The 57,671-nt window shown below is 59.8% G+C and carries 53 protein-coding genes, 1 tRNA gene and 1 pseudogene (1 of these 55 running past the window's edge); 24 read left to right on the plus strand and 31 right to left on the minus strand.

Translation table 11 applies throughout. The annotated features are described in order from the left end of the window. From EJ576_RS15720 to EJ576_RS15740, 5 genes are all read left to right on the plus strand, one after another. Positions 1–36, plus strand: the final stretch of a protein-coding gene (locus EJ576_RS15720; protein WP_028617723.1) for a translation initiation factor 2. The gene continues 372 nt to the left of window position 1, outside the view; the window shows 36 of its 408 coding nt (coding positions 373–408); its start codon lies off the left edge, out of view; its stop codon occupies positions 34–36. Positions 37–43: 7 nt separating this feature from the next. Further along, positions 44–721: a response regulator transcription factor gene (locus tag EJ576_RS15725; RefSeq protein ID WP_003193803.1), complete on the plus strand. Its 678-nt coding sequence runs from the start codon at positions 44–46 to the stop codon at positions 719–721. Positions 722–866: 145 nt separating this feature from the next. Next, positions 867–1,331, plus strand: coding sequence for an LTXXQ domain protein (locus tag EJ576_RS15730; protein WP_126570678.1), 465 nt, complete (start codon positions 867–869; stop codon positions 1,329–1,331). Positions 1,332–1,399: 68 nt separating this feature from the next. Next, positions 1,400–2,743, plus strand: a complete 1,344-nt coding sequence (locus EJ576_RS15735; protein WP_126570679.1) for a HAMP domain-containing sensor histidine kinase — start codon at positions 1,400–1,402, stop codon at positions 2,741–2,743. A gap of 40 nt (positions 2,744–2,783) precedes the next feature. After that, on the plus strand, positions 2,784–4,133 hold the full coding sequence (locus EJ576_RS15740) for a CoA transferase (RefSeq protein WP_122728551.1): 1,350 nt from the start codon (positions 2,784–2,786) through the stop codon (positions 4,131–4,133). A gap of 114 nt (positions 4,134–4,247) precedes the next feature. Here the strand turns inward: EJ576_RS15740 and EJ576_RS15745 are convergent, their stop codons facing one another. Both EJ576_RS15745 and arcD (EJ576_RS15750) read right to left on the minus strand, forming a co-directional pair. Then, on the minus strand, positions 4,248–5,111 hold the full coding sequence (locus tag EJ576_RS15745; RefSeq protein WP_126570680.1) for a DNA-3-methyladenine glycosylase: 864 nt from the start codon (positions 5,109–5,111) through the stop codon (positions 4,248–4,250). Continuing rightward, positions 5,108–6,535 carry an arginine-ornithine antiporter gene (gene arcD / locus EJ576_RS15750; protein ID WP_123478517.1) on the minus strand — a complete coding sequence of 476 codons (1,428 nt, stop codon included), beginning with the start codon at positions 6,533–6,535 and terminating at the stop codon, positions 5,108–5,110. Before arcD (EJ576_RS15750) ends, EJ576_RS15745 begins: the two co-directional genes overlap by 4 nt. Positions 6,536–6,984: 449 nt before the next feature. Here arcD (EJ576_RS15750) and arcD (EJ576_RS15755) point away from each other — a divergent pair, with 449 nt between their 5' ends. From arcD (EJ576_RS15755) to EJ576_RS15810, 12 genes are all read left to right on the plus strand, one after another. Continuing rightward, positions 6,985–8,412: an arginine-ornithine antiporter gene (gene arcD, locus EJ576_RS15755; protein WP_126570681.1), complete on the plus strand. Its 1,428-nt coding sequence runs from the start codon at positions 6,985–6,987 to the stop codon at positions 8,410–8,412. Positions 8,413–8,445: 33 nt separating this feature from the next. After that, positions 8,446–9,702 (plus strand): arginine deiminase, encoded by a 1,257-nt coding sequence (gene arcA, locus EJ576_RS15760; RefSeq protein WP_122728559.1) that lies wholly within the window; start codon positions 8,446–8,448, stop codon positions 9,700–9,702. A gap of 69 nt (positions 9,703–9,771) precedes the next feature. Next, positions 9,772–10,782, plus strand: a complete 1,011-nt coding sequence (locus tag EJ576_RS15765) for an ornithine carbamoyltransferase (RefSeq protein ID WP_016973242.1) — start codon at positions 9,772–9,774, stop codon at positions 10,780–10,782. Positions 10,783–10,923: 141 nt separating this feature from the next. Next, a complete protein-coding gene (gene arcC / locus EJ576_RS15770) occupies positions 10,924–11,853 on the plus strand; it encodes a carbamate kinase (protein WP_068935003.1) in 930 nt (309 codons plus the stop codon). Between the two features lie 18 nt (positions 11,854–11,871). Then, positions 11,872–12,234, plus strand: a complete 363-nt coding sequence (locus EJ576_RS15775) for a DUF5064 family protein (protein ID WP_122728561.1) — start codon at positions 11,872–11,874, stop codon at positions 12,232–12,234. A gap of 129 nt (positions 12,235–12,363) precedes the next feature. Continuing rightward, entirely contained in the window at positions 12,364–13,872 is a 1,509-nt protein-coding gene (locus EJ576_RS15780) for a sigma-54-dependent transcriptional regulator (protein WP_122728563.1), read from the plus strand. A 395-nt stretch (positions 13,873–14,267) separates the two neighbouring features. Then, the gene (gene gcvH, locus EJ576_RS15785; RefSeq protein WP_010208126.1) at positions 14,268–14,651 is read left to right on the plus strand and encodes a glycine cleavage system protein GcvH; all 384 of its coding nucleotides are present in this window, start codon (positions 14,268–14,270) and stop codon (positions 14,649–14,651) included. Positions 14,652–14,661: 10 nt separating this feature from the next. Further along, positions 14,662–17,502, plus strand: coding sequence for an aminomethyl-transferring glycine dehydrogenase (gcvP, locus tag EJ576_RS15790; protein ID WP_126570682.1), 2,841 nt, complete (start codon positions 14,662–14,664; stop codon positions 17,500–17,502). Between the two features lie 158 nt (positions 17,503–17,660). After that, entirely contained in the window at positions 17,661–19,037 is a 1,377-nt protein-coding gene (locus tag EJ576_RS15795; RefSeq protein ID WP_068935009.1) for an L-serine ammonia-lyase, read from the plus strand. A 39-nt stretch (positions 19,038–19,076) separates the two neighbouring features. Continuing rightward, the gene (gcvT, locus tag EJ576_RS15800) at positions 19,077–20,201 is read left to right on the plus strand and encodes a glycine cleavage system aminomethyltransferase GcvT (protein WP_068935011.1); all 1,125 of its coding nucleotides are present in this window, start codon (positions 19,077–19,079) and stop codon (positions 20,199–20,201) included. Positions 20,202–20,595: 394 nt separating this feature from the next. Continuing rightward, positions 20,596–20,808, plus strand: coding sequence for a cold-shock protein (locus EJ576_RS15805; RefSeq protein WP_034109143.1), 213 nt, complete (start codon positions 20,596–20,598; stop codon positions 20,806–20,808). 95 nt (positions 20,809–20,903) lie between these two features. Then, positions 20,904–21,392 (plus strand): RDD family protein, encoded by a 489-nt coding sequence (locus EJ576_RS15810; RefSeq protein ID WP_122728567.1) that lies wholly within the window; start codon positions 20,904–20,906, stop codon positions 21,390–21,392. Between the two features lie 15 nt (positions 21,393–21,407). On the opposite strand, the gene nadA is transcribed toward EJ576_RS15810, so the two are convergent. The 21 genes from nadA to EJ576_RS15915 all read right to left on the minus strand — a co-directional run bounded on the left by nadA (position 21,408) and on the right by EJ576_RS15915 (position 39,736). Next, positions 21,408–22,466 (minus strand): quinolinate synthase NadA, encoded by a 1,059-nt coding sequence (gene nadA / locus EJ576_RS15815; RefSeq protein WP_068935015.1) that lies wholly within the window; start codon positions 22,464–22,466, stop codon positions 21,408–21,410. Positions 22,467–22,700: 234 nt separating this feature from the next. Continuing rightward, the gene (locus tag EJ576_RS15820) at positions 22,701–24,275 is read right to left on the minus strand and encodes a lactate dehydrogenase (RefSeq protein WP_256656613.1); all 1,575 of its coding nucleotides are present in this window, start codon (positions 24,273–24,275) and stop codon (positions 22,701–22,703) included. A gap of 117 nt (positions 24,276–24,392) precedes the next feature. Further along, positions 24,393–25,679 carry an OmpP1/FadL family transporter gene (locus EJ576_RS15825; RefSeq protein ID WP_122728569.1) on the minus strand — a complete coding sequence of 429 codons (1,287 nt, stop codon included), beginning with the start codon at positions 25,677–25,679 and terminating at the stop codon, positions 24,393–24,395. A 317-nt stretch (positions 25,680–25,996) separates the two neighbouring features. Next, positions 25,997–26,072, minus strand: a tRNA-Lys gene (locus tag EJ576_RS15830). A gap of 63 nt (positions 26,073–26,135) precedes the next feature. After that, positions 26,136–26,810, minus strand: coding sequence for a 7-cyano-7-deazaguanine synthase QueC (queC, locus tag EJ576_RS15835; RefSeq protein ID WP_028617741.1), 675 nt, complete (start codon positions 26,808–26,810; stop codon positions 26,136–26,138). Between the two features lie 16 nt (positions 26,811–26,826). Beyond that, positions 26,827–27,474, minus strand: a complete 648-nt coding sequence (gene queE / locus EJ576_RS15840) for a 7-carboxy-7-deazaguanine synthase QueE (RefSeq protein ID WP_010208116.1) — start codon at positions 27,472–27,474, stop codon at positions 26,827–26,829. 164 nt (positions 27,475–27,638) lie between these two features. Continuing rightward, positions 27,639–28,472: a tol-pal system protein YbgF gene (gene ybgF, locus EJ576_RS15845; RefSeq protein WP_016975447.1), complete on the minus strand. Its 834-nt coding sequence runs from the start codon at positions 28,470–28,472 to the stop codon at positions 27,639–27,641. Positions 28,473–28,478: 6 nt separating this feature from the next. After that, the gene (gene pal, locus EJ576_RS15850; RefSeq protein WP_003209827.1) at positions 28,479–28,979 is read right to left on the minus strand and encodes a peptidoglycan-associated lipoprotein Pal; all 501 of its coding nucleotides are present in this window, start codon (positions 28,977–28,979) and stop codon (positions 28,479–28,481) included. Between the two features lie 55 nt (positions 28,980–29,034). Continuing rightward, positions 29,035–30,315: a Tol-Pal system beta propeller repeat protein TolB gene (gene tolB / locus EJ576_RS15855; protein ID WP_032864323.1), complete on the minus strand. Its 1,281-nt coding sequence runs from the start codon at positions 30,313–30,315 to the stop codon at positions 29,035–29,037. Positions 30,316–30,332: 17 nt separating this feature from the next. Then, positions 30,333–31,406, minus strand: coding sequence for a cell envelope integrity protein TolA (tolA, locus tag EJ576_RS15860; RefSeq protein ID WP_122728571.1), 1,074 nt, complete (start codon positions 31,404–31,406; stop codon positions 30,333–30,335). Then, the gene (tolR, locus tag EJ576_RS15865; RefSeq protein ID WP_161630238.1) at positions 31,406–31,858 is read right to left on the minus strand and encodes a protein TolR; all 453 of its coding nucleotides are present in this window, start codon (positions 31,856–31,858) and stop codon (positions 31,406–31,408) included. The genes tolA and tolR overlap by 1 nt, the downstream gene beginning before the upstream one ends. Before the next feature lie 23 nt (positions 31,859–31,881). After that, complete coding sequence (gene tolQ, locus EJ576_RS15870) at positions 31,882–32,577, minus strand: protein TolQ (RefSeq protein ID WP_015885609.1); 696 nt, start codon at positions 32,575–32,577, stop codon at positions 31,882–31,884. A 1-nt stretch (position 32,578) separates the two neighbouring features. After that, positions 32,579–33,034, minus strand: a complete 456-nt coding sequence (gene ybgC / locus EJ576_RS15875; protein WP_015885610.1) for a tol-pal system-associated acyl-CoA thioesterase — start codon at positions 33,032–33,034, stop codon at positions 32,579–32,581. Positions 33,035–33,173: 139 nt separating this feature from the next. Beyond that, positions 33,174–34,232 carry a Holliday junction branch migration DNA helicase RuvB gene (ruvB, locus tag EJ576_RS15880; RefSeq protein WP_003193867.1) on the minus strand — a complete coding sequence of 353 codons (1,059 nt, stop codon included), beginning with the start codon at positions 34,230–34,232 and terminating at the stop codon, positions 33,174–33,176. Then, the gene (gene ruvA / locus EJ576_RS15885; RefSeq protein ID WP_003175802.1) at positions 34,233–34,844 is read right to left on the minus strand and encodes a Holliday junction branch migration protein RuvA; all 612 of its coding nucleotides are present in this window, start codon (positions 34,842–34,844) and stop codon (positions 34,233–34,235) included. Positions 34,845–34,911: 67 nt separating this feature from the next. Next, positions 34,912–35,436: a crossover junction endodeoxyribonuclease RuvC gene (gene ruvC / locus EJ576_RS15890; RefSeq protein ID WP_016975450.1), complete on the minus strand. Its 525-nt coding sequence runs from the start codon at positions 35,434–35,436 to the stop codon at positions 34,912–34,914. A gap of 158 nt (positions 35,437–35,594) precedes the next feature. Beyond that, positions 35,595–36,341 (minus strand): YebC/PmpR family DNA-binding transcriptional regulator, encoded by a 747-nt coding sequence (locus tag EJ576_RS15895; protein ID WP_122728573.1) that lies wholly within the window; start codon positions 36,339–36,341, stop codon positions 35,595–35,597. Between the two features lie 135 nt (positions 36,342–36,476). Then, complete coding sequence (aspS, locus tag EJ576_RS15900) at positions 36,477–38,252, minus strand: aspartate--tRNA ligase (protein WP_122728575.1); 1,776 nt, start codon at positions 38,250–38,252, stop codon at positions 36,477–36,479. A 107-nt stretch (positions 38,253–38,359) separates the two neighbouring features. Further along, positions 38,360–38,581, minus strand: a complete 222-nt coding sequence (locus EJ576_RS15905; RefSeq protein WP_016975453.1) for an FmdB family zinc ribbon protein — start codon at positions 38,579–38,581, stop codon at positions 38,360–38,362. A gap of 168 nt (positions 38,582–38,749) precedes the next feature. Then, the gene (locus EJ576_RS15910; RefSeq protein WP_028617744.1) at positions 38,750–39,082 is read right to left on the minus strand and encodes a ribbon-helix-helix domain-containing protein; all 333 of its coding nucleotides are present in this window, start codon (positions 39,080–39,082) and stop codon (positions 38,750–38,752) included. Between the two features lie 180 nt (positions 39,083–39,262). Then, positions 39,263–39,736, minus strand: a complete 474-nt coding sequence (locus tag EJ576_RS15915; protein ID WP_122728577.1) for a Dps family protein — start codon at positions 39,734–39,736, stop codon at positions 39,263–39,265. Positions 39,737–40,151: 415 nt separating this feature from the next. Here EJ576_RS15915 and EJ576_RS30130 point away from each other — a divergent pair, with 415 nt between their 5' ends. Beyond that, on the plus strand, positions 40,152–40,754 hold the full coding sequence (locus tag EJ576_RS30130; RefSeq protein ID WP_122728578.1) for a cold-shock protein: 603 nt from the start codon (positions 40,152–40,154) through the stop codon (positions 40,752–40,754). A gap of 68 nt (positions 40,755–40,822) precedes the next feature. On the opposite strand, the gene EJ576_RS15925 is transcribed toward EJ576_RS30130, so the two are convergent. Then, a complete protein-coding gene (locus EJ576_RS15925) occupies positions 40,823–41,029 on the minus strand; it encodes a SlyX family protein (protein ID WP_010208093.1) in 207 nt (68 codons plus the stop codon). Between the two features lie 3 nt (positions 41,030–41,032). After that, positions 41,033–41,458 carry an HIT domain-containing protein gene (locus EJ576_RS15930; RefSeq protein WP_126570683.1) on the minus strand — a complete coding sequence of 142 codons (426 nt, stop codon included), beginning with the start codon at positions 41,456–41,458 and terminating at the stop codon, positions 41,033–41,035. Between the two features lie 875 nt (positions 41,459–42,333). Here EJ576_RS15930 and EJ576_RS15935 point away from each other — a divergent pair. Next, a complete protein-coding gene (locus tag EJ576_RS15935; RefSeq protein WP_122728580.1) occupies positions 42,334–43,614 on the plus strand; it encodes an OprD family porin in 1,281 nt (426 codons plus the stop codon). Positions 43,615–43,806: 192 nt separating this feature from the next. Here EJ576_RS15935 and EJ576_RS15940 read toward each other — a convergent pair whose 3' ends face one another. Together EJ576_RS15940 and EJ576_RS15945 are read right to left on the minus strand one after the other, a co-directional pair. Then, positions 43,807–44,649: a mechanosensitive ion channel family protein gene (locus tag EJ576_RS15940; RefSeq protein ID WP_122728582.1), complete on the minus strand. Its 843-nt coding sequence runs from the start codon at positions 44,647–44,649 to the stop codon at positions 43,807–43,809. 135 nt (positions 44,650–44,784) lie between these two features. After that, positions 44,785–45,270, minus strand: a complete 486-nt coding sequence (locus EJ576_RS15945; protein WP_003175814.1) for a YajQ family cyclic di-GMP-binding protein — start codon at positions 45,268–45,270, stop codon at positions 44,785–44,787. Between the two features lie 123 nt (positions 45,271–45,393). On the opposite strand from EJ576_RS15945, the gene EJ576_RS15950 reads away from it, so the two are divergent. From EJ576_RS15950 to EJ576_RS15960, 3 genes are read left to right on the plus strand one after another with little or no spacing between them, the layout of a single operon-like run. Beyond that, positions 45,394–46,311: a putative 2-dehydropantoate 2-reductase gene (locus EJ576_RS15950; protein ID WP_126570684.1), complete on the plus strand. Its 918-nt coding sequence runs from the start codon at positions 45,394–45,396 to the stop codon at positions 46,309–46,311. A gap of 46 nt (positions 46,312–46,357) precedes the next feature. Further along, a complete protein-coding gene (locus EJ576_RS15955) occupies positions 46,358–48,394 on the plus strand; it encodes an ATP-binding protein (RefSeq protein ID WP_126570685.1) in 2,037 nt (678 codons plus the stop codon). A gap of 2 nt (positions 48,395–48,396) precedes the next feature. Then, positions 48,397–48,975, plus strand: a complete 579-nt coding sequence (locus EJ576_RS15960; protein WP_068937975.1) for a cob(I)yrinic acid a,c-diamide adenosyltransferase — start codon at positions 48,397–48,399, stop codon at positions 48,973–48,975. 125 nt (positions 48,976–49,100) lie between these two features. On the opposite strand, the gene EJ576_RS15965 is transcribed toward EJ576_RS15960, so the two are convergent. The 3 genes from EJ576_RS15965 to secA form a co-directional block, all read right to left on the minus strand. Next, on the minus strand, positions 49,101–50,045 hold the full coding sequence (locus EJ576_RS15965) for a Nudix family hydrolase (protein WP_123478508.1): 945 nt from the start codon (positions 50,043–50,045) through the stop codon (positions 49,101–49,103). Positions 50,046–50,058: 13 nt separating this feature from the next. Further along, positions 50,059–51,276, minus strand: coding sequence for a bifunctional glutamate N-acetyltransferase/amino-acid acetyltransferase ArgJ (gene argJ / locus EJ576_RS15970; RefSeq protein ID WP_028617753.1), 1,218 nt, complete (start codon positions 51,274–51,276; stop codon positions 50,059–50,061). A 124-nt stretch (positions 51,277–51,400) separates the two neighbouring features. Then, positions 51,401–54,136, minus strand: coding sequence for a preprotein translocase subunit SecA (gene secA, locus EJ576_RS15975; protein ID WP_028617754.1), 2,736 nt, complete (start codon positions 54,134–54,136; stop codon positions 51,401–51,403). A 305-nt stretch (positions 54,137–54,441) separates the two neighbouring features. Here secA and EJ576_RS15980 point away from each other — a divergent pair, with 305 nt between their 5' ends. Then, positions 54,442–54,897 (plus strand): DUF721 domain-containing protein, encoded by a 456-nt coding sequence (locus tag EJ576_RS15980; protein WP_126570686.1) that lies wholly within the window; start codon positions 54,442–54,444, stop codon positions 54,895–54,897. Between the two features lie 4 nt (positions 54,898–54,901). Here EJ576_RS15980 and EJ576_RS15985 read toward each other — a convergent pair whose 3' ends face one another. Beyond that, complete coding sequence (locus EJ576_RS15985) at positions 54,902–56,380, minus strand: helicase HerA-like domain-containing protein (RefSeq protein ID WP_122728735.1); 1,479 nt, start codon at positions 56,378–56,380, stop codon at positions 54,902–54,904. Positions 56,381–56,584: 204 nt separating this feature from the next. Between EJ576_RS15985 and EJ576_RS30265 the strand changes: the two are divergent. After that, positions 56,585–57,616, plus strand: a pseudogene (locus EJ576_RS30265) (cache and HAMP domain-containing protein); the annotation flags it as partial. Positions 57,617–57,671 lie beyond the last annotated feature (55 nt).

The raw sequence follows: 57,671 nt of genomic DNA on the forward strand, positions 1-57,671 counted from the left end.
GGTGGGCACCGTCGCCGTCGACAATGGCTAAATTGAGTGAGTCATGAGCGAGCTGTTACTGATAGATGATGACCAGGAGCTCTGCGAGCTGCTGACCAGTTGGTTGAGCCAGGAAGGCTTCCAGGTGCGTGCCTGCCATGACGGCTTGAGCGCCCGCAAAGCCTTGGCCGACAGTGCCCCGGCTGCGGTGGTGCTCGACGTGATGCTGCCTGACGGCAGTGGCCTTGAGTTGCTCAAGCAATTGCGCAACGACCACCCGGAACTGCCGGTGCTGATGCTCTCGGCCCGTGGCGAACCGCTGGACCGCATCCTCGGCCTCGAACTGGGCGCCGACGATTACCTGGCCAAGCCCTGCGACCCACGCGAGCTGACCGCCCGCTTGCGTGCCGTATTGCGCCGCAGCCATCCGGCTGCCGTGTCGACCCAGCTGGAATTGGGCGACCTGTGCTTCAGCCCGGTGCGCGGCGTGGTCAGCATCGACGAGCAGGAGTTTGCCCTGACTGTTTCCGAAAGCCGCCTGCTGGAAGCCCTGCTGCGCCAGCCCGGCGAACCGCTGGACAAGCAGGAACTGGCGCAGATCGCCCTGGGCCGCAAGCTGACCCTCTACGATCGCAGCCTGGATATGCACGTCAGCAACCTACGCAAAAAGATCGGCCCACACCCGGACGGCCGGCCACGGATCGTGGCATTGCGTAGCCGGGGCTACTATTACAGCCTCTGAAATCGGGAGCCCCTGGGCTCCTGGTTTTGTCAGCTCCCCCCCAATCGTCTTTACCCAAGCTTTACCCACACCTGACCGCCGCTGACCTTGATCTCCGTAATCTACTCACATCCGGACTCACCGGAATAGAGACAGGAGAATCACCATGCGCAAGACCCTTATCGCTTTGATGTTCGCCGCTGCCCTGCCCACCGTTGCCATGGCGGCAATGCCTGACGGCCCAGGCCCGATGGGCGCCCCGGAAGGCCACATGATGGGTGGCCCGGGCCACGGCGGTGAACACGGTCCGCGTGGCAAAGGCGGCCCTTTCAGCCGACTGGACCTGAGCAAGGAACAGCGCCAGCAGATCGGCAAGTTGATGGGCGACCAATGGCACGCTCGCAAAGACCTGACCAAGAAGTACTTGGACAAACTGCCAGCCGCTGACCAGAAAGCCATGCAGGACGAAATCGCCGCCGGCAAGCAGAAAACCCAGGCGGACATCCGTGCGGTCCTCAAGCCTGACCAGCAGAAGAAGTTCGACGAGATCGTCAAGCAGCAGGAACAGCGTCGCGCCGAATGGAAGGAATTCCAGGCCTGGAAAGCGCAACAGCCGCAAAAAGCGCAATAATGCACCCGCATTAACACTCCCAGCCCAGTGGCCCTCGCCACTGGGCTTTTCCTGTTTGAGGGTTTCCTGTGCGTTCATTGTTCTGGCGCATCCTGGCCAGCTTCTGGCTGGCCATCGCCTTGGTTGCCGGGTTGTCGATCCTGCTGGGGCACATGCTCAATCAAGACGCCTGGATTCTCAGCCGTCACCCCGGCCTCAATAACCTGGCCGAAGAGTGGACCCAACTCTACGAAGCCCAGGGCGAGGATGCCGCCCAGGATATGCTGCAACAGCGCAAGCGCCAGTACCACATCGACGTACAAGTGCTGAATGAAAGCGGCGAGCCGGTGGTGCGCGGCACCTTTCCGCGCCGCGCCGCCGCTTTCGAAGCGCGCCAGAATGACAGCCAGGACGGCCACTTGCCCTGGCGCCGCCTGACCGCCGAGTACACCAGCGAAAAGACCGGCGACACCTACCTGCTGATCTACCGCATCCCCCACCCGGAACTCGACGCCTGGCACCGCAGCAGCCTTTTGTGGCCGTTGAGCGCGTTGGCAATTGCGCTGGTGGTGCTGACCCTGTTCAGCCTGTTCGTGACACTGTCCATCACCCGGCCCCTCAGCCGTTTGCGTGGCGCGGTGCATGACCTTGGCCAGGCCACCTATCAGCAAAACAGCTTGGCGCGCCTGGCCAACCGCCGCGATGAATTCGGCGTGCTGGCTACCGACTTCAACCGCATGGGCGCCCGCCTGCAAAGCCTGATCGGCAGCCAGCGCCAGTTGCTGCGCGACGTGTCCCACGAACTGCGCTCGCCCCTGGCACGTCTGCGTATCGCCCTGGCTTTGGCCGAACGCGCCAGCCCCGAAGAGCGGGAAAAACTCTGGCCGCGCTTGACCCGTGAATGCGACCGACTGGAAGCCTTGATCAGCGAAATCCTGGTACTGGCCCGTGTCGATGCCGACAACGCCAGCGCCGAAGAGGTCGACCTCACTTCCCTGCTCAAGACCCTGCAAAAGGACGCCCAACTCGGCGCGCCGGACCAGCTAGTGCAACTGAACGCCGAAACCGACCTGCACCTGAAGGGCTGGCCGACCATGATTGAACGCGCGTTGGATAACCTGCTGCGCAATGCCCAGCGCTTCAATCCACCGGGCCAGCCGATTGAACTGCACGCCCAGCGCCAGGGTGATCGGATCCTGATCAGCGTGCGCGACAACGGCCCCGGCGTTGAGGCCGAACACTTGAGCCAGCTCGGCGAACCCTTCTACCGCGCCCCCGGCCAGACCGCACAAGGCCATGGCCTGGGCCTGGCGATTGCGCGTCGCGCCGCCGAACGCCATGGTGGCAGCCTGATCTTGGCCAATCATCCTGACGGCGGTTTTGTTGCCAGTATCGACCTGCCGTTGGAACCTGGGGTTGTCACACCGGCCTGATGATCTTCTATAGTGGCCCTTCTCTTACGGAGGGCCTTTGATGACTGACCTGCTGACTCCCATCCAAGCCGCACTCGCTCTACCACAAACACCACTGACCTTTACCGAAGCCGGCGCCCTGCCCTCGACCTTCGCCGTGACTGAGCTGGCCAGCGCCAGCATCGGCGCTGCCGGCCAGGCGGTGGCGCAACTGATCCAGCAACAGACCGGGCGCCTGCCCAGCGTCAGCGTGGACCGGCGACTTGCGTCGTTCTGGTTTTCTTCTTCGATCCGCCCGGTTGGCTGGCAAGTACCGCCGCTATGGGACCCGGTGGCCGGCGACTATGCCAGCGCCGATGGCTGGATTCGACTGCACACCAATGCGCCCCATCACCGCGCGGCGGCTGAGCGTGTGCTGGGCAAGGTGACCGACCGGGCCGAAATGGCCGTCAAGGTCGCCAAATGGAACGCCGCCGAACTGGAGCAGGCGCTTGTCGATGAAGGGGGTTGCGCCGCGCAGATGCGTGAGTGGCAAGCCTGGCAGGCACATCCCCAAGGGCTGGCAGTGAATGCTGAGGAACTGGTGCAGCGCCAGACCTTTGCAACCACCACCCACAAGCCCTGGCTCGGCGCGGTTGCGCGGCCACTGGCGGGCCTCAAGGTATTGGACCTGACCCGCGTGTTGGCCGGCCCGGTAGCCAGCCGCTTTCTCGCAGGCCTGGGCGCTGACGTGCTGCGCATCGATTCGCCCACCTGGAATGAGCCCGGCGTAGTACCGGAAATGACCCTGGGCAAACGCTGCGCCCGCCTGGATTTGAAAAGCCCGGAAGGCCGGCAGGTTTTCGAAGGCCTGCTCAAGGAAGCCGACATCCTGTTCCACGGCTACCGCGCCGATGCCCTGGAACAGCTGGGTTACACCTCCGATGGACTGCAAACCCTCGCCCCCGGCCTGATCGACGTGAGCCTCAACGCCTATGGTTGGAGCGGCCCGTGGCGCAACCGTCGTGGTTTCGACAGCCTGGTGCAGATGAGCAGCGGAATCGCCGCCGCTGGCATGGCCTGGAAACAGACGGACAAACCGGTGCCCCTGCCGTTGCAGGCGCTGGATCACGCGACCGGGTATTTGATGGCGGCCAGTGCGATCCAGGCATTCAGTGAGCGGGTGAAAACCGGGCGGGGTGGTTCGGCGCGGTTGTCATTGGCGCGTACGGCGAAGTTGCTGGTAGAGGCGGGACAGGTGCCGGAGCAGCCAGCGTTGCGCGCCGAAGAGCCAGCAGATCAAGGCCTGTTGGCGGAGCAGACAGCCTGGGGCCCGGCACATCGATTGTTGCCACCGGTCGCTATCAGCGGCACGCCGTTGCAGTGGGACTTACCGGCTGGGGAATTGGGGTCGCACCGGCCGCAGTGGTGAGCTGACCACCGCTATCGCAGGCAAGCCAGCTCCCACAGGTGACCGCATTCCAATCAGGCAACTCGGTCAAGTGTGGGAGCTGGCTTGCCTGCGAAGAGGCCAGTACAGGCACTATCAATCCGACCTTTGCAACGACGTCCACAAATGCTGCGCCGCATACGCCCTGAGCGGGCGCCAAGCCTCAGCCCGCGCCAACAACTGCCGCGCCGAAACCGGCCCACCTTCCAACGCCACCAGCGCATTGATCAAGCCGATATCCCCCGACGCAAACGCATCCACCTCGCGCATCTGGCGCATGGCGATGTACTGCGCGGTCCAGTCGCCAATGCCCGGCAACGCCACCAACCGCGCCACACCGGCCTTGAGGCTGGCCTGGGGTTCGAACAATCGGGGATCATCCAGCAACGCCTGGGCCACACCCGACAAGGTCCGCCCACGCGCCTTGGGCATGCCCAGGGTCGCCAGGTCCGCCGCCGCCAACACCTCAGCAGCGGGGAACACATGGGTGATACCGACATGCGGCGTTGCCAACGGCTGACCGTAGTGCGCCACCAACTTGCCCGCCAGACGAATCGCGGCCACCACGGTGATTTGCTGGCCCAGCACCGCGCGAATCGCCAGCTCCAGACCCTCCCAGGTGCCCGGCACACGCAAGCCCGGGCGCGCTGCGACCAGTTGCGCCATCAATGGGTCCGTCGCCAGTTGCGGGTTGATCAACTGGGGTTGGGCATCCAGATCGAACATCGTGCGCAGACGCCGTTCGATCTCAGGCAACGCCGCCGCTTCTGGAAAATCCACCTTCACGTCTAGCCAATCGCCATCCCCCATTGCCACGCTGATCCAGCCGTGCTGCCCGCCGAGGCTGATACTGCGCCGGTACACCCCCGCCTCGACCGTCTCCATCCCGCCGATCGCCCGCGCCGACAGAAACCCCACCATTGCCGCCCAGTCGTAGGGCGGCTGATACGTCAGTCTCACAACGACAACACCCCGCTGTACAACCCATACGCCGCAAGCCCTGCGCCAGCGATCACGCAGCTGAAAATGCCTTTTTCCATGTGGGTAAACAAGGGTTGGTCCTGCTCACGCTTGGCGAGGGCAAACAGGATCACACCCGGCGCATACAACAGCGCCGACAGCAGCAGGTATTTCAAGCCCCCGGCATAGAGCAGCCACACGGCGTAGCCGAGGGCAATCAGACCCACCAGCAGGTCCTTCATGCGCTGGCCGTGGGCGCCTTCATAGGTTTCGCCGCGCCCGCTCAACAGCACCGCATAGGCGGCCGACCACAGGTAGGGCACCAGAATCATCGAGGATGCCAGGTAGATCAGGGTGGTGTAGGTGCTGTGGGAAAACAGCGTGATCACCAGGAAGACCTGGATCATCACGTTGGTCAGCCACAGCGCGTTGACCGGCACCTGGTTGACGTTTTCCTTTTTCAGGAAGGCCGGCATGGTCTTGTCCTGGGCCGTGGCGTAGAGGATTTCCGCACAGAGCAACGCCCAGGACAGCAAGGCGCCGAGCAGCGAAACCGCCAGGCCGATGCTGATCGCCATCGCGCCCCAGGGGCCGACGATATGTTCCAGCACACCTGCCAGGGACGGGTTCTGCAAGTGCGCGAGTTCCGGCTGGCTCATGATCCCCAGGGACAACACATTCACCAGCACCAGCAGTGCCAGCACGCCCAGAAAACCGATGACCGTGGCGCGGCCCACGTCCGAGCGTTTCTCGGCCCGCGCCGAGTACACGCTGGCGCCTTCGATGCCGATAAACACAAACACGGTGACGAGCATCATGTTGCGCACCTGGTCCACCACGCTGCCGATAGTCGGGTTACCCGCGCCCCAGATATCACGAGTGAAGATCTCTGCCTTGAATGCCACGCCGGCAATCACGATAAACATCAGCAGCGGCACGATCTTGGCCACGGTGGTGATCTGATTGATAAACGCGGCCTCCTTGATCCCACGCAGCACCAGAAAATGCACGGCCCACAGCAGCAAGGACGCGCAGCCGATGGCCACCGGCGTGTTGCCCTGACCGAATATCGGAAAAAAATAACCGAGGGTGCTGAACAGCAACACGAAGTAACCCACATTGCCCATCCAGGCGCTGATCCAGTAACCCCAGGCCGACGAGAAGCCCATGTAGTCGCCGAAGCCGGCCTTGGCATAGGCATACACGCCCGAGTCCAATTCAGGCTTGCGGTTGGCCAGGGTCTGGAACACGAAGGCCAGGGTCAACATACCCACGGCGGTGATCGCCCAACCGATCAGCACGGCGCCCACCTCGGCGCGTGCGGCCATATTCTGCGGCAACGAGAAAATCCCCCCGCCGATCATCGACCCCACTACCAGGGCGATCAGGGCACTGAGCCGAAGTTTCTGGGCGGGTTGGGACATGAACACTCCTGAATGAATAAAATGCTTTTAGCTGACAACTGTGCACTCAACTAATTAACCCAGCGAGTGTAGCGTTTATTAGAGACCGCGATAAAACACGGCGCCGATAACCCAAGGGCATGACAGTTTATAGGGTTTAGGCTTATTTAGAATTTAAATACAGCAACTACTTTGTCGTGTATTGGCTACTTATTGTCGCCTGTATGAAAAGTTTGCACATTCGGAAAAACGGACTAGCTTAAAACGTCCACACGTAGCACTAAATGATTAACCAATACCGCAGGGATCGCTCTGGAAAGCCCCTTTGCGCGGAAAACTATTGCCCACGGCTTTGCACCCTAAGTCATTAATTCACAATGGAATGTGCCAATGAAGTGATCTGAGTCAGCTGTTTGATTAGCGCACGGATTTATTCTGTGGTCTCTCTTCTCCTGCATTGGAGTTATGCGATGTCTGAATCTCCCGGAAAACTTCGATTGGGCGCACTGGTTGCACTTGTCGTCGGCTCAATGATTGGCGGCGGGATCTTCTCACTGCCGCAAAATATGGCCGCCAGTGCCGATGTCGGCGCCGTGTTGATTGGTTGGGTGATTACCGCCATCGGCATGCTGACCCTCGCGTTTGTGTTCCAGACCCTCGCCAACCGCAAACCCGACCTCGACGGCGGCGTGTATGCCTACGCCAAGGCCGGCTTCGGCGACTACATGGGCTTCTCTTCAGCCTGGGGCTACTGGATCAGCGCCTGGCTGGGCAACGTGGGGTACTTCGTACTCTTGTTCAGCACCCTCGGTTACTTCTTCCCGATCTTTGGCGAAGGCAATACCCCGGCAGCGGTGATCGGTGCGTCGGTGCTGCTGTGGGCCGTGCATTTCCTGGTGCTGCGCGGCATCAAGGAAGCGGCATTCATCAACCTAGTGACCACCGTCGCCAAGGTCGTGCCACTGGTGCTGTTCGTGTTGATCGCGCTGTTTGCATTCAAGCTGGACATCTTCACCGCTGACATCTGGGGCGTGAAAAACCCGGACCTGGGCAGTGTGATGAACCAGGTGCGCAACATGATGCTGGTCACCGTCTGGGTATTCATCGGCATCGAAGGCGCGAGCATCTTCTCGTCCCGTGCGGAAAAACGCTCCGACGTGGGCAAGGCCACGGTGATCGGTTTTATCACCGTACTGTTGTTCCTGATGCTGGTGAACGTGCTGTCCCTGGGCATCATGACCCAACCGGAACTGGCCAAGCTGCAAAACCCATCGATGGCCGCCGTGTTGGAACACGTGGTGGGCCACTGGGGCGCGGTGCTGATCAGCGTCGGCCTGATCATCTCGCTGTTGGGAGCGCTGCTGTCGTGGGTGCTGCTGTGTGCGGAGATCATGTTCGCCGCCGCCAAGGACCACACCATGCCGGAGTTCCTGCGCAAGGAGAATGCCAACCATGTGCCAGTCAACGCCCTGTGGCTGACCAACGCCATGGTGCAACTGTTCCTGGTGATCACGCTGTTTTCCGCCAGCACTTACCTGTCGCTGATCTACCTCGCCACCTCGATGATCCTGGTGCCTTACCTGTGGTCGGCGGCCTACGCCCTGTTGCTGGCGGTGCGCGGCGAGACCTACGAAAACGCGCTGAAAGAGCGCAAGAAAGACCTGTTCATCGGCGCCATCGCCCTGATCTACGCGATCTGGCTGCTGTATGCCGGCGGCACCAAATACCTGCTGCTCTCCGCCCTGCTCTATGCGCCCGGCGCGATTCTGTTCGCCAAGGCCAAGCGTGAACTGGGCAAACCGATTTTCACCAACGTCGAGAAGCTGATTTTCGCCGCAGTGGTCATGGGCGCCCTGGTGGCGGCCTATGGGCTCTACGACGGCTTCCTGACCCTGTAACACCTGAATCTTTTGTTCACTGGAGGATCTGTAATGACCACGGAAAAAGTGAAGTACGGCGTACATTCCGAAGCCGGCAAACTGCGCAAAGTCATGGTGTGCTCCCCAGGCTTGGCCCACCAGCGGCTGACCCCCAACAACTGCGATGAACTGCTGTTCGATGATGTGCTGTGGGTGGCCCAGGCCAAGCGCGACCATTTCGACTTTGTGACCAAGATGCGCGAGCGGGATATTGATGTGCTGGAAATGCACAACCTGCTCACTGACATCGTCGCCATCCCCGAAGCGCTGGACTGGATCCTGGAGCGCAAGATCACCGCCAACACCGTCGGCCTGGGCCTGGTGGATGAAGTCAGCTCCTGGCTGCGCAGCCTGGAGCCGCGCAAAATCAGCGAATTCCTGATTGGTGGCGTGTCGGCCGATGACCTGCCGAGCAGCTTCGGTGGCAAGACCATCGAGATGTTCCGCGACTTCCTCGGGCATTCCAGCTTCATCTTGCCGCCACTGCCCAACACCCAGTTCACCCGTGACACCACCTGCTGGATCTACGGCGGCGTCACGCTGAACCCGATGTACTGGCCGGCACGACGCCAGGAAACCCTGCTGGCCTCGGCCATCTACAAGTTCCACCCGGAGTTCACCAACGCCGACTTCCAGATCTGGTACGGCGACCCGGATCAGGAACACGGCGCTTCCACACTGGAAGGCGGCGACGTGATGCCCATCGGCAACGGCGTAGTCCTGATCGGCATGGGCGAGCGTTCGTCCCACCAGGCGATCGGCCAACTGGCGCGCAACCTGTTCAAGAACAAGGCGGTGGAGAAAGTCATCGTGGCCGGCCTGCCGAAATCCCGCGCGGCGATGCACCTGGACACCGTGTTCAGCTTCTGCGACCGCGACTTGGTCACCATCTTCCCCGAAGTGGTCAACCAAATCGTGCCGTTCACCCTGCGCCCGGATGAAAGCAAGCCACACGGCATCGACATCCAGCGCGAGAAAACCAACTTCCTCGAAACCGTCGCCGCAGCCCTCAACCTCAAGGCGCTGCGCGTCGTCGAAACCGGCGGCAACAGCTTCGCCGCCGAACGCGAGCAGTGGGACGACGGCAACAACGTGGTGGCCGTGGAGCCGGGCGTGGTGATCGGTTACGACCGCAACACCTACACCAACACCCTGCTGCGCAAGGCTGGTGTGGAAGTCATCACCATCAGTGCCGGTGAACTGGGCCGTGGCCGTGGCGGCGGCCACTGCATGACCTGCCCGATCATCCGCGACCCTATCGACTATTAATTTCCAGGCCTTGGCCGTCGCCCATAAGGCGCCGGCCAAGGGGATAACCTAAACAGAAGGAGATCCATCATGGCTTTCAACATGCGCAACCGCAGCCTGCTGTCGCTGATGCACCACACCACCCGCGAGCTGCACTACCTGCTGGACCTGTCCCGCGACCTCAAGCGCGCCAAGTACACCGGCACCGAGCGTCCGCACCTGAAGGGCAAGAACATCGCGCTGATCTTCGAAAAAACCTCGACCCGCACCCGCTGCGCCTTCGAAGTCGCGGCCCATGACCAGGGCGCCCACGTCACCTACATCGACCCGGTGTCGTCGCAGATCGGCCACAAGGAAAGCATGAAAGACACCGCCCGCGTATTGGGCCGGATGTTCGACGCCATCGAGTACCGTGGCTTCGAACAGGAAATCGTCGAGGAGCTGGCCAAGTTTGCCGGTGTGCCGGTGTTCAACGGCCTCACTGCTGAATTCCACCCGACCCAAATGATCGCCGACACCCTGACCATGCGCGAGCACAGCGACAAACCGCTGCATGACATCAGCTACGCCTACCTGGGTGACGCACGCTACAACATGGGCAACTCGCTGCTGATGATCGGCGCCAAGCTGGGCATGGACGTGCGCATCGGCGCGCCGAAAGCCCTGTGGCCGCACGAAGATTTCATCAAGCAATGCCAGGCGTTTGCCGAAGAAAGCGGCGCGCGTATCACCATCACCGAAGACCCGAAGGAAGCGGTGAAAGGCGTGGACTTCATCCACACCGATATCTGGGTGTCCATGGGCGAGCCGGTGGAAGCGTGGGACGAGCGCATCGAGCAACTGCTGCCGTACCAGGTCAACGCCAAGATGATGAAAGCCTCGGGTAACCCGCGCGTGAAGTTCATGCACTGCCTGCCGGCGTTCCACAACAGCGAAACCAAGGTGGGCAAGGACATCGCCGCGCGTTATCCAAATCTGGCCAATGGCGTGGAAGTGACCGAGGACGTGTTCGAGTCGCCGGCCAACATCGCGTTTGAGCAGGCGGAGAACCGCATGCATACCATCAAGGCGATTCTGGTGTCGGCACTCGCAGATATCTAACCCATCAAGCTGGCAATGCGATCCAATGTGGGAGCCGGGCTTGCCCGCGATAGCGGTATACCTGATACACCGCCATCGCAGGCAAGCCAGCTCCCACATTGGCCGCGTTCCTTCAGCCGAGCTTTTAGAAGGACATATGCTATGCGCATCGTCGTAGCCCTGGGCGGCAACGCCCTGCTCCGCCGTGGTGAACCCATGACGGCGGACAACCAACGCGCCAATATCCGCATCGCCACCGAACAGATCGCCAAGATTCATGCCGGCAACGAGCTGGTGATCGCCCACGGCAATGGCCCGCAAGTCGGCCTGCTGTCGTTGCAGGCGGCGGCCTACACCCAGGTGTCGCCGTACCCGCTGGACGTGCTCGGCGCCGAGACCGAAGGCATGATCGGTTACATCATCGAACAGGAACTGGGCAACCTGTTGGACTTCGAAGTGCCGTTCGCCACCCTACTCACCCAAGTCGAAGTGGACGCCAAGGACCCGGCCTTCCAGAACCCGACCAAGCCCATCGGCCCGGTGTACTCCAAAGCCGAAGCGGAAAAACTCGCCGCCGAAAAAGGCTGGGCCATTGCCCCGGATGGCGACAAGTACCGCCGCGTGGTCGCCAGCCCACGGCCCAAACGCATCTTTGAAATTCGCCCGATCACGTGGCTGCTGGACAAAGGCAGTATCGTGATTTGTGCCGGCGGCGGCGGCATTCCGACGATGTACGGCGAGGACGGCAAGCTGCGCGGCATTGAAGCGGTGATCGACAAAGACCTGTGTTCGTCGCTGCTGGCCAGCCAACTGGAAGCCGATTTGCTGGTGATCGCCACTGACGTCAACGCCGCTTTTATCGATTTCGGCAAACCCACCCAGAAAGCCATCGGCCAGGCCCACCCCGACGACATGGAAAAACTCGGCTTCGCCGCCGGTTCCATGGGCCCCAAGGTACAAGCCGCCTGCGAGTTCGCCCGCCAGACTGGCAAAACCGCCGTCATCGGTTCACTCTCGGACATCGAAGCCATCGTCCAGGGCAGCGCCGGTACGCGCATCAGCACGGCAACACCTGGCATCACCTATCTGTGAAGTAGAGGAGAGACGCCTATGGCCACCTTTGAACCGGGTCACTTGCACGTTGAACGTCACGCGCTGAACAAGGATGACTACAGCTACAACCTGTGCATCGACTACGAAGTCAGCCAGGATCCCAAGGAAGGCAAGGGGATGCTGTTCAAGCTGCATGGCTCGGTGCAGGGCAAGGACCTGAAGGAGGAGTTTTTCCTGCCCAAGGACCAGGCGTTCGACTTTGCCCGGCATGCGATGAACATCGCGCAGAAATACGGCATGCCGAAGATTGCCGTGTTGAACGGCTCGATGCACAAGCAGTACGACCAGATGTTCGAGGATGTGCGGCAACAGTTGGATGTGAAGGCCGGGGACCCGATCAAGCCTGAACACCTGGAATAAAGGTCACAACTCAGCTTCAACTGTGGGAGGGGGCAAGTCGAATCGTCGCACCGCCCCTCCCACATTTTGATCTCCAACATCTGCAAGGCATACTTGCCGCCTCCAGCTCCTCAGAATTGCCAGCCCCCCATGCGTATCCACGTCAGCTTCATCGACCGCGTCGGCATCACCCAGGAAGTCCTGGCCCTGCTCGGTGGGCGCAATCTCAACCTGGATGCGGTGGAGATGGTGCCGCCCAATGTCTACATCGACGCACCGACCCTCAGCGCCGAGGTGCTTGAAGAACTGCGCGACGCCCTTTTCAGCGTGCACGGCGTACAGGCCGTCACCGTGGTGGACATCCTCCCTGGCCAACGCCGCCACCTGCAACTCGACGCCCTGTTGGCCGCCATGACCGACCCGGTACTGGCGCTGGACAGCGCGGGCAAGATCCTGCTGGCCAACCCGGCGCTTATCGCCCTGTATGGGCGTGAGCCAGCCGGCGAAAGCATCAGCGAGCTGTTCAATGACCCGAAGCTACTCGACACCCTGCTGGAGCAAGGCTTCCGCTTGCCGCTGCGCGAGATCAGCGTCAACGGTCAGACCCTGCTGTTGGACGCCACGCCGATCACCGACGCCGGCGCCCTGCTCACCCTCTATCAGCCCAATCGCATCGGCGAACAACTGTCGGCGCTGCACCACGACCATGCCGAAGGGTTTGACGCGCTGCTCGGTGAATCCCCGGTCATCCGCACGCTAAAGGCCCGCGCGCAGCGGGTGGCGGCGTTGGATGCACCGTTGTTGATCCAGGGCGAAACCGGCACCGGCAAAGAGCTGGTGGCGCGCGCCTGCCATGCGATCAGCGCGCGCCACAGTGCGCCCTTCCTGGCGTTGAACTGCGCGGCGCTGCCGGAAAACCTCGCGGAAAGCGAGTTGTTCGGTTATGCGCCGGGCGCCTTTACCGGCGCTCAACGCGGTGGCAAGCCGGGGCTGATGGAGCTGGCCAACCAGGGCACGGTGTTTCTGGATGAGATCGGTGAGATGTCGCCGTACTTGCAGGCCAAGCTGCTGCGGTTTCTCAACGACGGTAGCTTCCGGCGCGTGGGCGGGGACCGTGAAGTGAAGGTCAATGTGCGCATCCTCAGCGCCACCCACCGCGACCTGGAAAAAATGGTCAGTGAAGGCACCTTTCGCGAAGACCTGTTCTATCGCCTCAACGTGCTGAACGTCGAAGTACCGCCGTTGCGCGCACGCGGCCAGGACATCCTGTTGCTGGCCCGCTACTTCATGCAGCAGGCCTGCGCGCAGATCCAGCGCCCGGTGTGCCGCCTGGCGCCTGGTACTTACCCGGCACTGCTGGGCAACCGCTGGCCGGGTAACGTGCGCCAATTGCAGAACGTGATCTTCCGCGCCGCAGCCATCTGCGAAAGCAGCCTGGTGGACATTGGCGACCTGGACATCGCCGGCACGTCAGTGGCGCGCCAGAGCGACGGTGAAATCGACAGCCTGGAGCAGGCGGTGGAAGACTTCGAGCGCAACCTGCTGGAAACGCTTTACACCAGCTACCCCTCGACCCGCCAACTGGCCAGCCGGTTGCAGACCTCGCACACGGCCATCGCCCATCGCCTGCGCAAATACGGCATTCCAAATAAGCCCTGAAGCCGAACACTGATCAAAATGTGGGAGCTGGCTTGCCTGCGATAGCGGTGGGCCAGGCACACCGCTATCGCAGGCAAGCCAGCTCCCACAGGAATTGCAATTCGAGCTTTAAGTTTTGGTCCAGGAACGACATCCAGTGTACTGAAAGCGCTACAGCGGAACGATTTCGCTACAACCTTGTTTTTTGCGCGCCATGCAAGGCTTTGATCCACATAGGCTTTTTTTCAGGCGCCCGAGTGTAGCGAAATCGCTACAGCCAACCGGCATATCGTCATAACCGTCTTATTTAACTCGTTGATTTATAACGACTTAACAACGTTGGCCGCGATATTGCTAAGCAACTCCTCATTATTCCAATCCCGTCCACCAGACGAATCTGGCCCTGAGGAGTTTCCATGAGCGAGTTGCGTTTCACTGAAGATCACGAATGGCTGCGCGCCGAAGCTGACGGCAGCGTCACCGTGGGTATCACCGCTTTCGCGCAGAACGCGCTGGGTGATGTGGTTTTCGTGCAACTGCCGGAGTTGCAGGCCTATGACAAGGGTGCCGAGGCGTCCACCGTTGAGTCGGTCAAAGCGGCCAGCGGCGTCTACATGCCTCTGGACGGTGAAGTCCTTGAAGTGAACGACAAATTGGATGGCAGCCCGGAGCTGGTCAACGAAGACCCGATGGGCGAAGGTTGGTTCTTCCGCTTTAAACCGGCCGATGCCGGTGCGGTCGCTAAACTGTTGGATCAGGACGCGTATGACCGCCTGATCAAAGCCAACGCTGAAGCCTGAGGAGCGCGCCATGTCTATCAACATCAGCACCGCCAACGAATTCATCGCCCGCCACATCGGCCCGCGCCAGGAAGATGAGCAGCAGATGCTCGCCAGCCTGGGCTTCGACTCCCTGGAAGCCCTGAGCGCCAGCGTGATCCCGGAAAGCATCAAGGGCACCAGCGTGCTCGGCCTGGAAGACGGCCTGAGCGAAGCCGACGCACTGGCCAAGATCAAGGCCATCGCCGGCAAGAACCAGCTGTTCAAGACTTACATCGGCCAGGGCTACTACAACTGCCACACGCCGTCGCCGATCCTGCGCAACCTGCTGGAAAACCCGGCCTGGTACACCGCCTACACCCCGTATCAACCCGAGATTTCCCAAGGCCGCCTGGAAGCGCTGCTGAACTTCCAGACCCTGATCAGCGACCTCACCGGCCTGCAGATCGCCAACGCATCCTTGCTCGACGAAGCCACCGCCGCCGCCGAAGCCATGACCTTCTGCAAGCGCCTGAGCAAGAACAAGGGCAGCAATGCCTTCTTCGCTTCGATCCACAGCCACCCGCAAACCCTCGACGTGCTGCGTACCCGTGCCGAGCCCTTGGGCATCGACGTGGTGGTGGGCGATGAACGTGAACTGACCGACGTCAGCCCGTTCTTCGGCGCCCTGCTGCAGTACCCGGCCAGCAACGGTGACGTATTCGACTACCGCGCACTGACCGAGCGCTTCCACGCCGCCAATGCCTTGGTGGCCGTGGCTGCCGACCTGCTCGCCCTGACCCTGCTGACCCCACCGGGTGAGTTCGGCGCCGACGTGGCCATCGGCAGCGCGCAACGCTTCGGCGTACCGCTGGGCTTTGGTGGCCCGCACGCGGCGTACTTCTCCACCAAGGATGCGTTCAAACGCGACATGCCGGGCCGTCTGGTCGGTGTGTCCGTGGACCGTTTCGGCAAGCCGGCCCTGCGCCTGGCCATGCAGACCCGCGAGCAACATATCCGCCGCGAGAAAGCCACGTCGAACATCTGCACCGCCCAGGTGCTGCTGGCGAACATCGCCAGCATGTACGCCGTGTACCATGGCCCTAAAGGCCTGACCCAGATTGCCCAGCGTGTGCACCAGCTGACCGCGATTCTGGCCAAGGGCCTGACCGCCCTGGGCTTGAAGGTCGAGCAGGAAAACTTCTTCGACACCATCACCCTCAACACCGGCGCCAACACTGCCGCGCTGCACGACAAGGCGCGCGCCCAGCGCATCAACCTGCGTGTGGTGGATGGTGAGCGTCTTGGTGTGTCGGTGGACGAAACCACCACCCAGGCCGATATCGAAACCCTGTGGGCAATCTTCGCCGACGGCAAGGCCCTGCCGGACTTCGCCGCCAAAGTAGACAGCACCCTGCCGGCCGCGCTGCTGCGCCAGTCGCCAGTCCTCAGCCATCCGGTGTTCAACCGTTATCACTCCGAAACCGAGCTGATGCGCTACCTGCGCAAACTGGCCGACAAGGACTTGGCGCTGGACCGCACCATGATCCCGCTGGGCTCGTGCACCATGAAGCTCAACGCTGCCAGCGAAATGATCCCGGTGACTTGGGCCGAGTTTGGCGCCCTGCACCCGTTCGCCCCGGCTGAGCAAAGCGCTGGCTACCTGGAGCTGACCTCCGACTTGGAGGCCATGCTCTGCGCCGCCACCGGTTATGACGCGATTTCCCTGCAGCCGAACGCCGGTTCCCAGGGCGAGTACGCGGGCCTGCTGGCCATCCGCGCCTATCACCAGAGCCGTGGCGATGAGCGCCGCGACATCTGCCTGATCCCCTCGTCGGCCCACGGCACCAACCCGGCCACCGCCAACATGGCGGGCATGCGCGTTGTCGTGACTGCGTGCGATGCACGCGGTAACGTGGACATCGAAGACCTGCGCGCCAAGGCCATCGAGCACCGTGACCATCTCGCCGCGCTGATGATCACCTACCCGTCCACCCACGGCGTGTTCGAAGAAGGTATCCGCGAAATCTGCGGCATCATTCACGACAACGGTGGCCAGGTGTACATCGATGGCGCCAACATGAACGCCATGGTCGGCCTGTGCGCACCAGGCAAGTTCGGCGGCGACGTGTCCCACCTGAACTTGCACAAGACCTTCTGCATCCCTCACGGCGGTGGTGGCCCGGGCGTTGGCCCGATTGGCGTCAAATCGCACCTCACGCCGTTCCTGCCCGGCCACGCGGCCATGGCGCGCAAGGAAGGCGCGGTGTGTGCGGCGCCGTTCGGCAGCGCGAGCATCCTCCCGATCACTTGGATGTACATCAGCATGATGGGCGGTGCGGGCCTCAAGCGCGCTTCGCAACTGGCGATCCTGAATGCCAACTACATCTCCCGTCGCCTCGAAGAGCACTACCCAGTGCTCTACACCGGCAGCAACGGCCTGGTGGCGCACGAATGCATCCTCGACCTGCGCCCACTCAAAGACAGCAGCGGCATCAGCGTAGACGACGTGGCCAAGCGCCTGATCGACTTCGGCTTCCATGCGCCGACCATGTCGTTCCCGGTGGCCGGCACCTTGATGATCGAGCCGACCGAAAGCGAATCCAAGGAAGAACTGGACCGCTTCTGCAACGCGATGATTGCCATCCGCGAAGAAATCCGCGCGGTGGAAAACGGCACCTTGGACAAGGACGACAACCCGCTGAAAAACGCGCCGCATACCGCCGCTGAACTGGTGAGCGAGTGGACCCATCCCTACACCCGCGAGCAAGCGGTGTATCCGGTGCCATCCTTGATCGAAGGCAAGTACTGGCCGCCGGTGGGGCGTGTCGACAACGTGTTTGGCGATCGCAACCTGGTGTGTGCGTGCCCATCGATCGAGAGCTACGCGTAACCTGAGGATGTACTCGGTGTAAATGTGGGAGCGGGCTTGCTCGCGAATGCGGGGATCAGTCACCAGGTGTATCAACTGAGAAACCGCTTTCGCGAGCAAGCCCGCTCCCACATTTGACCGAGTACACCTGATAAATAATAAGAAACCGGAGAACAACCATGTCTTTAAGCGTGTTCGACCTGTTCAAGATTGGCATCGGCCCCTCCAGCTCCCACACCGTCGGCCCGATGCGCGCCGCCGCTCGGTTCGTCGAGGGCCTCAAGCGTGACAACCTGCTGAGCGCTACCGCCGGCATCAAGGTGGAACTCTACGGATCGCTGGGCGCCACCGGCAAAGGCCACGGCAGTGACAAGGCTGTGTTGCTGGGCCTGGAAGGCGAACACCCGGACACCGTGAATACCGAAACCGTGGCCACCCGCCTGGCGCAGATGCGCAAGGACGGCCACTTGAATTTACTCGGCGAACACAGCATTGCGTTCAACGAGAAAGAACACCTGGCGATGATTCGCAAACCCCTCGCCTACCATCCCAATGGCATGATTTTCCGTGCCTTCGACGCCGCCAATATCCAGATCCGCAGCCGCGAGTACTATTCGGTCGGTGGTGGATTTGTGGTGGATGAAGACGCCGCCGGCGCCGACCGGATTGTCGAGGATGCCACACCGCTGACCTTCCCCTTCAAGCATGCCAAAGACCTCCTCGGCCATTGCACCACCTACGGGCTGTCCATCAGCCAGGTGATGCTGACCAACGAGAGCGCCTGGCGCCCGGAGGCGGAAACCCGCGCCGGGCTGCTGAAGATCTGGCAAGTGATGCAGGACTGTGTGGACGCGGGCTGTCGCAACGAAGGGATTCTGCCCGGCGGCTTGAAGGTCAAGCGTCGCGCCGCGGCCCTGCATCGCCAATTGTGCAAACACCCGGAGTCGGCGCTGCGCGACCCACTGTCGGTACTCGACTGGGTCAACCTTTACGCCCTGGCCGTCAACGAAGAAAACGCCAACGGCGGCCGCGTGGTTACGGCGCCCACCAACGGAGCGGCGGGCATCGTGCCGGCGGTGCTGCATTACTACATGCGCTTTATCCCCGGCGCGAACGAAGACGGTGTGGTGCGCTTTCTGCTCACCGCCGCTGCCATCGGAATTTTGTACAAGGAAAACGCGTCGATCTCCGGCGCGGAAGTTGGCTGCCAGGGTGAAGTCGGCGTGGCTTGCTCCATGGCAGCCGGCGCGTTGTGCGAAGTCTTGGGCGGCAGCGTTTCCCAGGTGGAAAACGCCGCCGAAATCGGCATGGAGCACAACCTCGGCCTGACCTGCGACCCGATTGGCGGGCTGGTGCAGGTGCCCTGTATCGAGCGCAATGCGATGGGCTCGGTCAAGGCGATCAATGCGGTGCGCATGGCCTTGCGCGGTGATGGGCAGCACTTTGTGTCCCTCGACAAGGTCATCCGCACCATGCGCCAGACCGGCGCCGACATGAAAAGCAAATACAAGGAAACCGCCCGTGGCGGTTTGGCGGTCAACATTATCGAGTGCTGACGCCCCAAGGCGCGCCAGCACGTTTTTCAGGAGCTGAATATGTCCACCGAAACCCTGTTGAAAACTCCATTGCACGCCCTGCACATCGAGCTGGGCGCACGCATGGTGCCCTTCGCCGGCTACGACATGCCGGTGCAATACCCGTTGGGCGTGATGAAGGAACACCTGCACACCCGTGATCAGGCCGGGCTGTTCGACGTGTCCCACATGGGCCAGATCCGCCTCACCGGGGCCAATGCTGCTAAAGCCTTGGAAACCCTGGTGCCGGTCGACATCATCGACCTGCCGGTGGGCATGCAGCGCTACGCGATGTTCACCAATGACCAGGGCGGTATTCTCGATGACCTGATGGTGGCGAACCTGGGTAACGACGAACTGTTCCTGGTGGTCAACGCCGCTTGCAAGGACCAGGACCTGGCACACCTGCGCCAGCATATCGGTGACCAGTGCACCATTGAGCCGCTGTTCGAAGAACGCGCACTCCTGGCCCTGCAAGGTCCGGCGGCGGTGAAGGTACTGGCGCGCCTAGCACCGGAAGTCACCAAGATGACCTTCATGCAGTTCGCCACGCTGCGTCTGCTGGGCGTGGACTGTTATGTCAGCCGTTCGGGCTACACCGGCGAAGACGGCTTCGAGATCTCCGTGCCTGCCGCCAATGCCGAAAGCCTCGCGCGCAGCCTGCTGGCCGAGACCGAAGTACAGGCCATCGGCCTGGGTGCCCGCGACTCGCTGCGCCTGGAAGCTGGCCTGTGCCTGTACGGCCACGACATGAACGCCGACACCACGCCAATCGAAGCCAGCCTGCTGTGGGCGATCTCCAAGGCCCGCCGTGCCGACGGTACGCGTGCCGGTGGCTTCCCGGGTGCGGACAACATCTTCACCCAGCAGCAAACCGGTGTGAGCCGCAAACGAGTAGGTTTGTTGCCACAAGAGCGCACGCCCGTACGTGAAGGCGCGGAAATCGTCGACGCAGACGGTACCGTGATCGGCAGCGTGTGCAGCGGTGGCTTCGGTCCGACCCTGGGCGGCCCGCTGGCCATGGGTTACCTGGACAGCGCATTCATCGCGCTGGATACCGAAGTGTCTGCGTTGGTACGTGGGAAAAAGGTGCCACTTCGTGTAAGTAAAATGCCATTTGTGCCGCAACGTTACTACCGTGGCTGATTGACTGTTTCTATAAGTAACGCGATTGCGTTAACGCGCACTAATTTGTAACGCAATCGCCATAAAACAGTGCACTCCCGATAGTCGTTCTTATAGGGACCAAGCTATAACAAGTGATCAACTCTATCGAATAAGTGGGATCCACTACATCCACCCAAGTGCCATAAGCCCTAGCAAAACCTGGGCTTTTGGCAGGGCTTGTTTTTTCTCTATTAGTTGGCGTAGAGTTTATCCACTGTGTTTGCATGGGTCGCTTGGAACCTGGACCTGGGCAGTAGCTGAAGTAGTTGCGCTACAACCCGTTCGACGTCTCTTACTTTCCTGCAACCCAGCCCAGTACTCTTTCATGCGAAAGGGGCTGTCATTAATTTCTAGCGTCAAAGGAAAGAAGAAAATGTCTGATCGTCAGAGCGGTACCGTCAAGTGGTTTAACGACGAAAAAGGGTTTGGTTTTATCACTCCAGAAAGCGGTCCGGATCTGTTCGTGCATTTCCGCGCTATTCAGGGCAACGGCTTCAAGAGCCTGAAAGAAGGCCAAAAGGTCACTTTCAAAGCCGTGCAAGGCCAGAAAGGCATGCAGGCTGACGAAGTACAAGCAGAAGGCTGATCCTTGCTGCGACAAAAAGCCCCTGATGGTGACATCAGGGGCTTTTTTATATGCGTATGCTCGTAAAATGGCTTTTTTAATCAGAGAGCCCTGCCATGTCAAAACCCCTGCTGAGCCCCCAAGGCGAGTTCCCCGCCGTTGGCCTGGGCCGTCGTCTGGCAGCGATGTTCTATGACTTCCTGTTGTGCACTGCCCTGCTGATCGTCACGGCGTTTATCTACAAGCTGATCTGGATCGCGTTTGTCGGCGAGGCGAAGATGCGCACCCTCACCGAATCCGGCGCGCTGGACGGCGACCCGTTGTTGTCGACGATTCTATTGTTTGTGCTGTTCGGCTTCTTTGCCAAGTTCTGGACCCATTCCGGGCAGACCCTGGGCATGCAGGTGTGGGGCGTGCGCGTACAGAACGCTGACGGCTCGCGCATCAGCCTGTGGCAGGCGCTGTTGCGCTTTGTGGTGTCGATTGCGTCGTGGTTGTGCGTGGGGCTGGGGTTTATCTGGTCGCTGGTGGATAAGCGCAAACGCAGCTGGCATGACATCTATTCCGACAGCCAGCTGGTTCGTATCCCCAAACAGAAAAAGTAACCGGCTCCTGCAAGGTTATGCGTTGCCGGCCAGCTTGAGGCGGGCGGCCTGGGTGAAATCCAACATGCGCTTGAGCGGGCGCACTGCCTGCGGAATCACGGACGGCTCGACGAAGATCTCGTTGCTGCCCTCACGCAGGCACTGCAGCGTGCGCTCCAGCGTGTTCATCGCCATCCACGGGCAATGTGCGCAACTGCGGCACGCGGCGCCGTTGCCGGCGGTAGGCGCCTCGACAAAGACCTTATCCGGACACAGCTGCTGCATCTTGTAGAAAATGCCGCGGTCAGTGGCGACGATGAAGGTTTTGTTCGGCAGGCGCTGAGCGGCAGCAATCAATTGACTGGTCGAACCTACGGCATCCGCCAATTCGATCACCGCCGTCGGCGACTCAGGGTGCACCAAAATCGCTGCATCCGGGTACAACGCCTTCATGTCTTCAAGCTGCTTGGACTTGAACTCTTCGTGGACGATGCAGGCACCGTCCCACAGCAGCATGTCGGCACCGGTCTGACGCTGGATATAGGTGCCCAGGTGCTTGTCCGGCCCCCAGATAATCGTCTCGCCGTTGTCCATCAGGCTTTCGACGATTTCCAATGCACAACTGGAAGTCACCACCCAATCCGCCCGGGCTTTGACCGCCGCCGAGGTGTTGGCGTACACCACCACGGTGCGCTCGGGATGCTGGTCGCAGAACGCCGAGAATTCCTCCACCGGGCAACCCAGGTCCAGGGAACACGTGGCTTCCAGGGTGGGCATGAGGATGCGTTTTTCCGGGGTGAGGATCTTGGCGGTTTCGCCCATGAAACGCACGCCGGCGACCAATACGGTCTTGGCCGGGTGGGCGGCGCCGAAGCGGGCCATTTCCAGGGAGTCGGAGACGCAGCCGCCGGTTTCTTCGGCCAGGGCCTGGATCACCGGATCACAGTAGAAGTGGGCAACCAGCACCGCGTCTTGAGCCTTGAGCTCGGCGGCGATGGCAGTACGCAGGTTCGCCTCTTCTGCGGCGCTGAGGGCCTTGGGCTGCTTGGCGTCGAGATGGGCTTGAACCAGAAGGCGTTCGGAAATTTGCGTCATGTTCGCAAGACCTGCAGGCGCAGTTGCGCGAAAGTCGAGTGTACCACCGGCTCTGGAGCCCTTCGGGCGCCGCCGGACGAAGTGATTGTGTTCATCAAGCACGGGTTAAAGTGAAGCTGCGCAAGGCTACAGAATATCCAAGGCTTTCAAAAGCCTAATCTGGCATTCGCCGGTGCGTCTGTCGGGCAAAAAAAAGGCGCCTCCATCACTGGAGGCGCCTTTTTTACAGCCGTATCAGCGTGCCAGTGCGGACGGATCTTCCTGCAACATTACCGAAGCATGCAGGCTGGCCAGGGCTTCCTTAACAGTGGACTCCTCCAGCGCATCCTTGGACTTCTTGCTTTCCTTGGCGGCGTATTCGAGCAGCACCAGGTAGTCGCGCTTGACCGACGCCTCTTTCGGCACCGTGGTGTCTTCCACCAACTTGCCCATCACATACTGCTGCGTGCGGGTGTTCTGGCTGGCACTTTGATCGAGGGTTGCCCTGGCTAGCAGGCCGTCCTTGTAGGAGAGCTTGGCCGAGCTGCTGGCCTTGTCCTGCACTTGTATGTAGCGATAGTTCTGCGACTCTGCGTTGCCGTCCAGGGCAGGCGCTTTGCCGCCCTTGAGCCCTTTATGGAAACTCGCGGACAGGCTCGACTGCTGGTCCTGGCTGACACTGCGATCCAAGGTGCTGGTGCCGCCGACGCGGGTCTTTTGCGAAACCTCATAGGCGAAACTGTCCACCTCAGACGGACGCATCGGGTTCGGCGATTCGCTGGCCTGTTTGATGGATGCCTTGAAGTCCGCCAAGCCGGTCAGCAAGCCCTGATCGGTTGAGTTGCGCGTCAACGCTTCGGGCAGAGTAACGCCCTGTGGATAATGGCTATTCATGGCGCTGAAGGCGTCTTTGAACATCGCCATCAGCTCTGGCTTGGCACTGCCGCGCTCCTGTGCCCGGTCGAATTGGGCGAGATAGCTTTGCAGGGCCTTGGCCTGTTGCTTGGCGTTGCCGAGGATCGCGGCGTTTTTCAGGTCGACGGCCAGGTTCAACTCGCCGAGCGGCCCCCCCATGCGGGTGGTGCGGCTTTGGCTGTCGGCATGGAACGCCAGGCTCAGGTCCTGGCCGTCCAGGGATTTGAGCTTGGCATTGAGGTCCACCGACGCCAGCAACTTGGTATCAAACTGCGTCAGTTGGCTCAGGTCGAGCTTCGGCGGCGTTGCCGTCAATCCATCCACGGCGGACTGGAAGGCGCTGCCCAGTTTGCCGACGGCCTTGAGCTCCTCATCGCTCAAGGTGCCACCGTCTACCGTGGCCTGCACACCCAGGCCATCGGTCTGGCTCGAGAGGCTGAAGGTGACGGTCTTGCCGCTGGCCGTCTTGATGCTGAGGCTGACCAGGTTGTCGGCCTTAGTGTGCAGCAGACCCTGATCAACTTTGATTTCACCTGCGTTCGCCGCGCGGTCGGCACTCGCGAACATCACCGACTGGGAAACCCCTGCCCCGCCCTTGGCGAACTGCGCAATCAGGCCAGCGCCCAAGCCACTGAAGCGGTTGGCCGTCGACTGCGAATTGAAGTTGGCGTTGAGCGATTTGCTGAGCGCGTCCTGGCTGTCACTTTCCCAGGCGCGCACGGTCTCTTGACCCGGTAATTGCCCGCGACGGGAATAGGTGTCGGAAAGCGTATCGGAGACGACGTTGCCCAGGCTGACGACTGAAGAGGGCCTCTTCAGGCTGACTTCAATGTTGTGCGTCTGGGTTGCAGGCGGCGTTTCTGTCGGACGGGCGATAAGCGTATTGCCGGTATTAATAGGCGAAAGCGTGGTCATGACGATCCCTGTCTTGAGCTGGACAATGCTCAATTTAACCAAGACTTCGATCGATTGACAGCACATAGATAGCAAAGAGCCACGCCAAAAAGCTGGCTCCTTGCGGTTTTGCGAACATCAGAAGCGGTAAGTCACCGACCCGCCGAAGCCATTGGCGCTGTTCTCGTACTTAGCATCGTAGGTCAGGCCCACCTGGGAAAGGTTCTGATGGACCTTGATCGGCTCTTCCTTGAGGTAGGAATACGCCACATCGAAGGTCAGGTTGTCGACAGGCGTCCACCCGGCGCCCAGGCTGAAAACAGTGCGGTCACCCGTAGGAATCCGCACGGAACGGTCGGTGTTATTGGTCGGCGTCTGGTCCACCGAGAAGCCGGTCCGTAGCACCAGTTGTTTGTTGACCCGATACGCCGCGCCGATGGCGTGGGACCAGGTGTCATGCCAGTGCTGTTGCTCGGTGATCGAGCCAAGGCCACCAAATTGAGCAGTGAGATCGGACACGCCATCGTTGTTGATCGTGATCTTCTTCAACTGGCTCCAACGGGTGTAGGTGCTGCCGAGGTAGAGGGTCCAGTCGTCATTCAGTTGATGGGTAACCGAGAAATCCACCGAGGATGGCGTGGTGACGTTCAAGCTGGCGTCATAGTGCTGGGGCCCACCGTCGAAGGCATCGGAAATCACCCCGGAGGCGTGGGTCTTGCCGGTGAGGTGGTAGACCACCTGCGAGTGGTAGGTCACGCCGATACGCGTACTTTCGAGGGGTTGCACCAGGATACCGGCGTTGAACCCGGTGGCGTTGTCATCACCTTTGACTTTCACGCTTTCGCCAGCGCCGCCACCCAGTGGCACATTGGAATCCAGCTCGCCGCTGATGCGGTTGAAGGTCGGGCCAAAGCCTACCGAAATCTTGTCGTTGAATGCGTAGCTGACGGTGGGCTGCACGGTGATGACCGACACCTTGCTCTTGTTGCCGAAGCCATTGCCTTGGAAGCTGTGCTCATAGTCGGTCACCAGGCCGAACGGCGCATAGATACCTAAACCGAACGCCCAGTGCTCATCGATAGGCGTGACCAGATACCCCATCGGCACGGCAATGCCGGGCACCATATCGCCCTTGTTGGTGCCTGGGTTGTCGGCACCGAACTGTGAGGAACTGGCGTCCTTGATGTTGGTTTTGGCATCAAGGTAAGTCGCACCGAGGCTGACTTCATTCTGCTTCAGGCGAGACATACCGGCGGGGTTGCCGAACACGGTACTGGCGTCTTCGGCCGATGAGGAACGACCAGCATAACCCGTGCCCATTGAACTGATACTTTGTTCATTGAGCGCGAAACCACCGGCGAACAGCTGGGTTGAGGCAAGGGAAACGGCGAGCGCCAAGGCGCCTTTAAGAGTTTTGTTATTCATTATTAGGACTCGAATTGTGGGGCAGCGACGAGGAAGCTACCAACGTTCGAGCGAGGGGTTTATGAAGAGTTTTTCATGCGGGTGATTGTCGGACAATCCTAGGGAATTCAAAGACTTTAACTGTTTTTTCATCCCCAATAATGACCTTGAAGCCCGATCATGACCCAGTGGTTTTGAACAGAGCCTGACAATGGCCCGGATACAAAAAACCCCAGGCACTTCGTATGCCTGGGGCTTTCTCTGTATTCCAACAGGCAAAAAAAAACCCGGAAATCCTCACTTGCGTGGGCCTTCCGGATTTTCTAAACCGCCAAAAATGGTGGGTCGTGTGGGATTCGAACCTACGACCAATTGGTTAAAAGCCAACTGCTCTACCAACTGAGCTAACGACCCGCTGTGTGGTGGCGCGTATAATACTGATTTCTAAGGATTATTCAACACCTTATTTGAAATAAATCAGAAATAACGCGTTGGGTCAGTAATTCCGGCCGCTTGGAAGCCTTCTGCACGCAGTCGGCAGCTGTCGCATTTCCCACAAGCACGGCCGTCATCGTCTGCCTGATAGCAGGAAACAGTCAGCGAATAATCGACGCCAAGTCCTACGCCCGCCTTCACGATATCGGCCTTGCTCAGGTTTTGCAGCGGCGCCAGGATACGGAAGCCCTGCCCTTCTACACCGGCCTTGGTCGCCAGGTTGGCCATGCGCTCGAACGACTCGACGAACTCTGGGCGGCAGTCCGGGTAACCGGAGTAATCCACTGCATTGACGCCGATGAAGATGTCGCGAGCGTTGAGCACTTCTGCCCAGCCTAGGGCCAGGGACAGGAACACGGTGTTGCGTGCCGGCACGTAGGTCACCGGGATGCCTTCGCTGGGCGCTTCCGGCACATCGATGCTGCTGTCGGTCAGCGCCGAGCCGCCGATGCCGTTGAGGTTCAGGCCGATCACCTTGTGCTCGACCACGCCCATCTCACGGGCGACACGCGCGGCGGCGTTCAGCTCGGCGCGGTGACGCTGGCCGTAGTCGAAGCTCATGGTGTAGCAGCTGTAGCCTTGCGCCTGGGCCATGGCCACCACGGTGGCCGAGTCGAGGCCGCCGGACAGCAGGATTACCGCGCGTTTTTGATCCATGGTGTGTTCAGTCATATCAGCGTCCTGGCTCGTCGTTCCAAAGGTATTTATGCAGCTGCAATTGCAGGCGCACCGGGAGATTGTCCGCGACCACCCAATCAGCGAGGTCGCGTGCGTTCAGGTCATGGTGGCTTGGCGAAAACAGTACTTCGCCTGCGCGGCGGTCCAGCCCGTATTGAATCAGCTTGGAGTTCGCCCAGTCGTAGTCGTCGCGGGAGCAGATCACGAACTTGACTTGATCGTTGGCCGTCAGCAGCTCGATGTTCTCGTAGCGGTTACGGTGCGCTTCCTTGGAGTCGGGGGTCTTGAGGTCGACCACGCGGCTGACACGGGGGTCGACCGCAGAGATGTCCAAGGCGCCACTGGTCTCCAGGGAGACCTCGTAGCCGGCATCACACAGCTGCTTGAGCAACGGGATGGCATTGGGCTGGGCCAACGGCTCGCCGCCGGTCACACAGACGTAGCGCGGCTTGTAGCCGGCGACCTGCTCCAGGATGTCATCGAGGGTGCGCACCGTGCCGCCACTGAAGGCGTAGGCGCTGTCGCAGTATTGGCAACGCAAGGGGCAACCGGTCAGGCGCACGAATACTGTGGGCAGGCCAGCCGTTCGCGTTTCACCCTGCAACGAGTAAAAGACTTCGGTAATACGTAATGTGTCTTGCATAGTCGCCACGGGCGTAACAGCTAAACAGGCTGTCCGCCTCCGTCAGGCACTTTGAGGGACCCCGCCAACGCGTAGACCCCAAAAAGCGTGTTTCATAAAAGGGCGTGGATTCTAACGAAAAAACCCGCGCCAGGCGCGGGTTTCTTCTGAACGGGCTGCATCGCTTACAAGCGTTGCAGATCCCGTTGGGCCAACTGGGCAGCGGAAGTCCCCGGATATTGGGCCACAACCTGCTGCAGAATGCCTTTGACCTTGTCGGTATGACCCAGGCGGCGTTCTACGTCAGCGAGTTTGTACAGCGAATCCGGCACCTTGGCATGCTTGGGGTACAGCTGGCTGACCTTGGCAAATGCCTGGCCCGCGCCCTGTAGATCACCCTTGGCCAGGTTGACTTCACCCAACCAGTATTGGGCGTTGCCCGCGTACTGGCTGTTCGGGTATTTACGCAGGAAAGCGGTAAATGCCTGGCTGGCCTTATCGAAATCCTTGGCTTTGATCAGGTCGAAGGCTGCATCGTAATACAGCTTTTCCTTAGCCGGATCACCCGGTTCGCTGCTCGCGGCAGGGGCTTGGCTGGCAGCCGCCCCTGCTGCTGCACCACCGGCAGCAGCGCTTGGCGCGCCACCGGCAGAAGAATTATCAGGAGTTGCGGCAGGTTGAACGCCGGCTCCAATGCGTCGATCAAGATCCTGGTAACGCTCCAGGCCTTCTTGCTTCAGCTGGTTCACTTGGTTCTGCAGTACTTCAATGGTGCCTTGTTGCTGCGCCAGTTGATCCTGCATACGTTGCAGCTGGTTGAACAGTTCGCCCTGTGCCGAGGGAGCGGACGTAGCCGCTCCCCCCGCATAGGCGCCGTTCGTGCCATAACCTGCTGGCGGATAACTGCTCCCGCTATTGTTATAGCCAGAGTTGCTATCTTCCACAGGAACCGCAGCCCACACCGCAAGCGGTGCGAGGCTGAGAGCCAATACAGTTAGAGCACGACGGCACGTTCGCATGACGAATTACTTACGCAGTTCGACGCGACGGTTTTGAGCCCAGGACTGCTCGTCGTGGCCAGTAGCAACTGGACGCTCTTTACCGTAGGAAACCAGTTCCAGTTGGCCTGGAGCAACACCTTGCAGTACCAGGTAGCGCTGAACGGCTTTCGCACGACGCTCGCCCAGTGCCATGTTGTACTCACGAGTACCACGTTCGTCAGTGTTACCTTCCAGTACAACGCGAGCGCCGTTAGCTTTCAGGTCCTTCGCGTGAACGTCCAGAGCGCGCATGGCTTCTGGTTTCAGGTCCGAACTGTCGTATTCGAAGTAGAAAGTGGTGATAGCGCGCAGAGCAGCTTCTTCGCTCAGGGAGCCGTCAACCGCACCAGTGTTAGCGCCGTAACCAGCGTTTGGATCAACAGCTGCGCCTTCACCGGCATTGTCGCCGCCTTTAGACGAGCAACCAACGGCTACGGACAGAGCCAGAGCCAGAGCAGCAAACTTACCAAACTTCAGCATTTCCATCGTGAAACTCCTAATGAACCCCAGTGTGTTAAGTACTTCTTTTTGTAGCGCCGCGTCAGTTCAGGTAAGGGGACCAGGATGGTTCTCTGACTTCGCCTTGTGCGGTAGGAAGTGGGAGCCTTACGCGTCCATTTATGGACACGAGCATCAAGACTCCCCGGCCCTGCTGGCGGGTGGCGTAGATTACCATGGTGCCGTTGGGCGCAACAGTGGCTGACTCATCAAGGTTGGTATCTGTGAGGATTTTTACGGTTCCGCGCTGCAAATCCTGGGCCGCAACCCGGAAATTAGTGAAACCATCCTGACGGTGAATCATCACCAACGTCTTTTCATCGGCCGAAAGCTTAGGGTTGGCGTTGTAGTTACCGATAAAAGTAACACGCTCTGCCCCACCACCATTCACGTTCGCCTTATAGACCTGTGGCTTGCCGCCTCGGTCAGAGGTGAAGTAGATGGTCGAACCATCCTTGCCCCAGAACGGTTCGGTGTTGATGCCCGGGCCGCTGGTTACGCGGGAAATCTGGCGCGAAGCCATGTTCATCACGTAGATATCCGGGTTGCCATCCTTGGACAGCACGAACGCCAGGCGCGAACCATCCGGCGACCAGGCCGGTGCACCGTTGAGGCCTTCGAAGTTGGTGATCTGCTCACGACGGCCAGTATCAATGTGCTGGACGAAGATACGCGGACGCTTCTGCTCGAAGGACACGTAGGCAATACGCTTGCCGTCCGGCGCGAAGCGCGGCGACAGGATTGGCTCACGAGATTGGAGCAAGGTCACAGCCCGTGCGCCGTCGTAGTCCGAGCGCTGCAAAGTGTAACGAGTGTTGTCTACAGAGAAACGTTCAGCCGTTACGTACAGCAGACGCGTCGAGAAAGCACCCTTGATACCGGTGAGCTTTTCAAACGACTGGTCCGAGATGTAGTGGGCCATGTCGCGAATCTGCTCGGCAGTGCCCGACACGCTGCCGGTCAAGACCTGCTGTTCGGTCGCCACGTTGAACAAGGTGTAGGTGATTTGCAGACGACCACCGGCCGGCGTGATATTGCCGACCATCAGGTACTGCGCACCCACCGCTTTCCAGTCGCGGAACACGACTTCGCTGGCCTGGTTCGGCTGGCTGATCATGTTGCCTTTTGGAATCGGCGCGTAGTAACCGGAATTGCGCAGGTCGTCACTGACGATCTGGGCCATGTCGTCCGGCAGCACGCTGCCGCCCTGCCAACCGAACGGTACTACCGCGATCGGGGTGGCCCGATCGCTACCGCTGGTGACCAGGATGTTCTTTTCATCCGCCGCCGCTATCCCTGCCATACAGCAAATAACGACAAGCATTCCTCGAAGAAGGTTTCTCACAAGGCTAGATCCTCAGGTGTGAATGTCATCTTGAATGAACGATAGGGAGCGAAGTCGCTTGGTTTCATTCCCTGCATCTCGGTCAACCGGCCAATATTCTTGACCGCGGCAACCGCCGAACTGTCGAACGAACCGTCACCACTGGACTTGGACACGCTGACCGAAGTCACCGTACCGTCCGGCAACATGCCGATCTGCAGCACTACTGTCATGCCTTTACGTGCCGAAGGTGGACGTGTCCATCCTTCTGCTGCCCGCGCCCGAATCAGGTCGTCGAAACTGCCCGCGACTTCATCACCACGTTCATCGGCCAAGGCTTGCTGACGCTGCGGCGTGTCGGAGAGCAGATCTGCCAAGGCCTGGGCCTTTTTCTCTTCGGCGGATTTGCGCGCTGCTTCCTGGGCCTTTTTCTTCTGGGCGTCGGCGGCAGCTTTCTTCTTCGCGTCGTCGGCGACTTTTTTCTTCGCCTCGTCTGCTTCAGCTTTTTTCTTGGCGTCTTCGGCGGCTTTCTTCTTCGCGTCTTCGACTATTTTCTTCTTGGCTTCTTCAGCGGCCTTTTTCTTGGCCTCTTCTTCAGCAGCTTTCTTGGCTTCTTCTTCAGATTTCTTCTTGGCTATATCAGCCAATTGTTTCTCTTCAGCCTTTTTAGCTTCGGCAGCTTTCTCGGACTTCTTGGCTTCATCAGCCTTTTTCGCCTCGTCAGCTTTCTTGGCTTCGTCAGCCTTTTTCGATTCCTCGGCCTTTTGAGCCGCCTCTTCTTTCTTTTGTTCCGCAGCAGCCTTCACCGCTTCCTGCTCGACCTTCTTCTGTTCCATCTGTTCGACTTCAGTCTGGCGCGCAGCCGACTTCTGGGCCTCACCCGCAATCTTCTGATTGGTCTGGGTGGTGGCCTGACTTTTCGATTTCAGCTGATACAGGGTCGCCTGCACGATCGGCTTGGCTGGCGGCAGGTCCGGGGTCATGGCAAAGCTGACGAACAGCATGCCAAACACCAGGACGTGCAGGGCAATTGCCCAGACGCTAGGCCAGAAGAAGCTTTCCGAGGCGGACGGCTCTCGCTGTTGCTGCATCAGGGCGCCTCGGTAATCAGGCCAACGTTACCCACGCCGGCCTTCTGCAGTCCGCCCATGGCGCCCATGACAGAGCCATAGTCGACCACTTTGTCACCACGAATGAAGACCTGGGTGTGCTTGCCACCTTCATTGCCGGAGCGGATGATTTTGGTCACCGCGTCGGTCATCTGCGGCAAGGTCATGGCCTTGTCCTGCTGTTTCTGGGTATCGACTTCGCTGCCAAGGTTCCAGTAATAGGTCTTGTCAGCCTTGATCGAAATGGTCAGGACCTGGGTGTTGTTGTCTTGCGGCAAGGCTTCGCTGGAAACCTTGGGCAGATCAACCTTCACGCCCTGATTGAGCATCGGCGCGGTCACCATGAAGATAACCAGCAGCACCAGCATCACGTCGATGTAAGGCACTACGTTCATCTCGGCGACCGGCTTGCGCTTTTTGCGAGCTCGAGCGATTAAAGCCATTGGGAATTACCTGCTTATTCTTCGCTGGTGTGCACTTTACGGTGCAGGATCGCCTGGAATTCGTCGGCGAAGGTGTAGTAACGGCCGATCAACGTTTCGCTGGTGGCGGCAAAACGGTTGTAGGCAATTACTGCGGGGATAGCAGCAAACAGGCCGATCGCGGTGGCGATCAGGGCTTCGGCAATACCTGGAGCCACGGTGGCCAGGGTCGCTTGCTGGGCCTGGGCCAGGCCACGGAAGGAGTTCATGATCCCCCACACGGTACCGAACAGGCCGATATACGGGCTTACGGAGCCAACGGTGGCGAGGAACGGCAAGCTTTGCTCAAGCTTCTCTTCTTCACGGGAAATGGCGACGCGCATGGCACGGGCCACACCTTCCATCACAGCTTCCGGGTCAACACCTGGCTGCTGGCGCAGGCGTGAGAATTCCTTGAAGCCGGCGCGGAAGATCTGCTCGACACCCGAATCCGGGTCCGGGTTGCTGCCCGCCTGACGGTAAAGCTTGGACAGATCGATACCTGACCAGAAGCGCTCTTCAAAGCTCTCCAGGGCACGTCGACCGGCACGCAACAGATTGCTGCGCTGAAAAATCATGACCCAAGAGGTAACCGATGCGGCTACCAGGGTCAGCATGACCAGTTGAACCACAACACTGGCATTGCTGACCAGGCTCCACATGGAGGAATGGTCGACGACGGTAGGTTCCACGCTAAATCTCCTGCTTTGATTGTTTACCCGCGCCGCTTACGTCGGCAAAGGCCGCACGTAGAGCTTCGGGAATGGCCCGGGGTTTCAAACTATTGGTGCGCACACAGGCCACCAGGAACTGCCCCTCACAGAGCAGCGTTGCATCCGTTGCCCGCCTGACCTGCTGCTTGAAACGCAGGCTGACACGGTTCAATTCGATTACTTCAGCGCTGACCAACAGTTCGTCGTCCAGCCGCGCCGGCGCGTGATAGCGCGCCTCGCTGGAATGCACGACGAATAACAGGTCCTCCCCTGCCAGCTGGGATTGGGCAAAGCCCAGCTCCCGTAGCCGCTCGGTTCGAGCCCGCTCCATGAACTTGAGGTAGTTGACGTAATACACGATGCCGCCCGCATCGGTGTCCTCGTAATAAACGCGACAGCGATGTGCGAACGACTGATCCCCGTTTTGCGCGCGCATACTCTAGTGCTTACTCCTCAGGTTGCCAATCCGGCTGGGCAACTGTTTTTTAATCCATCGAAACATTTCGAGTGACTGGATGACGTCACCAGCCACTAGGACAGCACAAACCTCGGATAAATCGTCTGGCGTTAAGCTTTTAATCGTCCACTGCATCGAGGAATTCGTCTACTACAGGCATCTCGCCCAATCGTGACGGAATGTTTAACCCGAAGTGCAGATAGGCGTGGCGCGTGACGACTCGCCCCCTCGGAGTACGCATGATGTAACCCTGCTGGATCAGATATGGCTCCAGCACATCCTCGATGGTATGGCGTTCTTCACTGATGGCCGCGGCCAGGCTGTCGACGCCTACCGGCCCGCCGTCGAACTTCTCGATCATCGTCAAGAGTAGACGCCGATCCTGGTGATCGAAGCCATGCTCATCCACATCCAGCAGGTTCAACGCCAGATCGGCCACCGCCTTGGTGATATGCCCCTTGGCCCGCACCTCGGCAAAGTCCCGCACACGGCGCAGCAGACGGTTGGCGATCCGAGGCGTACCACGGGCCCGGCGGGCGATTTCAAACGCGCCTTCCGGGTCCAGCGGCAAACCGAGAATGCTCGCCGAACGACTGACGATGGTCGCCAGGTCCGCCGTGCTATAGAACTCTAGACGTTGAACAATGCCGAAACGGTCTCGCAACGGGTTGGTCAACATACCGGCGCGGGTGGTGGCCCCCACCAGGGTGAAAGGCGGAAGATCGAGCTTGATCGAACGGGCCGCCGGGCCTTCGCCAATCATGATGTCGAGCTGGAAGTCCTCCATCGCCGGGTACAGCACTTCCTCGACGATCGGCGAGAGCCGGTGGATCTCGTCGATAAACAGCACGTCATGGGGCTCGAGGTTGGTCAGCAACGCCGCCAGATCCCCCGGACGCTCCAGCACCGGGCCGGAGGTGGACTTGATCGATACACCCATTTCTTGGGCGATGATGTTGGCCAGAGTGGTCTTGCCCAACCCAGGCGGCCCGAAGATCAGCGTGTGGTCCAGGGACTCACTGCGCCCGCGCGCAGCCTGGATGAACAACTCCATCTGCTCACGCACAGTGGGCTGACCGATGTATTCGGCCAGGCTCAGGGGGCGGATGGCGCGGTCCTGGACCTCTTCACGGTCGCGCGGGCCAGTGGCTGCAATCAGACGATCAGCTTCAATCACTTAAATCATTCCCTTCAGGGCGCGGCGGATCATGTCTTCACTGCTCAGGTTCTTGTCCTTGATGGCCGACACGGCCTTGCTGGCTTCCTGTGGCTTGTAGCCCAGGGAAATCAGGGCGCTGACGGCATCGCTTTCGGCGCTGGCAACCTGGCCCGCCGGCATATCCGGCTGATTCGGCACCAGGGCGAACATGCTCGGTACCACTTCCCAGGCCTTGAAGCGGTCCTTGAGTTCCACCAGCAGGCGCTCGGCAGTCTTCTTGCCGACACCCGGCACCTTGGTCAGCGCGGACGTGTCCTGGGCCGAAACGGCTCGCACCAGCTCATCCACTTCCAGGCTCGACATCAACGCCAAGGCCAGTTTCGGGCCCACGCCGTTGAGGCGGATCAGCTCGCGGAAGAAGTCACGGTCGCGCTTGCCGATGAAACCATAGAGTAGTTGCGCGTCTTCGCGCACCACCAAGTGGGTGTGCAGGGTAATCGGCTCACCGACCGACGGTAGGCGATACAGGGTGGTCATGGGCACTTCCAGCTCATACCCCAGCCCGTTTACATCCAGAATCAGGTGCGGCGGCTGTTTCTCAGCCAGGGTGCCGCGCAAGCGTCCAATCACGGTTCAGATCCTTAAAGCTTGGGGTCAGCGCATGGCCTGACCGGAAATTACGATTGCGCTGATGCTATCAGAGACGCAGCCGCCCGCCACGACTGCGTGCCGTACCCAGCCCATGAGGCAGCAAGCTGGAACGGGTGTGCGCATGGCAAATGGCAATGGCCAGGGCGTCGGAGGCGTCGATCTGCGGTTTTGAAGTGAGCTTGAGCATGTGCATGACCATCATCTGCACCTGCTCTTTATTCGCCGCACCGGTGCCGACCACGGCCTGCTTGACCTGGGTCGCCGTGTACTCGGCGATCTCCATGCCCTCCTCCGCCCCGGCAACGATGGCAGCGCCACGGGCCTGGCCAAGCTTTAACGCGGAGTCGGCATTTTTTGCCATGAACACCTTTTCGATGCCCATGGTGACCGGTCCGTAGGTCTGGATCACCTCACGCACGCCGCGATAGACGATCTGCAGGCGCTCGGCCAACTCGCCCGCGCCGGTGCGGATGCAGCCCGAAGCGACGTAGACACAGCCGCGCGGGGTCTGTTGCACCACGCCAAAACCGGTGATGCGCGAACCGGGGTCGATACCTAGGATTAAAGTCATAACGCCTGCGGGTTGGGTAAACACATTTTTTGATACCGGGGAGGCCCATTGTGGGAGGGGGCTTGCCCCCCGATGACAGTGTGTCAGTTATCTCTCAATCGACTGAACCACCGCTATCGGGAGCAAGCCCCCTCCCACATTTAAAACTACATTGCCCTTCAGCCTAGCTGTTCGGCTACAGACTCAGGGATGTCGGCATTCGAATACACGTTCTGCACATCATCCAGGTCTTCCAGCATATCCAGCATCTTCAGCACTTTCTGCGCGCCATCCAGGTCCAGCTCGGCACTGGTGGTCGGCAGCATCACGATTTCCGCGTCGGTGCCTTTGAAACCCGCAGTTTCAAGGGCATTGCGCACGGCATAGAAGCTGGCGAACGAGGTGAACACGTCGATGGAACCGTCTTCATTGGTCACCACGTCGTCGGCATCCGCCTCCATCGCCGCTTCCATCAGCGCGTCTTCATCTGTGCCGGGGGCGAAGGTGATCTGCCCCTTGCGCTCGAACAGGTAAGCCACCGAACCGTCGGTGCCAAGGTTGCCACCACACTTGCTGAACGCATGACGTACGGCTGCCGCGGTGCGGTTGCGATTGTCAGTCATGCACTCGACCATCACCGCCACGCCGCCCGGGCCGTAGCCTTCGTAGCTCAGTTCGACCATGTCGTCGGTATCGGCAGCACCGGCGCCACGGGCCACGGCGCGGTCGATGATGTCGCGGCTCATGTTGGCACCAAGCGCCTTGTCCAACGCCAGGCGCAGACGCGGGTTGGAGCCGGGGTCACCACCGCCCTGGCGGGCGGCGACGGTCAGCTCACGGATCCACTTGGTGAAGATCTTGCCTTTCTTGGCATCCTGACGCTCTTTGCGGTGCTTGATGTTCGCCCACTTGGAATGGCCAGCCATAACACAACTCCGAAATTCTATAGAAACCTTGATCAACCCCGCCCCAGACGAGGAGTAGTCCTTTAACGCAAAGGCGCATCCGAAGATGCGCCTTTTTAGACTGCGTAAACCTCAGTGCGCTTTCACGCAGCAGCCTTACTCAGCCTTAGGCGTCTCGCGCAGGCGGATGTGCAACTCGCGCAGTGCCTTGGCATCCACCACACCCGGAGCCTGGGTCATGACGTCCGCAGCGCTCTGGGTTTTCGGGAAGGCGATCACTTCACGGATCGACTGGGCGCCGGTCATCAGCATCACCAGGCGGTCCAGACCGAACGCCAGGCCACCGTGCGGCGGCGCGCCGTATTTCAGGGCGTCGAGCAGGAAGCCGAACTTCTCTTCCTGTTCCGCTTCGTTGATGCCCAACAGGCGGAAGACCGCTTGTTGCATCTCCTTGCGGTGGATACGGATCGAACCGCCACCCAGCTCAGTACCGTTGAGCACCATGTCGTAGGCGCGGGACAGCGCGCCCGCAGGGTTGGCTTCCAGCTCGGCCGGGGAGCACTTCGGCGCGGTGAACGGGTGGTGCAAGGCGCTGAAGCTGCCGTCGTCGTTCTCTTCGAACATCGGGAAGTCAACGACCCACATCGGGGCCCATTCGCAGGTCAGCAGGTTCAGGTCGTGACCCAGCTTGATGCGCAGCGCGCCCAGGGCCTCGCTGACGATCTTGGCCTTGTCGGCGCCGAAGAACACGATGTCGCCATCGACTGCACCGACGCGATCGAGGATCGCGTTCAGGTTGTCCAGCGGGATGTTTTTGACGATCGGCGATTGCAGGCCGTCAACACCATTGGCGCGCTCGTTGACCTTGATGTACGCCAGGCCCTTGGCACCGTAGATGCCGACGAACTTGGTGTAGTCGTCGATCTGCTTGCGCGGCATGCTCGCGCCGCCAGGCACGCGCAGGGCGGCGATGCGGCACTTAGGGTCATTGGCCGGGCCGCTGAACACCTTGAAGTCGACTGCTTTGAGTTGGTCGGCCACGTCCACCAGTTCCAGCGGGTTACGCAGGTCTGGCTTGTCGGAACCGTAACGGCGCATGGCTTCTTCGAAGGTCATGTGCGGGAAATCGCCGAATTCCAGGTCCAGCACTTCCTTGAACAGATTGCGGATCATCTGCTCGGTCAGGCCCATGATCTCTTTTTCATCGAGGAAGCTGGTCTCGATATCGATCTGGGTGAATTCCGGCTGGCGATCAGCGCGCAGGTCTTCGTCACGGAAGCACTTGGCGATCTGGTAGTAACGGTCGAAACCGGCCACCATCAGCAACTGCTTGAACAGCTGCGGCGATTGCGGCAGGGCGAAGAACGAACCCGCGTGGGTACGGCTCGGTACCAGGTAGTCACGCGCACCTTCCGGGGTGGCCCGGGTCAGGATCGGGGTTTCAACGTCCAGGAAGCCATTTTCGTCGAGGAAGCGGCGGATGCTGGTGGTCATGCGCGAACGCAGGCGCAGCTTCTCGGCCATTTCCGGACGACGCAGGTCCAGGAAGCGATAACGCAGGCGGGTTTCTTCGCCGACGTCGGAGTATTCGTTGAGCGGGAACGGCGGGGTTTCCGATTCGTTCAGCACTTCCAACTCGTAACCCAGCACTTCGATGCCGCCGGAGGCCATGTTCTTGTTCACGGCACCTTCCGGACGCAGGCGAACCTTGCCGGTGATCTTCACGACGTATTCGCTGCGCACGCGGTCGGCGGCGGCGAAGCTCTCGGCGCGATCCGGATCGAACACCACCTGGGCCAGACCATCACGATCACGGATATCGAGGAAGATCACCCCGCCGTGGTCGCGGCGACGGTGAACCCATCCGCAAAGGGTGATTTCCTGACCTTCCAGGGTCTCGTTCAGTTGGCCGCAATAATGGCTGCGCATCATGGTAGTGGTTTCACTTCTCGTAATTCGAAATTCGGTGGAGGCTTGCCTCGTCACCGTACATTAAAGCAGGGGACGGATAATGCAGGAGCCTGCGCGTAGAGTTCAACTCAGTCTGCTTTGTCGCCGCCCGCCAGGTTCTTCTTCGAGCCGGTCTTGAAGTCGGTCTCGTACCAGCCGCTGCCGCTCAGGCGGAAGCCTGGCATGGACAACATTTTCTTGAGCTGCGGCGCTTGGCAGGCCGGGCAATCGACCAGCGGCGCGGCGCTGATCTTCTGAATGGCTTCCAACTGATGACCACAGGAAGCACATTGATAGTCGTACATGGGCATGGCGATGTCTCGGCGATCAGAACGTTACTGCGCCACGCCTGCTCCGGAACAACCCGGCACGCGCAGCAAAGCGCGGGATTATATCTGGTAAATCAAGGTAGCGCAGCCGGCTTTCTGCCCAGGGGCCTTGCCCGCCTTAAAGGAGGACATGACCCCGAAGCCCGGTAGCTAAGAAGGTTGAACACGCTCTTTCAAGGCGTGAACCACACACACCACCCTGACCAACCCACTGAAGTTCTTCACGCCGCCATGGCGCAAGTGCACTTCCCGATCCACATAGGACAGCAACGCACTGACCGAACAGGCATTGATCCTGGCGATTTCCGTGAGGATATTCCAATAGATCTGCTCCAGCCGCAGGCACGTGGAAAACCCGTTGAGCCTCACTGACCGGGACAATGGCTTGGCCAGTCCCATGTCGAACCCTTTAACAAAGGGGTCGACCTTTATTTTATGAAAACCACCGGTTTCCATGACTCCATTACCCACTCCGCGTGACATACACCTGACACTCCATTGCCAAACAGCCGCCCATGGGGTGTCCCATTGGGCAATCACCCTATAAAACAGCAGGCAGAGTGCGGCAGCCAGAAGACGCGGAGTTGATCGGCGTAGGACAACGCCAGGAAATGCGTGGAAACAAGCAAGCGGCGCCAGGAAGGCGCCGCTCAGGCCAGTTGTTTACTGATTTTCGAGCAGGGAACGCAGCATCCACGCGGTCTTTTCGTGAACCTGCATGCGCTGGGTCAACAGGTCGGCCGTCGGCTCATCGCTGACCTTGTCGAGCAGCGGGAAGATACCGCGCGCGGTGCGAGTGACCGCCTCCTGGCCTTCTACCAATTGCTTGATCATGTTTTCAGCACTCGGCACACCTTCTTCTTCCTTGATGGAAGAAAGACGGGCGTAGATGGAGTAGGCACCCGGTGCCGGGAAGCCCAGGGCACGGATACGCTCGGCAATGGAGTCCACGGCCAGCGCCAGCTCGTTGTACTGCTCTTCGAACATCAGGTGCAACGTGCGGAACATCGGGCCCGTGACGTTCCAATGGAAGTTGTGGGTCTTCAGGTACAGTACATAGGTATCCGAAAGCAGTCGCGAAAGCCCGTCGACGATGGATTTACGATCTTCTTCACTGATACCGATATCGATTGCCATGTTTATCCCCTTCAATTGACAAGCATTCATTGATCCGGTGCAGGACCACTCTAGCAAGTGTGCCGGTGATGCGCAGCCCGGCGCGGCAATTCGTCCCGCCTTGGCCTGCCAGAACGACACGGCCCAAGCCTTCAGTCCATGTGGGAAACATCCCAGCAGGCTGTTGGAAAAGCCCGCACGTGTCTAGGACAAGCGTTTGACGCAGAAATGCCGTCACCCTTGCAATACCCCGAAATGCTTGATTTGAGTAGGCACAGCCTTTGCTGTTAAATAGGCAGCGTGTCGACGCCGTTATTTTCTGCGGCAGCGGCATAGGCTGATACCCCGCGCACGTGCCCAACGCCTCCCATTGTTCAGAAGCGAACCGTGCCAGTCAGCTCTTCCTTGTGATCCGTCTTAACGTGAGTTAATCAAAATGTTGAAAATCGTCCACCTGCTAACGGGCGTTGCAGCTTTGCTGCTGTCCTTTATCCCGAGCCTGCAGCCTGAAAGCCTGCCGTATCTGGAACAAAACGACGCTCTGTACCTGGCCTTGTTCGGCCTTCTTAACCTGACGCTGGCACCGGTGATCCCTTACTGGAACAAAGGCACGCGTCATCAACTGCAAAACCTGGTCAGCGCGCTGTTAGTACTGACTGTCGTCGTACAAACCCTCACCCTCCTGGCCCCCATGCCTGAAGTCGGCGGCCACCCGGCCATCCTGCTCAGCCTGGTGATTGCTGTGGCCGCCATTGTTCTTCACCTGGCCATCAGCTTCTACCGTTCGTCCCCTGCGGCCTCGTCGCAAACCTACGACATGACCAATCGGGATACCGGTACCGTCAAGTGGTTCAACACATCCAAAGGCTTCGGCTTTATTTCCCGTGATTCGGGCGACGATATCTTCGTCCACTTCCGGGCCATTCGCGGCGAAGGCCATCGCGTCCTGGTGGAAGGCCAGCGTGTGGAATTCTCCGTCATGAATCGCGACAAAGGCCTGCAGGCCGAAGACGTGATCGCTGCACTGCCGCGTCGCTGATACTCAGCTTCGCAGCAAAAAAAACCGCGACCCAGCCTAGCTGGGTCGCGGTTTTTTATGCACGCCTATTAATAGTGAGGCGGCGGCGCTTCTTCTTCGGACGTTTCGAACTGACCGCCCATTTCTTCCTGGCGCTTGAGCAACGCGGTCATCTGCAGTTGCAGGCGTTCGACGGCGCGCTGCTGGGTGACAAGGATGTCATTGAGAGTCTCGATGGTGTCGTCCTGGAAGGCCAGGCGACTTTCCAGATCGTTGACGCGGTCTTGCAGATCCATGATTCAACCCTGGGTAAAGACGAAGTCGGCGGGCAACAGCTCGCGCAGACGAGCACGAATGGCTGACACTTGCTGATCGGTATAAGGCTGCGCAGGATGTTTGCCCCATACCGGCGCAGGCCAGGCGGCATCATCACGTTTGCGCACAATCACATGCACGTGCAACTGGCTGACCACGTTGCCCAGAGCGCCGATGTTCATCTTGTCGGCGGCCAAACCTTCATTAAGCAACTGGGCCAGGGCAGTCGTTTCCTGCCACAGGCGTTGCTGGTCGACGACATCCAGTTGAAACACTTCGCTGATACCGTTGATGCGCGGCACCAGGATGAACCAAGGGTAGTTCGAGTCATTGGACAACAGCAGGCGGCACAGGGGGAAATCCCCGATGACCAGTGTGTCTTGTTGAAGGCGTTGATCTAAAGCGAACACCGCAGGCACTCCGTTCGGCAGGTCAGGTTCAAGGCCACCAGCATACCCGCGAATCGCTATTGCTTCACGCCGACCAATACGCGCCCAGGCAAGGCGTGGCGAAAAAAAGTGCACCATTTCGATCCAAACGATTTTTTCGACTACGCTCAACCATCAATCCTTCGACGATTGATCAAGCACAGATCAGAACATTGCGATGAGAACCGCGATGCAGAGGCCTCACAAAACAAGGCATTGAGCCATCACCCAAACACTGAGGCATCAGAGGCCATGCACCAAAATGACCCAATTGCGCCTCAAAGAGATCCGCCGATTACCCACTGACTGGGGTGAACGGGTAACGTTTTACCCAGATACAGGATTTATGCACCACAACACAGGCACAGAGCCCGAGTGTCAAGGCCAAACCAATCGGCGTAAAAACCCCGTGCTTATGCGGTTTTCACGAAGCGGTAACGTTTTTCACGAAAAAATGACATTCGATTTACGGTTTGGGCACGCTTGCTGCATTCATCCCTCTATCGTCGGCAACGGCACCGGACGGGAAGCAGGTGTTTCGCGATGAAAAACAGCAGCGGTTCAATGCGCGCCAAGGAAGATTTCAAACTTAAGAAAGTAACGTTTTTTTGCGTTCTTTTAACGGTCTGAAAACAGCATTGAAGTTGTCAGCCTCGTTACAGTGAGGCTGTGAATTTGCGACATGGATATAGCAATCTACGACAAGCTCGTAAAGAAGCTGAAAGGAAAGTTGGGCAAGTATCGCCAATATTGTCAGCGTGATATAACTTTGCGCCGACACAAAAAGAAAGAGCCGCCCAGACAAAAATATAGGTGGGACGGCAGTACTCTTCCTAAAACCAAAGGAGCAAATCACGATGCGCGTGATGAAGTGGAGCATGATCGCCCTGGCTGTTTCAGCAGGCACTACGCAGTTCGCAATGGCGTCCGCCCAAAGCGATTCCAAAGGCTTTGTTGAAGACAGCACTTTCAGCATCAACACTCGCGCCCTGTACTTCAGCCGCGATTTCCGCAACAACCCGTCGGGCCCTGGCACGAAAAGTCGTGCAGAGGAAACCGGTCTGGGCTTCAACGCCCTGTACGAATCGGGCTTCACTCAGGGCACCATCGGCGTCGGCGTCGACGTGATCGGCCTGCTGGGCGTCAAGCTCGATAGCGGCAAGGGTCGTGCGGGGACCGGTCTGTTCCCAACCGGCTCCGACGGACGTTCGCAAGACGACTACTCCAAAGGCGGCGGTGCCGTTAAGTTCCGTATTTCCGATACGGTCCTGAAAATTGGTGACCAGTACACCACAGCGCCTGTGTTTGCCTCGGACGACAGCCGCTTGCTGCCAGAGCTGCCACAAGGTATCTCGATCACCAGCAATGAGATCAAGGGCCTGAAACTGGAAGGCGGTCACTTCACTTCCAGCATCGCGCAGAGCCAGACTTACCATGACAGCCTGGGCCTGACCAAAACCGACTTTGTCGGTGGTGTCTACTCGTTCACTCCTGAATTCACCGGCAGCCTGTACTACGCGAAGACCGAAGATTACTTCCGCAAGTACTACAGCAACCTGAACTGGACCCACGCGCTGAGCGACGATCAGTCCTTCGCGCTGGACTTCAACATCTACGACACCAAGAGCGAAGGTGCCGGCCTGCAACGCGCAGAGAAAGATGGCACCACCAAGCTTGATAACCGCGCGTTCAGCTTGCAGGGCGCTTACACCATCGGTGCTCACACCTTCACCCTGGCAGCCCAGAAAGTCACCGGCGACGGCGACTATGGCTACGGTGTAGACGGCGGCGGCACGGTATTCCTGGCCAACTCCATCGCCCGTTCCGACTTCAACGCCGAAGGCGAGAAGTCCTACCAGGCGCGTTACGACATCAACATGGCGACCTTTGGTATTCCTGGTCTTAGCTTCATGACTCGTTATGTCACCGGTAGCGGCGCCAACACTGGCACTACGTCGAACGGTAAAGAATGGGAACGCGATATCGAAGCCAAGTACGTGGTACAGAGCGGTCCAGCGAAAAATCTGAGCTTGCGCCTGCGTCAAGCCACTTATCGCTCGGGCGATGGCGTGTACTACGGTTCGCCTTCGATCGACGAGCTGCGTTTGATCGCGAACTACCCGCTCAACATCTTGTAATTGACAGTTTGATTACAACGATGGCTTAAGGCTTCGGCCTTAAACAAAAAGCCGCTCCTTTGTTCAACAAGGGAGCGGCTTTTTTATGGCTGTAATGTTTCAGCAAATTAATAACTAGCAAGCTAACTAACGAGATTAACACTAGCCCCCTGAACCTGACCTAACGGCCAAGTTCAAGACTAATACCTCACCTTACTTGGCAGCTGTTTCCTGCATCACACGAATAACCCGCTGCGGAAACGGAATATCAATCCCTGCCGCTTTCAAACGGTCCCGTGCAAGTTCGTTCAACATGAACACCACGTCCCAGTAATCGGCCGTCTTGGTCCAGCAACGCAGGGAAACGGTGATCGAACTGTCACCCAAGGTCGACACCACCGCCACCGCAGCCGGGTCTGCCAATACGCGTGGATCTTTCGCCAGCTCCAGCAACACTTCACGGGCTTTCTGCAGGTCGGCTTCATAGTCGACGCCCACATCAAACACCACCTTGCGGGTCGGCTGACGGTTGGTGTTAGTGATAAGACCGTTGGACAGTATGCCGTTCGGTACGATCACGGTCTTGTTGTCGCCGGTACGCAGCACGGTGTGGAAGATCTGGATGCTATCGACGGTGCCCGAAGTACCTTGGGCTTCGATCCAGTCACCAATGCGGAACGGGCGGAACAACAGAATCAGCACGCCACCGGCGAAGTTCGCCAGGCTGCCTTGCAATGCCATGCCGATGGCCAGGGTGGCGGCGCCGATCGCCGCAATGAACGAGGTGGTTGCCACGCCGATCATCGAGGCCACGTTGACCACCAGCATGATTTTGAGGGCGACGTTCGCAAGTCTGGTAATGAAATGTTGCAGCGCCATGTCAGCATTGCGCAGGGCCAGCAGGCGCCCCACGCGATGGGTCAACACGTTAATCAGCCACCAACCGATGACCAAGGTGACCAAAGCCAGCAAGAACCGGCTACCGTATTCCATAATCATCGGCAGCCATGATTCCGAGGTCTTGATCAGGTGATCCACTTCAGCATTCAAATCCATCTACATTCTCCTGTTTACCGGATGTTCGGCGTATTGAGTGGCCATAAATGCAATTGAGCCCCGTAGGGCTCAATAGTCGGCGCAAGTTCTGGGGCGTGGGACGTCAAAAACGCCCACAGGTTCCCCAAAGTGCCATCAGTCGCGGAAGTTATTGAACTGCAGCGGCATGTCGAAGGTCTTGGCGCGCAGGGCCGCGATGGCCTCTTGCAGGTCGTCACGCTTCTTGCCGGTGACGCGAACCTGCTCACCCTGGATCGCGGCCTGGACTTTCAGCTTGGCGTCCTTGATGTGAGCAACGATCTTCTTCGCCAGCTCCTTGTCGATACCTTCCTTGAGGACCGCTTCTTGCTTCATCAGCTTGCCGGAGGCGTAGGCGTCCTTGATTTCAAGGCATTGCGCGTCGATCTTGCGCTTGACCAGCGACAGCTTAAGGATCTCGATCATCGCTTCCAGCTGGAAATCGGCTTCAGCGGTCAGGTTGACGGTCAGCTCTTTTTCCTTGAATTCGAAGCTGCCCTTGCCTTTCAAGTCATAGCGACGGTCCAGTTCCTTGACGGCGTTCTCGACGGCGTTGGTGACTTCGTGTTTGTCCAGTTCGGATACCACGTCGAACGAAGGCATGTCATTTCTCCAATATAAGGGGCGGGCTCAGTAGAGATGGAGCGCGCCCAAGCTAAAATGCCGGGGCATTATAGCGGTTCTTTTGTCCCGTTCGCTGCGGGCGCCCCTTCGGAGTACAAACTGATGTCGACCACTTGGCATATTCTCGGCGCCGGCAGCCTGGGTACACTGTGGGCCACGCGTCTGGCGCGTGCAGGCGTGCCCGTGCGGTTGATCCTGCGCGATGCGGCGCGCCTGGCCAATTATCAGTCAGCCAAGGGGCTGACCCTGGTGGAACAGGGCATAGAACACACTTACCCGGTGATTGGTGAAACGCCTGACAGCCCAGAGCCGATTCATCGTCTACTTGTGGCGTGCAAAGCCTACGACGCCCAAGGCGCCGTCGCACAGTTGCAGCACCGGCTGGCACCCGAAGCCGAACTGATCCTGTTGCAGAACGGCCTCGGCAGCCAGGATGCTGTGGCCGCGCAACTGCCCCAGGCACGCTGCATCTTTGCCTCCAGTACCGAAGGCGCGTTTCGCGATGGCGACTGGCGTGTGGTGTTTGCCGGCCATGGCTACACCTGGCTGGGAGACGCAAGCCACCCCACCCCGCCGCTTTGGCTGGATGACTTGCAAGCGGCCGGCATCCCCCACGATTGGAGCACCGACATCCTCACACGGCTGTGGCGCAAGCTGGCGCTCAATTGCGCCATCAACCCGCTGACCGTGCTGTACCAGTGCCGTAATGGAGAACTGCAAGCCCATCACTGCGAAGTCGCAACCCTGTGCGCCGAACTCGGCGAACTGCTGGAGTGCTGCGGCCAACCGGCTGCCGCGCAGGACCTGCAACACGAAGTGGAACGGGTGATCCAGGCCACCGCTGCCAACTACTCGTCCATGTATCAGGACGTAACCGCCGGCCGTCGCACCGAAATCAGCTATCTATTGAGCTATGCTTGCCAGGCGGCCTCTCGTCACCAACTGAACCTGCCGCACCTGCAACAACTGCAAGTACGCTTGGTGGAGCACTTGCTTGCACGCGGATTGCCCCGCGACTGAGCCACGCGCTACCCTGCCCGCCTGTCTATCACCTGGGAAAACCCTGATGCCGCTGCGCCAGCGTCTAGAAAACCTACCGGTCGGGCAGAAACTGCTGGCCGCCCTGCTGGTGCTGTTGACCACCGTGCTACTGGTGGCCAACCTGACCTTTATCAGCGCCGCCTACTGGATCTCCCAGGAAAGCATGGCGCCCCAGGCCTTACAGGCCATCGGCCGCCTGGTGTCCAACCCCGCGCTCGCCGCCGAAGCCCTCGAATCGCCGGCCAAGGCTGACGCGCTGCTCAACGAACTGACCAGCTATTCGCCCTTGCGCGCCGCCGCCCTCTACGACGGCGAAGGCAACCGCCTGGCGCAGATGCAACACGGCGACCGCCTGCACCTGCCGGACAACTATCGGCACATCGAAGCCTGGCGCGTGACCGAGTTTCGCAGTAACCAAGTCATTACACTCCCCCGCGCAGGCCAGCCGTCCGGGCATTTGTTGTTGGTGGCCAGCAGCGAATTGCCCGTAGCGTTCTATACCGGCACGTTGACGGCGAGCCTGGGCATCCTGATTTTCAGCGTGCTGTTGTGGCTGATCATCGCCCGCCAGATCAAACGGCTGATCACCCGGCCGATCCACGAGCTGGAAGAGCTTTCACGCCAAGTCACCCGCGAAGAGAACTACGCCCTGCGCGCCGGTCGCGGCAACCACGATGAAATCGGCAGCCTGGCCGAAGCCTTCAACACCATGCTGTCGCGCATCGAAGCCCGTGAGCAACAACTCAAGCGCGCGCGGGACGACTCCCAGGCGGCGTATGACCAGGCTCAGGGTCTGGCGGAGGAAACTCGCCACACCAACCGCAAACTGGAACTGGAAGTGCAGGTTCGCAGCAAGATCGAGAAGAAACTCACCGGCTTCCAGAATTACCTGAACAGCATCATCGACTCGATGCCCTCGGCGCTGATCGCCCTGGATGAACAGCTCTACGTCACCCAATGGAACCAGGAGGCCAGCGCCCTCTCCGGCACACGCCTGGACGAAGCCCTCAACCAGCCGATCTACCTCGCGTTCCAGCCGCTCAAGCCTTACCTGCCGCAGATCCGGGCGGCAGTTGAGCAACACACCGTGGAGCGCATCGAGCGTGTCACCTGGTTCAAGGACGACGAAGCCAAGCATTACGCTCTGACCTTCTACCCGCTGATGGGCGGGGCCGGGCGTGGCGTGGTGATCCGTATCGATGACATCACCCAGCGCTTGTCCCTGGAAGAAATGATGGTGCAGTCGGAGAAAATGCTTTCCGTGGGTGGCCTGGCTGCCGGCATGGCCCATGAGATCAATAACCCGCTAGGGGCGATACTGCATAACGTGCAGAACATCCGCCGCCGCCTGTCCCCCGATTTGCCCAAGAACCTGGAGCATGCGGAACAGGCTGGCATCGAGCTGGAAACGGTCAACTGCTACCTGCAAAGCCGCGAAGTGCCGCAGTTGCTGGATGGCATCCAGCAGGCCGGGGCGCGGGCGGCGAAGATCGTCACCCACATGCTCAGTTTCAGCCGTCGCAGCAACCGGCAGATGGCACCATGCGACCTGCCTGCGCTGATCGACCAGGCCGTGGAAATCGCCGGCAATGATTTCGACCTGGCCATCGGCTTCGACTTCAAGGGCCAGGCAATCATCCGCCAGTTCGACCCTCAACTCGGCCCGGTGCCCGGCACCGCCAACGAACTCGAACAAGTACTGCTCAACCTGCTGAAAAACGCCGCCCAAGCCATTCACCTGCGTGAAGACGACAGCGAACCGGGACGCATCATCCTGCGCACGCGCCTCAACCCGCCCTGGGCGGAGATCCAGGTGGAAGACAACGGCATCGGCATGAGCGAGAACGTGCGCAAGCGCACCTTCGAGCCATTCTTCACCACCAAGGAAATCGGCCAGGGCACCGGGCTTGGGCTGTCGGTGTCGTATTTCATCATCACCAACAACCACAAGGGCCAGATGGAAGTGCATTCCACCCTGGGCCAGGGCACCTGTTTCACCCTGCGCCTGCCATTGGCCGGCAGCCAAATTCCTCCTTACGAATTGAATCAACTGGAGCACTGACCATGGGCTTTCGCCTGTCGAAGATCTACACCCGCACCGGCGACAAGGGTGAAACCGGCCTGGGCGATGGCCGCCGCGTGCCCAAGGACCACCCACGGGTGGAGGCAATTGGTGAGGTGGATACGCTGAACAGCCAGTTGGGCTTGTTGCTGGCCAGCCTCGAAGAACAGAGTGGCAAGCATCCGGAGTTAAGGGATGTGATCGAGGTACTTACGCCTTGCCAGCATCGTTTGTTCGATCTGGGGGGGGAACTGGCAATGCCGGTGTACAAAGCGTTGAACGCTGCGGAAGTGGATCGACTGGAAGCGGCGATCGATCGTTGGAATGAGGAAGTGGGGCCGCTGGAGAACTTCATCCTGCCCGGTGGCTCGGCGTTGATCGCCCAAGCCCATGTATGCCGAAGCCTGGCGCGCAGTGCGGAGCGGCGGTGTCAGCAGTTGAATGCGGTTGAGTCGTTGGAAGGCGTGGGGCTGGCGTACATCAATCGGCTGTCGGATCTGCTGTTTGTGGCGGCGCGGGTGATTGCCAAGCGCCAGGGTGTGGCTGAGGTGTTGTGGCAGGCGGCTGCTAAGCCCCACTGAGTTTTCAGTGCCTGATCTGACGCCTTCGCGAGCAAGCCCGCTCCCACATTCGACCGCATTTCAAAGGTAGAACTCGGTCAACTGTGGGAGCGGGCTTGCTCGCGAAGAGGCCCGCCAGAACACCATCAAACCTCAGGCCAAAATGCCCGAATCCCCGCCACACCCTGAGCCCCAGCCTCCCAAGCCTGTTCCCGCTCGGCGGGCCCAACCCCGCCTAGCAGAAATACGGGCTTGCTGAACCCACGGATCAACTCTGCCGCCTGCTCCCATCCCAATGGCTGTGCATCAGGGTGAGTCTGGGTCGGCTGCACCGGCGACAGCGTGACGAAATCCACATCCATCATCTCTGCCAGTGCCAGCTCTTCTGCGTTGTGGCAAGACGCCGCCAACCAACGATCTTTAGGAAGCGGTCGACCTTTGCTCGCATATTTACGCAGTTGTGCCGAGGTCATGTGCCAACCGGCCGAAGGAAAATCCCCCAGCCACTCGAACGGTCCCTTGAGCATCAACTGAGCCTTGCCGGCGCACAGGCCTACTGCATCCACGGCCAGGTCACGATACTTGGGGTCGTAGCCATTGGGCGCACGCAGTTGCACCAGCTTGATGCCTCCGGCTATAGCTTTCCGGATACCCCGCAGTAACGTCGGGGTTTCCAGTTCGCCAGGGGTGATCAGGTACTCGGCAGGCAAACGCGCCGCCGCAACGATCGGCGCATTAGCCGCCGGGAACTCATAGTTAAGCAGGTCCCGAGGTGCCACCCATTCCAACGGTTGCCCCTCGACTCCGTGCGGCTCGCCGGTAAAGGCCGAGACTTCCCAGACATCCAGCAACACCTGTTTGTCTGGGTAATCATGCTGCACCTTGATCAGCGGCCGCGCCGTGGTGACCTGGATGCCCAGCTCTTCCTGCAATTCGCGGGACAGTGCGGTTTCAACCAACTCATCGGCCTCCACCTTGCCGCCGGGAAACTCCCAGAGGCCGCCCTGATGCTGGGTATCGGCGCGGCGCGCCAGCAGGATCCTGCCGTCGACACCGCGGATAACCGCGGCTGCTACATGCACTCGTTTCACCGTGCTTATCCTCTTAGGTACGGTATTCCGCGTTGATCTTTACGTACTCGTGGGACAGGTCGGTGGTCCAGATGGTTTCGCTGCACGCGCCGCGACCCAGCTCGATGCGGATAGTGATTTCTTCCTGCTGCATCACCGCCGAGCCCTGGGCTTCGGTGTAGGTCTCGGCGCGGGCGCCACGGCTGGCGATGCACACGTCACCGAGGAACACGTCGATCTTGCTCACGTCCAGGTCCGGCACGCCGGCACGGCCCACAGCGGCCAGGATACGGCCCCAGTTCGGGTCAGAGGCAAACAGCGCCGTCTTGATCAGCGGCGAATGCGCCACGGTGTAGCCAACGTCCAGGCATTCCTGGTGATTGCCGCCGCCATTTACTTCAACGGTCACAAACTTGGTGGCGCCCTCGCCGTCACGCACGATGGCCTGGGCCACGTCCATGCACACTTCAAACACTGCTTGCTTCAACGCCGCGAACAACGGGCCGCTGGCCTCGGTGATTTCCGGCAGGTTGGCCTGGCCGGTGGCGATCAGCATGCAGCAGTCGTTGGTCGAGGTGTCGCCATCGATGGTGATGCGGTTGAACGACTTGTTGGCGCCGTCAAGGATCAGGCTGTGCAGCACGTCACGGGAGACTTTGGCGTCGGTGGCGATGTAGCCGAGCATGGTGGCCATGTTCGGACGGATCATGCCCGCGCCCTTGCTGATACCGGTCACGGTGACGGTCACGCCATCGTGCACGAACTGGCGGCTGGCGCCCTTGGGCAGGGTATCGGTGGTCATGATGCCGGTTGCTGCCGCGGCCCAGTTATCCACAGACAGGTCGTCCAGCGCGGCTTGCAATGCGCCTTCGATTTTCTCGACGGGCAGCGGTTCACCGATCACGCCGGTGGAGTACGGCAGCACTTGGCTGGCGTCGACGCCGGTCAACTGGGCCAGCTTGGCGCAGGTGCGCGCGGCCGCCACCAGGCCTGGCTCGCCGGTGCCGGCGTTGGCATTGCCGGTGTTGGTCAGCAGGTAACGGATCGTGCCGGCAACGCGCTGCTTGGCCAGGATCACTGGCGCGGCGCAGAACGCGTTGAGGGTGAACACACCGGCGACGGTCGAGCCTTCGGCACAGCGCATCACTACCACATCCTTGCGCCCCGGGCGCTTGATGCCGGCAGAAGCGATACCGAGTTCAAAACCGGCAACCGGGTGCAATGTGGGCAAAGGACCAAGACCAACAGCCATGAATGCGCTCCTTAAAAATCAGATGATGTCTGTGCCGTCGTGAGCAACGGCGAAATTAATGGCAAAACGCCGCGACGGCAGGGGCCGGTCGCGGCGCAGGGTGTAGCAGCGTCAGGCAAAAATCTTATTCGATCTGGCCGTGGCAGTGTTTGAACTTCTTGCCCGAACCGCAGTAGCACAGCTCGTTGCGGCCCAGCTTCTGGTCATTGCGAACCGGGGTTTGAGCCAGAGCCACGTCGACCTCTTCGCCCAATACCTCAGGCGCTTCCAGCCCCGGTGCTTCGTCATGCTGGAACTGCATGCGCGCAGCCAGAGCTTCGGCTTCCTGACGCAGGCGGGCTTCTTCCTCGATCGGGTCTTCGCGACGCACCTGAACGTGGGACAGCACGCGAATCGAATCGCGCTTGATCGAATCCAGCAGTTCGGAGAACAGCGTGAACGACTCGCGCTTGTACTCCTGCTTCGGGTTCTTCTGGGCATAGCCACGCAGGTGGATGCCGTGACGCAGGTGGTCCATGGTCGACAGGTGGTCTTTCCACAGATCGTCCAGCACGCGCAGTACGATTTGTTTCTCGAAGGTGCGCAGCGCTTCGGCACTCGCCTGTTCTTCTTTCTCGTTGTACGCGGCCAGCAGTTCGGCCATCAGTTTTTCACGCAGGGTTTCTTCGTACAGGTGATCGTCTTCGTCCAGCCACTGCTGAACCGGCAGGTCGACACCAAAATCGCTCTTCAACGCCGCTTCCAGACCGGCAACATCCCACTGCTCTGGCAGAGACTGTGGCGGAATGTGTGCGCTGACGGTGGCGTTGAGTACATCCTGACGGAAATCAGCGATGGTCTCGCCAATGTTGTCGGCAGCCAGCAACGTGTTACGCATGTGATAGATCACTTTACGCTGTTCGTTGTTGACGTCATCGAACTCGAGCAGTTGCTTACGAATATCGAAGTTGCGGCCTTCAACCTTACGCTGAGCCTTCTCGATGGCGTTGGTCACCATGCGGTGCTCGATCGCTTCGCCGGACTGCATGCCCAGGGCCTTCATGAAGTTCTTCACGCGGTCCGAGGCGAAGATGCGCATCAGGCTGTCTTCCAGGGACAGGTAGAAGCGGCTGGAACCGGCGTCACCCTGGCGACCGGCACGACCACGCAGCTGGTTGTCGATACGACGCGATTCGTGACGCTCGGACGCGATCACCTGCAGGCCACCGGATTCCAGCACGGCCTGGTGGCGCTTCTGCCAGTCAGCCTTGATCTGGGCGATCTGCTCAGGGCTCGGGTTTTCCAGTGCCGCGACTTCCACTTCCCAGTTACCGCCCAACAGGATGTCGGTACCACGACCGGCCATGTTGGTCGCGATGGTAAGTGCGCCTGGGCGACCGGCCTGGGCAATGATTTCGGCTTCTTTTTCGTGGAACTTGGCGTTCAGGACCTTGTGCTCGATGCCTTCCTTATTAAGCAGGTTGGACACGTGCTCGGAAGTCTCGATGGTGGCAGTACCCACCAGGATCGGGCGACCCTGAGCCATGCCGTCCTTGATGTCGTTGATGATTGCCGCGTACTTCTCTTCGGCCGTCAGGAACACCAGGTCGTTGAAGTCTTTACGCGCCAACGGCTTGTTCGGCGGAATGACCATCACGGCCAGGTTGTAGATCTGGTGGAATTCGAACGCTTCGGTGTCGGCCGTACCGGTCATGCCGGACAGCTTGTTGTACAGACGGAAGTAGTTCTGGAAGGTGGTGGACGCCAACGTCTGGCTTTCAGCCTGGATGTTGAGGTGTTCCTTGGCTTCGATGGCCTGGTGCAGGCCTTCGGACAGACGGCGACCCGGCATGGTACGACCGGTGTGCTCGTCGACCAGCACGACCTGGCCATCCTGCACGATGTATTCGACGTTGCGATGGAACAGCTTGTGGGCGCGCAGGCCGGCATACACGTGGGTCAACAGGCCCAGGTTGTGTGCCGAGTACAGGCTTTCACCCTCGGCCAGCTCGCCGATCTGGGTCAGCATCTCTTCGACGAACTGGTGACCGGCTTCGTTGAGTTCGACCTGGCGGGTCTTCTCGTCGATGCTGAAGTGACCTTCTTTGGTCACCACGCCTTCCACTTCCTCAATGTGCTGCTCCAGACGCGGAATCAACTTGTTGATTTCGGTGTACAGGCGCGAGCTGTCTTCGGCCTGGCCGGAGATGATCAGTGGGGTACGGGCTTCGTCGATGAGGATGGAGTCGACTTCGTCGATCACGGCAAAGTTGAGTTCGCGCTGGAATTTTTCATCCATGCTGAACGCCATGTTGTCGCGCAGGTAGTCGAAGCCGAATTCGTTGTTGGTGCCGTAGGTAATGTCGCAAGCATAGGCTGCGCGCTTCTCTTCCGGCGGCTGGAAAGGCGTTACCACGCCGACGGTCAGGCCGAGGAATTCATACAGCGGGCGCATCCAGTTGGCGTCCCGGCGGGCCAGGTAGTCGTTCACCGTCACAACGTGCACGCCCTTGCCGGACAGTGCGTTGAGGTAAACGCCCAGGGTTGCCACCAGGGTCTTGCCTTCACCGGTACGCATTTCGGCAATCATGCCTTCATGCAAGGTCATGCCGCCGATCAACTGGACATCGAAGTGGCGCATGCCCATGACACGCTTACCGGCTTCACGGGCGACCGCAAAGGCTTCGGGCAGCAGCTTGTCGAGGGTTTCACCTTTGGCTATGCGGGCCTTGAACTCTTGGGTCTTGGCGCGCAATTGCTCGTCCGAAAGGGCAACCATCTGCTCTTCGAAGGCATTGACCAGCTGCACCGTCTTGAGCATGCGTTTGACTTCGCGCTCATTCTTGCTTCCAAAAAGTTTCTTTAACAAAGGCGCAAACATATCGGCAGGTTCTTCCACACATAGGGATGGAGGGCGCACCGTGAGTGGCCCGAGCAGCCCTCACGGCCGCATGCGAACGCGCATTCTACCCGGATTCGTGGGTGAGGAAAGTGGCGTTGTTCCCCGATGCTGGCATGGTGCTGTGAGAGGGCTTGTTTAAAATAAGGGCTTTTGCCGGAACTTCAACCCATGGAGCGCAGAAGTTACCAATTGATTTGATGAATAAAAACCACGGAATGCATTGCCTGGGGCCGTACAGGCGGGTTCTGCTAAGATGGCGGCTCTGTTACTTAAGGTGTCCAATAATGGCATTTCGCCCCTTATCAGCCCGCGCTCCCGCCGTGTTGCTTCGTGATGCCAAGCCGCTGAAAGCCATCTTTGGCCATGCTCGACGCCTGGACCGCCTGCAACGACTGCTTGAAACCCAACTGCAACCGGCTGCACGCGAACATTGCCGCGTGGCGTCCTGGCGTGAAGGCAACCTGCTGCTTATTGTCACAGATGGCCACTGGGCGACACGTTTGCGCTATCAGCAAAAACGCCTGCAGCGTCAATTGATGGCCTTTGATGAATTCGCCGGTCTGACGCGCATCCAGTTCAAAGTGCAACCGCCCACCACCCAACCCGGCGTGGTGGAGCATATTCATGACCTGTCGCCCAGTGCCGCCGAAACCATTCAGGCAACGGCCGACGGGATCAGCAACCCAGGCTTGCGTGCGGCGCTGGAACGGCTGGCGGCCCACGCCAAGCCCAAGCCCTGACTCGCTATTTGCGCTTGCTGCCGCCCAATAACGACCCCAACAAGCCACGCACCAGTTGTCGCCCCATCTGATTGGCGGCTTGCTGCATCGCGGACTTCAACGCCTTGCCTGCGGTTGTGCCGAGGAACGCTCCGGCCTTGTCCGTAAAGCTGGGCTCCTCAGCGGCCGGTTTGCCCTCTTCGGTTGACCCAAGCTCTTTGCGTGCCATCAGCACTTCATATGCAGATTCCCGATCAATCGGCTTGTCATACCGGCCCAGCAACGGCGAACTGGCCACCAATGCCGCCCGCTCGGCTGCGCTGAGCGGCCCGATCCGCGATTGCGGCGGTGCGACCAGGACGCGCTGGACGACTTCCGGCGTCCCCTTTTCCTGCAGTGTTCCCACTAAAGCCTCACCCGTGCCCAGCTCGGTCAGTACCGAAAGGGCATCAAAGGCCGGGTTCGGCCGAAAACCGTCGGCTACGGCGCGCAAGGACTTCTGTTCCTTGGTGGTAAACGCCCGCAGGCCGTGCTGGATACGCAGGCCGAGCTGGGCCAGCACGCTGTCCGGCAGGTCGCCTGGGGATTGCGTGACAAAATACACGCCAACACCCTTGGAGCGGATCAGCCGTACCACCTGCTCCAGACGCTCCTGCAACGCTTTGGGCGTGTCAGCGAACAGCAAATGCGCCTCATCGAAAAACAGCGCGAGCAGCGGTTTGTCAGCGTCACCGCGCTCGGGCAGTTGCTCGAACAACTCCGCCAACAGCCACAACAGGAACGTCGCATACACCTTCGGCGCCTCATGCACCAAACGGCTGGCGTCCAGCAGATGGATGCGACCACGCCCATCACCGGTAGGCTGCAGGATATCTTCCAACTGCAGGGCCGGCTCACCAAACAAGGCTTCAGCGCCCTGCTGCTCCAGCACTGCCAGGCGTCGCAACAGTGCCTGGCTGGAACCGGTGGTCATCAGCGCCGCGTCTTCGCCCAGCAACTCCGGGTGATAGCGCAGATGGTTAAGCAATGCCTTGAGGTCCTTGAGGTCCAGCAACAACAAGCCTTCGCGATCGGCCACCTTGAACGCCGCGTAAAGCGCCGACTGCTGGCTATCGGTGAGTTCCAACAGGCTGCCGAGCAACAACGGGCCCATTTCGCTGATGGTAGTGCGCAATGGATGGCCGGACTGCCCGTGGATATCCCACAGCGTGACCGGATAAGCCTTGGCCGTGTAATTGAGGAACGGCATGCCGGCGATGCGCTCGGCCACCTTACCCTGCGGGTTCGCGGCAGCGCCCAGGCCGCACAAGTCACCCTTGATATCCGCCGCAAACACCGCTACGCCGGCATCACTGAAAGCTTCGGCCAGGCGTTGCAGCGTGACGGTCTTGCCGGTGCCGGTGGCGCCGGCGATCAACCCGTGACGATTGGCCAGGCGCATGGCCTGGGCGATGGGCTGGCCGTCGAGGCCGGCGCCGATTAGGAGTTGCGAGGAGTCAGGCATTTCGTCACCCATGGTTAATCTTTAGTGCGGCCAGGTCGATACAGAGCAGTGTGAGACCCACAAAGTCTAAAAATAGGTCAGATAGTTCCCACAGGGACCACCGGAACCATCACAAGAAGTATCACACCTTTTTTGACGCTGCCATTTTGCGCCTCCCATAAGGACGCGCTTCGGATATTAAGACCTTAGCGGACCCTACAAGCCATGAATAAAAATCTGCGCTTCAGCCACAAAATCCTGCTTGCAGCCTCCCTTATCGTCATTGCCGCATTTGCGCTGTTTACCCTCTACAACGACTACCTGCAACGCAACGCGATTCGCGACGATCTCAACAACTACCTGCATGAAATGGGCGATGTGACCGCCAGCAACATTCAAACCTGGCTCACCGGGCGCATTGCCCTGGTGGAAAACGCCGCACAAAACATCGCCATCAACCCCGAACCGTCCGCGGTTGCTGGCCTGCTGGAACAGAAAACCCTGACGTCCTCCTTCATGGCGACCTACGTCGGCGACAGCAAAGGCGCCTTTACCATCCGCCCAGACACCAAGATGCCAGACGGTTTCGACCCGCGTGTCCGCCCTTGGTACAAGGGCGCCCAGAGCAGCAACGGTTCAACCCTGACCGAGCCGTATATTGATGCGGCCACCGGCAAGTTGATCATTTCCGTTGCCACCCCCAGCACCCAAGGCACCCAGAGCATTGGTGTGGTCGGTGGGGACCTGAGCCTGCAAACCCTGGTGGATAACATCGGCGCGCTGAACTTCGGCGGCATGGGTTACGCGTTCCTGGTCAGCGCCGACGGCAAAGTACTGGTACACCCGGACAAAAATCTGGTGATGAAGACCCTGGCTGACGTGTATCCGAAAAATACGCCGAAGATCAGCGCCGACTTCAGCGAAGTCGAGGCCAACGGCAAAGACAACATCGTGACTTTTACACCGATCAAGGGACTGCCCTCGGTGAACTGGTACCTCGGTATTTCAGTCGATAAAGACAAATCCTACGCCATGCTCAGCGAGTTCCGCACCTCAGCGGTCATCGCCACGCTCATTGCGGTGGTGATCATCATTGCCCTGCTCGGCATGCTGATCCGTATCTTGTTGCAACCGCTGCATGTAATGACCCGCGCCATGCAGGACATCGCCGATGGCGAGGGCGACCTGACCCGTCGCCTGACCATCCAGAATCACGATGAGTTCGGCACGCTGGGTAATGCCTTCAACCGCTTCGTGGAGCGTATTCATACGTCAATTCGTGAAGTGTCTTCGGCCACCGAACAGGTCAACG

This window comes from Pseudomonas sp. C 49-2 (genome assembly GCF_003970195.1).
Lineage (GTDB): Bacteria > Pseudomonadota > Gammaproteobacteria > Pseudomonadales > Pseudomonadaceae > Aquipseudomonas > Aquipseudomonas canadensis.

What these genes read in the sequence shown, in the direction of transcription:
- EJ576_RS15810 (WP_122728567.1), top strand. Translation starts at nt 20,904, where the DNA reads ATGTCAAAACCCCTGCTGAGCCCCCAAGGCGAGTTCCCCGCCGTTGGC.
- arcC (WP_068935003.1), top strand. Translation starts at nt 10,924, where the DNA reads ATGCGCATCGTCGTAGCCCTGGGCGGCAACGCCCTGCTCCGCCGTGGT.
- queE (WP_010208116.1), bottom strand. Translation starts at nt 27,474, where the DNA reads ATGCAAGACACATTACGTATTACCGAAGTCTTTTACTCGTTGCAGGGT.
- queC (WP_028617741.1), bottom strand. Translation starts at nt 26,810, where the DNA reads ATGGATCAAAAACGCGCGGTAATCCTGCTGTCCGGCGGCCTCGACTCG.
- arcA (WP_122728559.1), top strand. Translation starts at nt 8,446, where the DNA reads ATGACCACGGAAAAAGTGAAGTACGGCGTACATTCCGAAGCCGGCAAA.
- EJ576_RS15775 (WP_122728561.1), top strand. Translation starts at nt 11,872, where the DNA reads ATGGCCACCTTTGAACCGGGTCACTTGCACGTTGAACGTCACGCGCTG.
- ruvC (WP_016975450.1), bottom strand. Translation starts at nt 35,436, where the DNA reads ATGACTTTAATCCTAGGTATCGACCCCGGTTCGCGCATCACCGGTTTT.
- EJ576_RS15795 (WP_068935009.1), top strand. Translation starts at nt 17,661, where the DNA reads ATGTCTTTAAGCGTGTTCGACCTGTTCAAGATTGGCATCGGCCCCTCC.
- nadA (WP_068935015.1), bottom strand. Translation starts at nt 22,466, where the DNA reads ATGACGCAAATTTCCGAACGCCTTCTGGTTCAAGCCCATCTCGACGCC.
- EJ576_RS15905 (WP_016975453.1), bottom strand. Translation starts at nt 38,581, where the DNA reads ATGCCCATGTACGACTATCAATGTGCTTCCTGTGGTCATCAGTTGGAA.
- EJ576_RS15925 (WP_010208093.1), bottom strand. Translation starts at nt 41,029, where the DNA reads ATGGATCTGCAAGACCGCGTCAACGATCTGGAAAGTCGCCTGGCCTTC.
- EJ576_RS15945 (WP_003175814.1), bottom strand. Translation starts at nt 45,270, where the DNA reads ATGCCTTCGTTCGACGTGGTATCCGAACTGGACAAACACGAAGTCACC.
- EJ576_RS15730 (WP_126570678.1), top strand. Translation starts at nt 867, where the DNA reads ATGCGCAAGACCCTTATCGCTTTGATGTTCGCCGCTGCCCTGCCCACC.
- EJ576_RS15960 (WP_068937975.1), top strand. Translation starts at nt 48,397, where the DNA reads ATGGGCTTTCGCCTGTCGAAGATCTACACCCGCACCGGCGACAAGGGT.
- EJ576_RS15910 (WP_028617744.1), bottom strand. Translation starts at nt 39,082, where the DNA reads ATGTCACGCGGAGTGGGTAATGGAGTCATGGAAACCGGTGGTTTTCAT.
- EJ576_RS15780 (WP_122728563.1), top strand. Translation starts at nt 12,364, where the DNA reads ATGCGTATCCACGTCAGCTTCATCGACCGCGTCGGCATCACCCAGGAA.
- EJ576_RS15940 (WP_122728582.1), bottom strand. Translation starts at nt 44,649, where the DNA reads ATGGATTTGAATGCTGAAGTGGATCACCTGATCAAGACCTCGGAATCA.
- EJ576_RS15740 (WP_122728551.1), top strand. Translation starts at nt 2,784, where the DNA reads ATGACTGACCTGCTGACTCCCATCCAAGCCGCACTCGCTCTACCACAA.
- EJ576_RS15820 (WP_256656613.1), bottom strand. Translation starts at nt 24,275, where the DNA reads ATGACCACGCTTTCGCCTATTAATACCGGCAATACGCTTATCGCCCGT.
- EJ576_RS15985 (WP_122728735.1), bottom strand. Translation starts at nt 56,380, where the DNA reads ATGCCTGACTCCTCGCAACTCCTAATCGGCGCCGGCCTCGACGGCCAG.
- tolA (WP_122728571.1), bottom strand. Translation starts at nt 31,406, where the DNA reads ATGCAGCAACAGCGAGAGCCGTCCGCCTCGGAAAGCTTCTTCTGGCCT.
- arcD (WP_123478517.1), bottom strand. Translation starts at nt 6,535, where the DNA reads ATGTCCCAACCCGCCCAGAAACTTCGGCTCAGTGCCCTGATCGCCCTG.
- pal (WP_003209827.1), bottom strand. Translation starts at nt 28,979, where the DNA reads ATGGAAATGCTGAAGTTTGGTAAGTTTGCTGCTCTGGCTCTGGCTCTG.
- EJ576_RS15980 (WP_126570686.1), top strand. Translation starts at nt 54,442, where the DNA reads ATGGCATTTCGCCCCTTATCAGCCCGCGCTCCCGCCGTGTTGCTTCGT.
- secA (WP_028617754.1), bottom strand. Translation starts at nt 54,136, where the DNA reads ATGTTTGCGCCTTTGTTAAAGAAACTTTTTGGAAGCAAGAATGAGCGC.
- EJ576_RS15915 (WP_122728577.1), bottom strand. Translation starts at nt 39,736, where the DNA reads ATGGCAATCGATATCGGTATCAGTGAAGAAGATCGTAAATCCATCGTC.
- EJ576_RS15950 (WP_126570684.1), top strand. Translation starts at nt 45,394, where the DNA reads ATGTCGACCACTTGGCATATTCTCGGCGCCGGCAGCCTGGGTACACTG.
- EJ576_RS15955 (WP_126570685.1), top strand. Translation starts at nt 46,358, where the DNA reads ATGCCGCTGCGCCAGCGTCTAGAAAACCTACCGGTCGGGCAGAAACTG.
- EJ576_RS15805 (WP_034109143.1), top strand. Translation starts at nt 20,596, where the DNA reads ATGTCTGATCGTCAGAGCGGTACCGTCAAGTGGTTTAACGACGAAAAA.
- EJ576_RS15935 (WP_122728580.1), top strand. Translation starts at nt 42,334, where the DNA reads ATGCGCGTGATGAAGTGGAGCATGATCGCCCTGGCTGTTTCAGCAGGC.
- EJ576_RS15725 (WP_003193803.1), top strand. Translation starts at nt 44, where the DNA reads ATGAGCGAGCTGTTACTGATAGATGATGACCAGGAGCTCTGCGAGCTG.
- EJ576_RS30130 (WP_122728578.1), top strand. Translation starts at nt 40,152, where the DNA reads ATGTTGAAAATCGTCCACCTGCTAACGGGCGTTGCAGCTTTGCTGCTG.
- ybgC (WP_015885610.1), bottom strand. Translation starts at nt 33,034, where the DNA reads ATGCGCGCGCAAAACGGGGATCAGTCGTTCGCACATCGCTGTCGCGTT.
- arcD (WP_126570681.1), top strand. Translation starts at nt 6,985, where the DNA reads ATGTCTGAATCTCCCGGAAAACTTCGATTGGGCGCACTGGTTGCACTT.
- gcvT (WP_068935011.1), top strand. Translation starts at nt 19,077, where the DNA reads ATGTCCACCGAAACCCTGTTGAAAACTCCATTGCACGCCCTGCACATC.
- EJ576_RS15765 (WP_016973242.1), top strand. Translation starts at nt 9,772, where the DNA reads ATGGCTTTCAACATGCGCAACCGCAGCCTGCTGTCGCTGATGCACCAC.
- aspS (WP_122728575.1), bottom strand. Translation starts at nt 38,252, where the DNA reads ATGATGCGCAGCCATTATTGCGGCCAACTGAACGAGACCCTGGAAGGT.
- EJ576_RS15825 (WP_122728569.1), bottom strand. Translation starts at nt 25,679, where the DNA reads ATGAATAACAAAACTCTTAAAGGCGCCTTGGCGCTCGCCGTTTCCCTT.
- ybgF (WP_016975447.1), bottom strand. Translation starts at nt 28,472, where the DNA reads ATGCGAACGTGCCGTCGTGCTCTAACTGTATTGGCTCTCAGCCTCGCA.
- tolB (WP_032864323.1), bottom strand. Translation starts at nt 30,315, where the DNA reads ATGCTTGTCGTTATTTGCTGTATGGCAGGGATAGCGGCGGCGGATGAA.
- EJ576_RS15895 (WP_122728573.1), bottom strand. Translation starts at nt 36,341, where the DNA reads ATGGCTGGCCATTCCAAGTGGGCGAACATCAAGCACCGCAAAGAGCGT.
- gcvH (WP_010208126.1), top strand. Translation starts at nt 14,268, where the DNA reads ATGAGCGAGTTGCGTTTCACTGAAGATCACGAATGGCTGCGCGCCGAA.
- argJ (WP_028617753.1), bottom strand. Translation starts at nt 51,276, where the DNA reads ATGGCTGTTGGTCTTGGTCCTTTGCCCACATTGCACCCGGTTGCCGGT.
- gcvP (WP_126570682.1), top strand. Translation starts at nt 14,662, where the DNA reads ATGTCTATCAACATCAGCACCGCCAACGAATTCATCGCCCGCCACATC.